Origin of the sequence: Wujia chipingensis, from assembly GCF_014337155.1 — a bacterium.
GTDB classification, from domain to species: Bacteria; Bacillota; Clostridia; order Lachnospirales; family Lachnospiraceae; genus Coprococcus_C; species Coprococcus_C hominis.
Genome location: NZ_CP060632.1, coordinates 1 through 57671, shown reverse-complemented (window position 1 = coordinate 57671; position 57671 = coordinate 1). Strand labels below are relative to the sequence as shown.

Genomic DNA, 57671 nt, shown 5'->3' with positions numbered 1-57671 from the left:
TTTGATATCGTTGGCAATCATCTGTGGGGCTTTGCGCATCGTCTTCGCAAGGCGGAAGCAGGGAAATGCAAAATCACCAAGCTCCGGTTTTGGCGGAATCTCAATCAGGTCTGCAATTTCTGCTGCGGTTAACCCTTCGACGTTTGCAGCAATCAGTTCTACAATCTTGTTTTTCATAATATATAAACTCCTTTATTGTTGTTTGCTTTTATTGTTGGATCGGGAAGCTGAATTTTACTGTGGTTCCCGACATGACATCCCCGGAGATATCCAGCTTGCCACAGAGCATATACAGGATTTCCTTTGCTTTGTGCAGGCTGCTGTACCAAGGACTGTCCTCCATATAGGTGTCCTTGATGCCGACACCATCATCTGTCAGAATGACCTCTGCCATATTTGGCGTCAGGCTTGCCTGTACGGATACATTGGATGCATTTGCATGTAAGGCGATGTTATCGAAAAATATTGCAATCAGCCGCATGAAGTTAATGTTGAACACCGGATGATAGCTGATGTTCGGATCTGGTGTTTCGACAGATGCGGTAATTTTGATCTTTGTATGTTTCTGCTTAAACTCATTTAAGTAAGCTTCGAGCTGTTCCTTCAACGGTTTGTCGGAAGAAGAAAAGCTGTTCATGTTCTCGGCGATTTCATCGACCGAGTGGGACATCTGCTTTACGTTGTGCAGGATTTCCTGCAAGGTTAATTTCGCACGTCCGACATCTGTTCCAATCAGATAGTTGATCATATCCAGTTTGTTCTGCATAGCTTCCAGCCCGGTTTTGATCTGCTTATCCAGAATCGTCTGTGTGAGTGCCCGGTCGTATGCATCCAGCATTAAGATATTATATCCATGCGAGGAGATGTCTTCCTTGGCGTCCTCCTGAAGAAATGTAAAGCCGTAGTGATCGGTATGATCAGGGTCGTCTGTCGTGTAGCGAGGCTCAAAAGAGGTAAGTGCATCTTCTGCATTGTTCAATGCTTCCAGGTATTGACGCAGCTTGTTCAACTGTAATTCCATGCCGCGCAGCTTTAACGTCAAGGTCTCCTTCACGGATTGCAGGTCTTTGATCTGCTCCTGAATGATCTTGTTGCGCTCGGTATCCACGCCATCATTTGTGACAGGAGAAAAGACGCTTTTTCTGGAGTTGGTCTTGAAGGCGTAAATGTCCTTCGTCTTGTCCAGCTCATCAATCTTGATGTCAATTTCAAAAATCTGTGTTTTGAGATTCTGGATATCCTCCAATTGTGACAGGAAGGATTTGTTGAAATAATCCAGCATCATCTGATTGGCAGATTTGATTTTCTTAAAATTCTCTTTTGATTCTTCCATAGTTGAAGTACCTCTTTTCGTGGTGCAAGGTTTCCTGTTATCGTCTGCGGGAACGGGAGTTTTGCTTCCGTTTCCGTGGTTCGATCACATTTGCATAAATAAAAAGTCCAAGAATACATGCAACGACGACCGCCGCAATTATATATTTCCAATAGCTTTTCTTTTCTTTGATTAACGCCGGGCGGATACTGCCATTTTTGTATGCTTCGGCTACGGCAACGTCATCGTTGGAATTGACATAGCCGGAATAGCTGACCGGAAGTGTCAGGCAGGTCGTACCTTCATAGGAAACTTCCAAAGTACCGATATAACCTTCATCCAGCCGGTCTGCGGATGGAACAAAGTTCATTTGCAGCTTGGTTCTGTCGGCATTGTTCGCAAATATAAATGGCTGGTTATTGTCAACGGACAGATGCATGGTTCCGAGATTTTCACAACCATAATAATCGTTTAAGAAGTTCTGCGCGGTCGTGGCAGCCTCTGCATCGAATTCATAGTCTGACAACAACGTGGTGTTTGAGTAGTTGTTGAATACATAGTTGAACAACGCAATGCTGTCGGTGTAATTCGTTGCGTTGTCAGGGGCACCCATTGTCACACAGATCAACTGCATATCATTTTTTTCAGCCCAGACGACAAGTGTACCACCCGCATCATCAGTATAACCAGTTTTTCCACCTTGACATGCCGGGTAATAATATTCGGAATTGCTGAGCATCATCCGGTTGCCCTGCGTGAGATAACGCGTCTCATTGTTCATGTTCGTTGGCGGAATCTCATGATAGGTTTCTGAAGCATACTCACGAAAGGTCTTGCTTGTAAGCGCCTCTTTTGTGATCAGCGCCATGTCGTAGGCAGTTGTATAATGGTCCGGATCATGCAATCCGTTTGCATTCGTAAAATGTGTATCCTTGCAGCCGAGACTTTGTGCAGTATCATTCATCAACTGCACGAAATTCTCCAGAGAGCCGGACACTTGTTCTGCAATCGCCCAGGCTGCTTCATTTGCAGACATGAGCATGACGGCATAGAGTGCATCCGACATACTGATCTCTTCGCCGACATCGAGCGCGATATGGGAACTGTTGCGGTCGATGCCCCAGACGGCAGCGTCGCTCATTGTGATCGTAGAGTTTAAATCTCCGTTTTTGATGGCGAGATACGCAGTCATGATCTTTGTGATACTTGCCGGATATTGCCGGGTGTGGGAATTCTTTTCGTATATGATCTGTCCGGATTGTGCATCCATGATGATGGCAGATGTGGACGTAATCTGTGGAAATCCCGTCGTTGCATTTGCATCGGATGCAGTTGCGGTGCTTGTCTGTGCAGCCTCGCATGGAATACACATGCTGAGGAATAGCACGCACACCATTATATAGGAAATAATTTTTTTCACTGTTTTGATCATGCTATAAAATCCTTTTCTGTAAAGATTGACATTATCTTCTTAATTATCATATAAAACAGGGAAAAAAACAAGAGATAAAATGCAACATTCTTGTGAAAATTTAAAATAAATGCTAATATAGAAACATTATAGATGGACGAGGTAAAAAAGATGAGATTACGAAACGTAAAAGGCTCCAGAGAAATGATTGCCACAAATGATTTTGTCGTGCATGAAGAAGAGACAATGAAGGGAAAGTGGCATGATTTTTTTGAAAATGAAAATCCGATTCATATCGAAGTGGGAATGGGAAAAGGCAGATTTATTATAGATATGGCAAAGCTGCATCCGGAGATCAATTATATCGGTATTGAGAAATATTCGAGTGTGCTTGTCCGGGCAATCGAGAAGCAGACAATCGAGCAGCTTCCGAATCTGGTGTTTATCCGAATGGATGCGGAGGCAATCGAAAATGTATTTGAAAAAGATGAGGTTGCCTATATCTATCTGAACTTTTCTGATCCGTGGCCGAAGGATCGTCATGCGAGACGGCGCCTGACATCGGTGCAGTTTTTGAACCGGTATGTGAATTTCCTCGCAGCAGATGGAGGGCTTACATTTAAGACAGACAACCGCCCGTTGTTTGATTTCTCACTGGAACAGGTAGAACTTGCCGGTTGGGAGATGGTCAACTATACGTTTGACCTGCATCATAGCGAGTATGCGGAGGGTAATGTCATGACGGAGTATGAAGAGAAGTTTTCTGCGATGGGAAATCCAATCTGCCGCATGGTCATCAAACCACCAAAAAAGAAATAACAAAAACGTGTAAAAAAAGAGATTCCGGTGCATACTATGGTAGTAAGATACATGCCGGAGTCTCTTATGGGAAGAAAAAAATGTGGTTTTAAACTTACAAATGCAGTGTACTCGAATCCCTGTCTGAATCGAAAACTGATGAATCTTGGACGCAATATACACACAGTATGTTGTATTCTGAACCGGCTGGAGACAATTAGTGCATGCAAGAAGTTAAGGAAATAAAGGGTTTGCGGGCTTTTTGAAAAAAATCTGAAAAAAATGTGAAAAAAAGCTTGCATTTTGTAAATGAATGTTGTATACTCCATATTGTTCTGATGAAGAACACATGGTAAGTGAAAATTCACTACGGGCCGCTAGCTCATTTGGTAGAGCACCTGACTCTTAATCAGGGTGTGCGGGGTTCGAGCCCCCGGCGGCCCACTTGTAAAAGCATCGGTTTTGCAGAAGAAGCTGCGGAGTCGGTGTTTTTTTTGTATTTTCGGTTTTACACAGATGAAATGCAGAGAATCATGCAGAATTTACAATGTAAGTGCAGAAAGCGTGTAGAAGATGATTTATGAAAAGATGATTGAAACTGAAAATTCAGATCCGATGCGAACCGCATGGACAGATTACCGGCAGACATTGACCAGTTATGTCTTAGAGGGGATTGAGAGCTATTACCGGCGGGCACATCTGGCAAGACAGGGAAAATTGCGGGATCAGGCGTTTACTTTGGAGGCGGATGTACCTTTGGAAGCGAAACCGGTAGTTGCTATCTGGGGTGCCGGTCGATGCAATGATCTGGATCTGGAAATGCTGGCACCCTATGTGCGGTTTGTACTGATTGACCGGACGATGGAGGATATACAGGCGGCACGGGCGCGATATGGATTATCAGAGGCACAGTGTGTCTGTGTGGATTTGCGATTCTGGGAAATCTATGAGGAAGAGGAACGGTTTTTTGAGACATTGCTTGCGAATGGGGACGATCTGCATTTGTCAGAATATCTGCGTCAGGTCATGGAGTCAGTGGCGGAGCAACAGCCAACATTTGCGGGATATGAAAAGGCATTTGATTTCAGTGTCGTGTGTGGACTTGCCAGTCAGTTAAATGCGCGGTTTGCTGGGCTGCTGCAATTATATGGAAAAGATCTGCGCAGACTGCCAAGGACGGCTGCCATGATGAAGGAAATGAATGTGCAGGCAGCAGGGCGGTTGATGGATGCCATTATGGTGACAACAAGCGGCGCTGTTTTCGCGGCAAATGAGATATATGCAGCGTTGCCTGCGCGCGAAGAACGGCTGGCAGAATATGCTCAGATCTGGACGGAGGAATGGGAACAGCTTCTGACAGCAAAGACAGAAACACAGATTCTGCCAGAGGATGTAGAAGGCATTACTTGTCAGGTTGCAGGCAGCCGGGAATTTGAACTGCATCTGATGCAGGCACAGAAGGCGGGAAAGCTTGTTTTCCGGCATCGGAGTGGGTGCGTCTGGCCATTTTCAGAAGAAAAATATTATTTTATGGATGTTTTGACGGCATATTTCATAAATAAAGAAATAAAATAAAAAAATAACTTTCATAAGTTAGGAAAGCCTTTTTGAGTGGCTGTTTTGTTGAAAAAAGAAAGTTCCTATGGTATCATAACGGAGATTGGATATAAATAGCATTATTCCGAAGAGGGTATCTATGAAATTATATGTAACAAGACATGGACAGACACAGTATAATATAGAGGTTCGAATCTGTGGAAGAGCAAATGTGCGACTGACGGAAAAAGGAATCTCACAGGCACATGAGCTGGCACAGAGCATGCAGGATACAGATGTGGATCTCATCATTTCATCACCGCTTGTGCGTGCAAAGGAGACTGCAGATATTGTCGGTGCAGCGATCGGTGTGCCGGTAGAAGTGGATGATCGCCTTGCAGAGCGTGATTATGGCGTGATCGACGGAACCTATGAGGGAACGCCGGGATTCATGGAGCAGTGGGTACAGTTTGGTTACCAGTATCCAGAGGGTGAGTCGCTGCTTAAAGTTGTACAGCGTGTGTATAATTTTCTAGATGATATCAAGCAGCGCTATGCGGATAAAAAGGTCATGGTGATCAGTCATGGCGGTGTGTGCCGGGTGATCAACTCATATTTTGAGAGTCTGGATAATGAAGACTTTTTCAAGTTTAATCTGGGAAATTGTAAAGTTCTTCAATATGATCTCTAAAAAAGAAGATTATGTAAAATATGTAATAAAATAGTCACAATCTAGCATAAATTCCTTGAATGAATGAGGGGTTTATGCTATTATTTTTTTATCACTTCTTATTAGAATTAAGAGGGTTATTTAGGAGGGAAGATTTATGAATTGTACGATGTGTGGAGCGATTATACCAACCGGACAGACAAATTGTCCAATGTGTGGAGCTCCAGTTCAGGCAGAGCAACCTGCAGATAATGCACAGCCAGTGCAGCCACAGATGGGATACCAGCAGCCAATGGGACAGCCGGTACAGCCACAGATGGGATACCAGCAGCCAATGGGACAGCCGGTGCAGCCACAGATGGGATATCAGCAGCCAGCAGGACAGCCGGTGCAGCCACAGATGGGATACCAGCAGCCAGCAGGACAGCCGGTGCAGCCACAGATGGGATACCAGCAGCCAATGGGACAGCCGGTACAGCCACAGATGGGATACCAGCAGCCACAGCAGCCGATGGGCGGTTATTATCAGCCTAGAAGCAATAACGCAGCGGCATTTGGTGCAGGAATCAATGGATATCTTGGATATGTGAAGGAAAATCCTATGAATATCCTGAAGATCGTTGGAGCATTTTTTGTGTTCCTTGCAACTTTAATCCCATGGGCACATGCAACTTACTGGGGTGTTACAGAGCATTGGAATCTGTTTAAGGCAGGTGGATTTAACCGCTTCATCGCAATCATTGTGTTACTGCTTTCATTGGTACTGATTGCATGGGAGGTTGCAGATTTTATTCCTGTTCCACAGATTGCAAATGTGAAAGCAAAGTTACAGGCGATTCCATACTTTGAGTTTATTCTTCTTGGTGTCATCTTTGTATTTGTATTGATCGCAACAATTCGTCACGGTTATGCACATTCAGATGGTACGACGGTTAACTTCAGGGAGTATGGTATTAAGGTAGGTATTTCAGCCGGTGTGATTTTTGCATACCTTGGTGTGATTGCTGCCGCAGCTCCAAGAGTGTTAGACAAGCTTGGAATCAAGATCGGAAACAAATAATACATAAGTAAGAAAATGGCTGTCGAGCCGGTATGGTTCGGCAGCCATCGTTGTATATGATGGTCTGGAGGGTGATAGAACATGGTATGTAAGGAATGTGGAAAAGAGATTCCAGAGGGTGCGCTTTACTGTGAGTCTTGCGGTGCACCATTGGAAGAACCCATTGTTCTGAAGGTATCGAAAGAGGATATCAAGCGGGCAGAAAAGGAAGAGAAAGTAAAGGCGAAGGAGCGGGCAAAGCTTGCTGCAAAAAATACGGTAAAGCAGGTGCCGGAGAAAAAGCATCATCGTAAAGCTGCCGATACGAGCAAGGCAATCGACATCGTTGGATATTTCCAGTCCATCGGTGGAGATATGAACCTGTTGCTGGCGTTTGTCGGTTCGATTTTGTTATATCTGGCGCCGTTTATGAACTGGATCTGGGAGAAGCTTTTTGATGTGAAGCGTAAGGCGAATCTGTTTGAGATCGGTATGAAGAGCTCCATGGTAGAAGAAGATGGAAGCATCCTGGCGATGGGAGAAACCATTGTGCTGGTGCTTGGTATCATTGCAATCTTAGTCGGAGTCTGGATGCTGTTGTTGTCTGCCTGCGATTATATCAAGTGGTTGCGGAAATATGCGGCAAATCCGATTATGCGGTTTGCACCAATTCTTGTGATGCTTGTCATCTTTATTATCGTGATCAACAATAAGCATTACACACAGTCGCTGCGTGTGTTAGAGGACAATGTCCGACTGGCAAAAGAGCTTGGAACCTCATCGAATTATGATGCCGGAAGGGGACTTGGACCGGTCTTTTATGTGGCAGGTCTTGTGATCTATACACTTGGAACGGTTGGAGATTTTTTGGAACGGAAGCGTAAAAATGGATAATCAGAATCAATATGGAAAAAGTAAATTTGTGACAGCGAGTATGCTGCTAGGCATCCTGTCCGCAGTTTTGTTGACAGTGAGCCTATTTGTACCTGCTATTGATCTGTCCGCATATCATGCACAGGTACAGATCCGGTACAGCATTATGAAGATCTGTGAAAATGTGGGGTTAATCTCTGATATGTGGCGTGGAATTCCGATTGGAATCCTGATTGCCGCGGTGGGGATGCTCGTGTTATCCTTTGTCAGGATACCGCCCCTCAAGGCAATACCCTGTATGATTGTTGTGTGTATGATTATCATAGCGCTTGTAGATATGGGAAATGTAACGGCATGGATCTCTAAGATGCTTGCTCGTTTCATCTCTTCTCAGGTATCCTCCGGTTCTTCTGTGTCCGGGGCGACGATTTGGAAGAGTTTTCAGGCAGGCATCTACCTGCTTGCAGCGGGGCTGGTGAGTGGTATCGCCAGCTGCTTTGTATCCAATCATCAGGCGTAAATTATTCGCCAGTGATTCCGTCGATTTCCTCCTTGCAGTGTTTACCATCTGCAAGGAGTTTTTTTAATGTTTCTGCATCGTCGTTCTCCATTGCAGTTTTGTATTCCTGCAAAGCCGTGATAAAATAGTCAAGTTCTTTGATCAGATGTTTCTTATTTTCCAGAAAAAGCTCTGTCCACATCGTTTCGTTCAACCATGCAACACGTGTCAGATCCTTGTAGCTTCCGGCAGAAAAACCATCGTGATTTTTTGCTGTCGGGCTTTTCACGTAAGCATTGGATACAACGTGTGCCATCTGGGATGTGAATGCAATCATCGCGTCGTGACGGTCGTAATCGCAGATTGTGAATTTACCGAAATGAATCGGAGACAGCAGTTTCTTCGCGCGCTCGATGGATTTCGTATCATTCAGATCTTCTGGCACAAGTACCATAGAAGCTCCGTTGTACATTGTCTTTGTGCTGTATGCGTAGCCGGAGAAATGACGGCCAGCCATTGGGTGTCCGCCGATAAAAGTAAAGCCATATTGTTTGGCGATAGGGTAGCAGGATTGGCAGATCAGCTCTTTTGTACCACAGCAGTCGATCACCATCGCATCTTTGCAGATATAAGGTGCCATCTTTGTCAGATAGTCAATGCAAAGCTGCGGATACAGACAAAGCAAAATCAGATCGCAGTCTTTGATATTCCCTTCGTTTAATTCGCCGTCAATGGCTTTATCGTTATACGCAGCCTGAATCACTTCTTTGCTACGGTTATAAGCAAGAACCTTGTGTTCGTCGTTGTCACTGTATGCTTTTGCAAAAGAACCACCGATCAGTCCAAGTCCAACAATTCCGATTGTCATAATATACCTCCATGCTGTGACTGTAATTCAAATAAATATGGTAAGATTGGCACAGCTTCAATCATCGACAACAGTATAACGCTTTAACGCGATAAAGTAAAGCAAAAATTTAAATGTATAAGACTGGTAAAACGTGGCAACACTCCTAGTACACAACAGGCGCAGAAGCAAAGTTGCGGAATACCTTGAAAAGGGGAAGGACTATGAGCACGAAAAAGAAGTTATATATTGTTGTACTTATCTGGGCAGCAGTTGCGCTGCAAATCTTTATTACGAAGCGGATTGACCGGGAGAGCCAGATGGTGACACAGGTCATGAGTGATGGCGTGGAAAATGTGACGGCGGCAGAGGTAAAACTGTATGCGCATTATGGCGATGAGACGATGACCGAAGCCGCACGAGAGAAAATCCTGCAACGGGTTGGAGAAAAGCTGGGAATCATATCGGGCTATGACATAATTACAAGTACTGAAGGTGAAAATACTTCGACAACGTTTGTGAAAAAGGGTGAAAATGGAGATACGACAATCCGGTTGATTTCGATGGAACAGACAAACGCCGATGGTTCGACCATACAGGAGAATTATCTGATGACAGAGATTGCATTGAAAAATCAGTCGACAGAAAATATCTACCGGTGTAAGGAACAGCTCGATCAGATCTACACAGATCTGGGGCTTTCTGGCAGCAGCAATCTCTATCTGTGCAGTCAGGAAAAAGGGCGGATGACCGAGGATGAGATGCAGAAAACAACCGCAGATTTCTTCGATACCATGCATGCAAAAAAGCGCAATGAAATCGAATTACAAGATACGCTGTGCATCTATGGATACAGCGATAATGTCCCGGAATATGTGTATCAAAATGATCACAAGGTAAATGTGAATATTGCCTTCACGTATGATGAAGGGGAAGACATCACGTATATACACCGCGGACTGCCATTCATAGATAAATCATTTTAACCAAAGAGTAAGCGTAGTCGTGTAAATCTGTAAACAAGATGAGCCATGATTATAATTTTTAAACAGACCATTGAAGCACGCCGGCACTTAATGAGTGCGTAGCACGAATTTAGTACCGCTGCGTGATGAAGTGAGCGGGAGCGCGTCTGTGTAGAATTATAATCATGGCTCATCTTTATAATATTCTGTAGCCCGACTACGCGTATTTTTAGTAGGAAATAATCTCGTATCCATCCTCGGTGACAAGTACCTGAATCTCCCACTGTGCAGATGGAAGTCCATCTTCGGTGTAAACTTCCCAGTCATTTTCTTCGTCGACGAAGATGTCCGGCTTGCCCATGTTTACCATCGGTTCGATCGTGAACATGAAGCCAGGAACCATAAGCATTTCTGTACCTGCTTTAGAGTTGTAGCTTACCCAAGGTTCTTCGTGGAACTCGATGCCGACACCGTGTCCACCGATTTCGCGGACAACAGAATATCCATTTGCATAGACATAATCATGCACTGCCTGCCCCATGTCGCCGAGGAAGCCCCAAGGTTTTACCTGTTCGAGACCTTTGAGCATTGCTTCCTTTGTGACATCAACGAGTTTCTTCTTCTCCGGGCTGACATCACCGATACAGAACATACGGGAAGAGTCGGAGAAATAGCCGTTCAGGATTGTAGAGCAGTCTACGTTGATGATATCACCGGATTTTAAGATAACATCTGGTGATGGGAATCCGTGGCAGACCTGATCGTTGACGGAAGTACATACACTGTATGGGAATCCTTCGTAGTTTAATGGTGCTGGAATACCGCCCATATCGGTTGTCATATCGTAGACGATCTTATCGATCTCTGCGGTAGACATACCCTCATGGATTGTCTTCTGAATCTCATCCAGTACAGCGATGTTGATTTTTGCACTTTCCTTGATCTTCTCAATCTGCTCTGCATTTTTGATTAGGTTATGAGTAGGAACGATGTGCCCCTGATGTGCAATTTTTGCAATCTTATCGTCGAACATTTCATGACAGACTTTGTATTTTCTGCCGCTGCCACACCAGCAAGGATCGTTTCGGTTAATTTTCTTTGACATGATTACGCCTCTTATATTTATATTTGTGGTTTTACGCATAGGGCGGAAAAAACCACATATATTTTAGCAAAATAGTTTCGTTTGCGCAACCTGCGTAGATGAAACGTTTTATCATCTGCAAGGATTTGAGATAGAACGCGGATGAAGAAATGGGGGATCATGGGGGATTGTAATGAGAAAATGTTGAATAAAGGGCGAAGCGGGAGGCAGTTTATGATTTTGGTTCTGGTTGCGCTGGCGTGTGTGTCATCCGGGTGTCGCAAGCAGGAGGCGAGAGAACGACAGGATCTGGATTTTACGGTGTGCGCAGAGACAGAACTGCCGGATGATCTGCGGCAGATCATAGAGGAGAAGAAGCTGCATGCATTCCAGATGAGTTATACGACGAAGGATCATCTGTATATTGTGGTTGGATATGGGGAACACGACCGTACCAATCTGTGTGTGGTTGTGGAGGAACTGTATAAGACTGACCGGGCAATCTATATAAAGACCGATCTGAAGACCGAGGCTGAGATGGAGGGGGACATTTCCGGTGTTGCATCAGGGACAGATTCCAACACGCCTGACGGGCAGACAGGAACATCGTCGATGTATCCGTATATTGTAATCCGGTTGCCGCGGCTGGAGCTGCCGGTATTGAATGTATCGTAAGTACGGCTTCTATATGCGCGCAAAAATATTTACGGTAAATTATCATAATTCAGAGAGCATTGGAATACATATAAAGCAGAGGGTAAGAATCTAGTTTGGTGGAGGGAGCTATGGAATTTTCGAAGAAGGAAATACATACAAGCGTGTTGACGCAGTCCAAATATTCACAGATAACAGTCGATGATGATTTTACGATTCCGGATAGTAAAGGCGATATGGAAAAAATCGTTGCCAAGGAAGGTCATATTCTGTTGGAGTCCATGATTCCGGAGGATGGAAAAGTGCGGATCACCGGATCGGTCTGCGTGCGTGTGCTGTATCGTACCGGGGGCGATATCCCGCGGCTGTGCCAGTTCCAGAGTGAGATTCCATTTGAGGATGTTGTCAACTGCGATGGCGTGTCTTCCTCTAGTCAGGTGGATTGCCACAGTCAGTTGGAGGATCTGACGGTGAGCATGATCAATTCGCGCAAGCTGGAGGTTCGCGGACTGATTGGAACAAGTGTTAATGTGTATGAAGAGATGTGCATCGATGCGGCGACAGGGATTGAGCAGGGGGAAGGCGTTGCCTGTCAGTATCGCGATGTTACATATAGTCAGGTCGTGCTCGCCAAGCGCGATGTCCTGAAGGTGCGGGAGGAGCTGGAAATCCCGCAGAACAAACCGAATATCCAGGAGATTTTGTGGCAATGTGTCGCACTTCGGAACATGGAGACGAAGGCGGGGGATGAGAAGCTTCTGGTGCGTGGAGAAATCGAAATCTTCATCTTATATAAAGGGGGCGAGGAACGGCTCCCGGTACAGTCCATTTTCTCGGTGCGGTCGCTCTATCGTGAGGTGCCTTGCAGTGGTGCAGCAGAGGGCATGGTGCTGGATGTCGATTATGTGCTTGGCAAGGGGGAGATCACAATCCGGCAGGATGCGGATGGTGAGGATCGCGTGTTTGGCTGTGACTATAATATTGATATGAATATCAAGTTGTATGAGGACTGTTCATGCCGGATGCTGTCCGATGTGTATTCGCCGAGCGCGGAGCTTGTACCGCAGTTTGAGGTGATGGATTATGAGAACCTGCTGCTGCGCAATGCAGCGAAGGCGAAGGTGTCTGCCAGAAAACAGATCGGTGGAGATAAGGCGAAGCTGCTGCAGATCTGTCATGTGTATGGCGATGTCGATATTGATGATGTTGTTGTCGGGGAAAATGGGGCAGAGATCACAGGCGTTGTAAAATGCTGTGTGCTGTATATTGCGACCGGAGATGATCCGATGAGCAGTGTCGAGGTGGAGATTCCATTTTCGTATACGGCGGATACGGTACCGCTCGTGCAGGAGGACTCGGTGCGTATCCATCCGTGCATCGACCAGCTTACTGCGTCGTTATTAAATAGTGAAGAAATCGAGATTAAGGCACAGATCAACCTGAACATCTCCGTCTTTGCAAAGGGTGAGAGTCAGGCGATGACGGATCTGCAGATCCTGCCGATTGATGAGGCGAAGAAGGCGGCACAGCCGGGTATCGTCGGGTATGTCGTGCAGAAGGGCGACAGCATGTGGAGTATCGCAAAAAAATACTATGCATCCATTGATGCCATCAAGCAGTTGAACAATCTGGAGTCCGATTATGTATCAGAGGGTGACCGGCTGCTGATCGTGAAATCTTAGATCTTCCTATAATATAAAGTAAATAGAAAATCACGGAAATCCATGTTGCAGATGCGGCATGGATTTCTGCCGTTATGAGAAAATAAATAGATTGTGAAGTAACGCTTGCGTTGGTATAATAAAAACAGATTGTTTGTAACGGGAGGCTTTCAAGGATGAAAACGTTAACGAGAAATGCATATGCAAAGGTGAATCTGGCATTGGATGTTTTGCGCAGACGCGAGGATGGTTATCATGATGTCTGCATGATCATGCAGAATCTAAGCTTATATGATACATTGACATTTACGGTGGAGGAAGCGGATACGCTGACAATCACACTGGCGTGTGATAAGGCATTCGTGCCGTGTGATGCGCGTAATCTTATCTACAAAGCAATCGCACTGATGGGGGAAACGTATCATCTGACCGGGCATGTCCATGTGGAGCTGGTGAAACGAATCCCGGTCGAAGCCGGTATGGCAGGTGGCAGTACGGATTGCGCCGCGGCATTTCATGCGATGCGAGAGTTGTATGGACTGGACGTCAGTGATCAGGAATTGATGAAGCTCGGTGTGAAACTGGGGGCGGATGTGCCGTATTGTATTATGGCAAAAACCGCGCTTTCCGAAGGTATCGGCGAGGTGCTGACAGAGGTGGCACCGTTGCCGGATTGTTTTGTCGTTGTGGCGAAACCGACGATATCGGTCAGCACGAAGATGGTATATGAGAACCTGCATGCGAACGAGCTGCAGCACCACCCGGATGTTGCGGGTATGGTGGACGCGCTGAAGCAGGGAGATCTGTCCGGTGTGGCAAGCCGCATGGAAAATGTCTTGGAGACAGTCACAACGAAGCTTTACCCGCAGATCGAGGAGATCAAACAGACAATGAAAGAGTCTGGTGCCGAAAATGCGATCATGAGCGGCAGCGGACCGACGGTGTTTGGTTTATATACAGAGAAAGCGACTGCAGAGCAGGCGGCAGAGAAAATCCGGCAGCAGTACGGACTTTCCGAGGTATATGTGACACAGCCGTGTTAGAGTTGGCTGAGATTTTTGCAGAATCGTGAGAAATAATCATACCTTTTGAGAAAAATACTCTGGTAGAAATAAAAAATATGCTTGAAATATTTGTCTATGCATAGTAATGTATATTGTATACACGTTGAATTTATTTTGATGTATATGGGGAACGAAGAAGGTAATGAAAATCGGAATGGATAAAAGTTTTGACAGGAAGGTAAGGAGGTAGCAGATATGAAGTTGGATATGAATATCGATGAGTATCTTCCACTTCGGGAGGTTGTATTTCATACATTACGCAAGGCAATCATACAGGGAGAATTGCAGCCGGGAGAGCGTCTGATGGAAGTGACGCTGGCGAACAAGCTTGGTGTCAGCCGGACACCGGTACGTGAGGCAATCCGGATGCTGGAGCTGGAAGGTCTGGTTGTTATGATTCCGCGGAAAGGTGCGGAGGTTGCGAAGATTACAGTGCGTGACTTAAAAGATGCCTTGGAGGTTCGAATGGCAATTGATTCATTGTCGGTCAAGCTTGCCTGCGAGCGGTTGGATGAGAATGATAAAACAGAGATAAAACAGGCGTGTGTTGCATTTCGCGAAGCAGTGAAATCGAAGAATGTACAGGCAATCGTGGAGGGCGATGAGCGTTTCCACAACACGATTTACCGGGCATCGAAGAACCAGAAGCTGATTACGATCGCGATGAATCTGCGCGAGCAGGTGTACCGATACCGGTTTGAATATGTAAAAGATTTTTCGTATCATGAGAATCTGATCCGGGAGCATGATCAGATTACAGAGGCGATTTTGAAGGGCGACGTAGAGACAGCACAGAAGATTATGAAGGAACATATTTATAATCAGGAGCAGATCGTGATACGGAATTTGCAGAAGGAAGCATAAGTAAACAGGAAAACAAGAGAGAGGTGCAGAGCACCTCTTTTTTTGCGCAATCAGTCATCATGCAGAAAGTGTGTTCACATAAATATATTTCCACAAAATATATTTGCGTTATTGTATAGCGACAAAATATAGTATATAATCATTTTAATCGGCTGTTGAAAAATTTAACTTGATTCATGCAAAAATTGCATCTGATTATGCAAAAACGGACAGATGAATTGTAATGAACAGGGAATCATGCAAAACTTGGGGTTAACGGAAAAAATCTTCGATTCGCGGAAAATGAATCGAAAAAATGTTATGCAGACGGTAGAATGAAAAAAACATTGGAAAGAGGTAACGGGATGAGCGAAGAAAAACTATTTGATGTGAATTGGGATCAGAGAAAATGGGAGACACCTGCGAGCGCACAGGATATGAAGCTGTACAGCTATCCACCGAGAACGATACGGAATATGTCAGTTCCGGGATTTCTGACATGGCTGGTGCTGTTGCTGGCATCGATTGGCGGACTTCTGTATACTGCATGGATGACAGTGACTGGCGACTATGAGGATGGAAAGGTAAACACGATACTGGGAGTCGTAAGCTTTGTCGTGCTGATTTGCTGTCTGATCTACAAGACAAATTATAAGAGAAAGCTTATTACATATACCGATGTGTTACATGCGGTGTTGATTGATAATGCGAAACATGCGTATGTTGTACATTTGAATAAGGATGCTTTTCTGGGAGCAACCGGACTGGGTGCATATAGAGTTCACACTGTCCAGGCGCAGGGGGTAAGTGTAACACATGTCGGACAGGCAATGGGTAGCCGAGACATGGAGCAGAAAGCAATCAAGATGATTCAGCATAAGGATTTCCTGTTGAAGCGTATTCAGGAGAAGCCGGTTTTTCAGGAGATGATCGAGAACGGTACCTTTGAGCAGGTGGCTTTGCCGGTTGAGAAGATTCTGAAGTTCAAGAATCCGGGTGCCTGTTTCGTAGTTACGTATGCATATAAATGGAATGGCAGTGAATATACAGACACGGTTCGCTTCTATCATTCTATGCAGGATTATAAGGAGCTGCTTGCATATTTCAAGGAGCGGTATGAGGCAGAAAAATAAAGGTATGAAAAAAACAGGTGTATTGGGATTCGTGATTCTGTGCCTGCTCAGCGGGTGTGCACAGCAAAGCACAGAATCCACAGAGGCGACAACGGTCGCTGCAGTGGAAGCAGAAGTATTGGAGACGGTCGAGCTTAAACGTGCAGAAGTTGGTGATATCGTGCAGATGGGAACCTATGAGCAGGACGGGGATACGGAGACAGAGGACCCGATCTATTGGGATGTATTGGACAAGGACGGGGATTCAATATTGATTATCTCGCATGACGTGATTGACTATCAGCGGTTTTCTGACAGCTACAATTGTGTGATATGGGAGGATTCCCAGATACGAACGTGGCTGAATGAGGAGTTTTATACGGACGCATTTGATAAGGAAACACAGGCGTGTATCAAGGAATCGGTATTGGAGAATCCGAGTATTGCAGGATATGTCACAGGAGCAGATGAGTCAATCTGGGAGTCAAGGGGGGATACGACGGATCGGATATTCCTGCTGAGCTGGAAGGAAATCGAGCGGTATTATGGACACAAATTACCAAAAGCAGAAGCACTTTTATGCAAACCAAGCAAGGCTGTTTTACAGCGCTACGAAGAGATAGAGCAACAGCGCGTGCGTGAAAAAGTACCATTCGTGACAAGTGTTCCAGATGTATCGGAAGGGATTTCGTGGATGTTGCGGTCAACTGGAAAGTCACAGAATCAAATCTCCATTATTCGAGGGGACGGGTATTATTCACAATGTATGGCAGATTACTATCAGGGTGTTCGTCCGGCTATGTGGATCGATGTAGGTGATGAAAACGGAGAGGGGCAAGCGTTACAGGAATGAAAAAAATAAAACTATATGTTCTTATTACAGTCGTAAGTATCGTTTTACTCGCATGGTTGCTGGTGGTGGTTATCGTATTTCAGAAAAACCATGCGGATATCTTTTTCTTCGACAATAACAAAGAGATTGAATATCAATATGGAAACTACAAGGCGGATGCGCTGGTTGTGGATGGCTATGTATATCTGTACAGAAGTGTCGTGGAGCTGGGAAATTATGATAAAAAAGAAAAATTAGAGAAATGTGGAAATAACGTCATATATCGTCTTTCCCCGGATGGAACGTATGAGGAGTTTTACGAATTTGAAGATGAAGATGCCCTCTATTATGACGTGAATTCCAAGCTTTATTATTATGATGAGCATTTCTATATCATGATTGGTCAGCGGGTGTATCGTATAACAAAGGATGGAAGCAGTGCGCAGGTTATCTATGAAAATACCGGTGGCAATGGTATTTTTCGGATGTTTGGAATCCGGGAGCATTATCTGCTGCTGGCAAATCATAATGAAGTGCGTTATCTGGATATGCGTAAATGGGACTGGAGCACGCCTATCGACTTTGATCAGATGCGTGTTTTGAAATATGTGTATGCGCTGGACGCAGATACTTTTTATAATTGGATGATCAGTGGTGTTACCAAGCATTCTCCGAAGCGGCTGCAGGATGCGAATGCAGCAATAGAAGAAGAGACAGATATTGAATGCATAAATATCTATCAGGATGCCGTCTATTATGTGCAGGAAAATGCTGAGAATCATGCGTACACGATAAAATACAAATCTTTGACGTCAGATGAGGAAGAAGATTTGCTCACGGTGAATCCGGATGGGAAATTGAGGATATTATCGTTGGCCGTCAGCGAGGATTTTATCATCTATGATCTTGGATCGTCAGAGTATGGTCAAAATTATGAATATGGAGAGAATGTGGATGTACGTATAATATGGAACCGGCATACAGGGAAATGGAAATCTATTAGTTACAAATAAGAGGACTCAGATCATATATTTATCTGCAACTGTGGAATGAAGAAATCAGAGAATGAACAGACGTAGACAGGTTCGGTATGAGGAGTTATAGAGAATGAAAAAATGGTATATCATGCTCGCATTTGCAATGCTTTTATTAAGTGGGTGTGTAAAACAGGCGGAGTCAACCGAGGTAATTACGGAGGAATCCAATACAGAGGAACCAGAACCTGCTACGACAGAAGCATTGGAAACAGTGACACTGAAAGATGCAGAAATTGGAGATATTGTGCAGATGGGAACGTATGAACAGGATGGAGATGCAGAGACAGAGGACCCGATCTGCTGGGATGTGCTGGATAAGGATGGGGATGCAGTGTTGCTGATATCGTATGATGTGATCGCCTATCAGCGATTTTCGGATAGCCGTAAATGTGTGATATGGGAGGATTCCGAGATACGGACATGGCTGAATCAGGAGTTCTATGCAGAGGCATTTGACGAGACAGAGCAGGCAAGTATACGGGAGACAACGTTGGAGAATCCGTCTACGGTGGGATTTGCTGCGCATGTAGACCCATCCGGGGATGTACAGGTACGGGAGAGCAGACCGGATACAAAAGATAAAATATTCCTGCTGAGCTGGAAGGAAGCGGAGCAATATTATGGGAATCGCTTAACGGATGCATCTATCCTTGGACGAAGACCATCGAGGGCAGTTTTGCAGAAGCGGAAAGCGATATTTACAGATCTTATAATCGAGGAGCTTCCAGCGATGTATCCATATTCCCGGCATCTGCCTGATGGTACGGAGCGGTTATCGTGGATGCTGCGGTCAACGGGTATGAAGAATTACACGATTTTTGTGATTGGATACGAGGGAAAATGGGATCAGGACTATCCAGATTCTTATAACGGCGTTCGACCTGTGATGTGGGTAAACGTGGGTGATTAGTGTCAAAGGTAGCAAGAAGCTGTTGATACGCGGGTGATCTGGAACCGGCATATCGGAGAGATACAGCAAACAATCTCGTACCGGTAAACATGGGAGGAAATAACAATGGAAGAGAATACCGAAAGAGACGAAGTCTATGAGCAGTTCATGCAGGACTTGCAGGCAAAGAAGAAAAGGCAGGTAAAGCGTACGATCAGAGAAGTGATCATGGTTGTGATCATACTTGGAGTAATTGGCTTTGTCGTTTGGTTTCTGACAGATCCTGAGGCATCGGAGAAGGTAAGCCTTCGAAAAGAGAAAGCGCCGGTTGCTTATGCGGACATTCCATTTACGACGAAGGATGTATCCAGTATGGAATTTGCGATTGCCGGGAAGGTTATGACATTTCCGTGTACAACGTCAGATCTGTATGATGCAGGGTACAGCATGAATGAAAGTGATGCGAAGATCATGTTGGGAAAACCAGCCTCTCTGATGATAGATGGATATAAGGCATATGAGACAGCGATCTGCAAGATGGAGGCGCGTGATTTTAAGAGTGAGTTTGATGTATCGGTAATCAATACAGGCACGAAGGAGACAGCCGCTGTGAATTGTCCGATTCATACGATATGGTTCGATGAGCAATTTATGTTGTGCAATGGACTCAGTCAGACGAGCACGTATGAGGAGATACTTGCAGCGATGGGAAAACCAGATGAAGAAAAAGAGATTAGTTCAATGAAGGAACTTTACTATGAATATGGAACCTGCACGATTATCTTTTCATTCTGCGACACCTATACCGGAATGGAGGGAAAAGTATGTGATCGGATTTGGATGACGATAGATTGAAGGGAGAAAGGGATGTCTTTAAGCAGGAAACAAAAGATAATTATATTTGCAATTATTCTTGTTGTCTGTACAATTGGCGGCAGAGTGTTTTACAAGCATCATTCTGAACAAAAGGCAAAGAACCGGTTGTTTGAAAATCCGTTTTCCGGGGTTAATCAGGAAATCGATCTGCAAAGTGGAAATTATGCAAATGAGGCATTGGTTGTAGATGGCTATGTGTATTTCTATAAAAGCCGGGTGAACATTGGAAACTATGACCATGTAGATGAGTTGAAAAAATGCGGGAACAATGTAATTTATCGTCTCTCTCCTGATGGTACATATGAGGAATTTTATACATTTGATTATGGGGATGCAATCTATTATTCTGTCCGTTCAAAGCTCTATTATTATAATGAGTATTTCTATATTCAGATAGGAAATCGAATCTATCGTATCGACAAAGAAGGAACCCGTGCACAGATCATTTATGAGAATATGGGTGAAGGTTCGCTGGCATTTGGAATCCGGGATCATCATCTGGTGCTTCAAAAAGCGCGCCAATACTACTGTCTGAATCTGGATAAATGGGATTGGAGTCAGCCGATAGAGGTTGGACGTATGCGGCACTTGCTCAATGTAGATACGGAACTTTTTGATTTATATGAGGGCGTTATTTATGGAAGCAGATATGAACTATCAGACAATGCGATAGTTTTATTGGATCATCAATTAAAGGTTTGGAATGAAGAGGAAAAGGAATTGGAGAAGATTGCGTCTGACGTGTATTGCCTGAATGTTTATAAAGGAGATGCCTTTTATGCACAGAGCGTGGATGATGGCGTCTGCATAAAATACAGATCGTTCGATGGTGAGTCGGAAGTCGAACTGTTTACGATTAACCCGGATGAGAATAAGAGCATAAAATCGTTGGTGGTGAGTGATGATTTCATTATCTATGATCTGGGACCGGGCAATTATGAAGATGGTGTGGATATGCGGGTAATCTGGAACCGGAATACCGGGGAGACACAGGAGACGATTGTGTATCGGTGAAGCTGAGAATACGAAATAATTATTTGATATAAAATGGCACCGTCATAAAACGGTGCCATTCTGGATTATTGCTTTTTAGCTAACAATGCTTTCAACTGCGCAATTTCTTCTTTTGATCGCTGTAATTCATCTTCAGCCTGCTTTCGTTTTTCTTCCTCTTGCTTTCGCAATTCCGCTTCCTGTTTTTGCTTTTTTTCAGCCAGTTGTAATTCATCCTGCAGTTCTTCAATCATGTATTTCACTGTATTTTTATCTGCAATTTTTAACGCTTCTGAAAACATGTGAATCACCTCCTCAGGTTTATTAACATATGTACTTATTTCACGGAATATCGTTTCGCTCCACGGATAGCGTCTGATCACGCGCTCCACATCCGCGATTGTCTCTGCGGTCAGGATAGAAAGCCAGCCTTCCAAATCATTCATATTTGAATCAATGGTTTCCCGTGTATCTAGATTCTTATCATCAGTATATCCGTTTTGACAGAATACATCAAGTGCAATCAGAAAATATTCCTGCAGGAGTTCCAACGTGAGTTCGGTGTTAAATCGTGTTTTACCGTGATGGATATAAGCACCATGCAATAGCGGATTTTTAAAATCAGCGCCTGTTTTTTCATATAGAATAATGGTGTATACTTTTTTCATGTCAGAATACATAAATTTTTTGTTCTCTTTTAGGCGTGTGTATTCACGAAGCAACAAGTCAGAAGAGTAACAGGAAATGCGTTCAGCAGTGAACATATATGGAATCTTCTGAATTTCGACATTTGCAAGTGAGCCATTACTTAATCGGACAACGATATCCATGATTAGCAGGGAATCAATGGAGATGGCTGTATTTTCCGATGGCAAAAGCCGTTCCACAACGACGGATTCACCCAAAATGGCACTGAGCAGATTTGACAACCAATCAGGATGTCTGTCCGGGTGAAACATACATTTGAAGAATGGATCGTAAGTAAGTGGCATTGTTTTCTTTCCCGTCATGTAATCAGCGAAGCGTTTTTTCCATGTTTCGTCAAGTGTGATATATTCTGAATATAGGTTTTGTGTTTTCATAGCTTCTTCGAGTTCGTTTACGGTCTGATAGAATGTATTCTGTGTGTCTGTGGTTATTGTTTCATTCGTCATAAGCGGTTCCTCCTAAAAAATAGATGTGTGCATGAAATTAAAGTTGTTAATGAGTAATAATTAAAATTTGTGCGCAAAAAGGGTAATGATTAGTATTCGAAGAATCGAAGATAAAAATATAAATTAATAGACTGTTACCGAACTACGCTATGAACGAGCGCTTCTCGACAACAAAGAAACTGTATCATGAATTACAGCAGATTGTAAAGAGATTTTTAGAAATGCAACTAATTGTAGCATTTAAGGAACCTACACGTTTAATGCTATTGGTAATACCACAGTCGCCACGAAGAATCCTTCTTCGATAGAGTAATTGACAAAACCATGATTGTTCTCCACGGCATGCCGGATACTTTTGGTGCCGATGCCGTGTAGCTTCGTGTCCGTCTTGGTAGAGACGAATTGTCCATCACGTAAAACTGGTGCTTTGTCATAGGTATTTTTCACGATAATCACATAGAAGTTATTTTCATTTTTCTTTGTAATAGTCAGTTGTACAACACGAGAATTATCGCGCGCCAGACATGCTTCAATGGCGTTATCAAGCAGATTTGACAGAATGGATATTATGTCCGCGGACGGTAATTCGGCAAACGTAATATCCGGGAGTACATCGATCGACATCTGGATATTCTGCGATTGGGCAAGTTCACTTTTCTCAGTTAAAATCGCATTCAGAATATCATTTTTGGAATAGTGCGTAAGGATGGTTGTATCTAACTTTGTATCCAATTCGGAAATGAGTGCAAGTGCCTGATCTGGATGTCCATCATCAAGCAGTATGCGGATGGCTTTCATGTAATGGGTCGTATCGTGCACCAGTTCCTGCAAATGTTCATCCATCGTGAGTATCTTCTGATAATAACTCAGTCGAAGCGACTGATCGGAGATAATCAGGTTGTTCTGCAGGTTGTGATTGAGCTGTTCCGTGTATCTCTGGAATGCGCGGAAGATCAGAATATTGCCAAACTGCATGATCGCAAAAAATACGCAGAGCAATATCCGCATGCGTGGAGATGATGCGAAGTCCAGACCAGAATAATATGTGAGCAGCATCATTGCAATGCATGCAATTGGAATACACAAATAGCATGCGAAAATCTTTCGATCCATGCGGGCAGCAGATTTGACAGAGGTCTGCTTATACAGGCAGCAGATCAGATAGGTCAGGAGCTTCAAAGTAAATATCTGCCAAGGAATCGTGGACAGATTCGCAACACTGCTGGAATGAAAAAGGTATGCAGGCAGATTCAATAAAACTGCAAATAAAAATTCGCAGCCGAAGAAAATCGCACACAAAAATACGATATACAGCAGTCGTTCTTTCAAGCTTGCTTCATAAAGAAAAGAGTAAAGAAGTAACAGGCAAATGAAAGAAAGCATATTCAGATACGAAATCTGCAATGTGTTGATACCAAAATAAATGCCGATGAAAGGAATCGCTATCAAAATACGGTTCCAAATTGGTTGAAAGTTTGGACGAATGCTTAAAAAGGCATCAAAAAAGTCCGAAAATATGAGGTATTCTGCAATGCAACTAAACAACAAGATAATATAATCCATACTGCCTCCTAATCCTGTGATTTCATATAACGGAAGAACATTGCCTGAAACTCTTTTTGTCTGGAACGAGAGATCGTCAGCATGCTATTATCCGAAAGTGTCAGTTCGGTTTTATTCAGGTATGTTACATGCTGGAGATTTACTAAGTAACTGTTATGCGCATATGCAAAATAAAAATCATGCAGTAATGCATGCAGATCACTCAGAGAACTTTTGCATAAGATCTTGTCATTGTAAGTATAATAGGGGCTTTTCTTAGATACATAAATCTTAGAACAGCCACGTCCGCGTGCGATATACATAATCTCGGAGGCAGGGAGCTTCAGTTGTGTGCTGTACCATCCGGCATGGATAAAAGGCTCTGTTTTCTCGGTCTGAATATGCGCTATAACATGTGTGAGCTTCTCTACCATATGTTCATCAGACCATGCTTTAAGCAGATAGCGGTATGGTTCAGACTCAAAAGACTCTGGTGTTGGCGACTGCTTCCCGGAACAGAAAACCAGTGTGGAGCTTGGGAATTTCTCGCGAAAAGATTTAGCAAATACCGTTCCATTTACATCTGGAAGTTGGATATCTAAGATCAGTAAATCAATCGTATAGAAATTTGGAAAGTCTGCTTCGAATTCACTTGCTGAGAGGTAGCTGTAGAATTTGCAGGTTTCTGATGGTAGTCCTGCGCGAAGCAATAAACATTTCATATGATCTATAAATAAAGTATCATCATCACAAATAACAATATGATACATAGCTTGGAGTCTCCTTTTAATAACTCAATTTAATAAAATACTTGTTCTATTTTATCATATATATTTTGGAAAAAAAGATGTTCCTGTGCAAAAACTGCATCTCAATCTGCAAAAATCGACATGGGGGTTGAATACGAAATGCGTCCAAGTACTATAAAAGCGGGTGCAGCATTTGAAAAAATTAAAGAAATAGAGGAGCGAGGACGTCAATGGTAACAATAACGTTATATGTTATTTCAGGAGTTTTTTTTGCTTTTGAATGTGGAGCGGCAATGGAAAGAAAGGGGTATGATCCAACAGCATGGTATGTGCTTGGATTTATATTTGGCGTTTGGACTCGTATAGTCATATTTTTCATAAAGGACAATACGGAAGAAGTCGATAAAGCAGAAATTAAGAGAATTGTACAGGCAGATCAAGTACGTGTCATGAAAAGCGACATTGAATTAGGAAGAGTATGGGCGTGCCCTTTATGTAGGAAAGTTAATGATGCCAAAATATACACTTGTTCGTGTGGAACGAGAAAACCTCATAAGGTAGTATCTCAAAAAGTCACAAAACCTATTGTTGAGACGTGGATATGTAAAAATTGCGGAGCGGAAAACTCCGGACATGTATATATATGCAAGTGCGGTATGAAAAAGTCGCAAAATGATGAATGCTCGACACAATAAAAAACTTTAGAAGAAGGGGAGGAAAATAAAAAATGAGAATTATTTTTGTATTGATATGGGCTTTTGTGTGGGCGTATATATGTGGAGCTGCGATGGAAAAGAAGCGAAGGGAATCATCCGCTTGGTATGTACTCGGATTTTTGTTTGGAGGACTTGCATATATTGTTACATTGTTTATAAAACCCAGAGAGCCTGAGTTTGATGAAATAGAGATACAACGTATGGTAGCGGCGGATAAGGTGCGTGCGCTGAAGAGTGATATCTCTACAGGAAGGGTGTGGGTGTGTCCACAGTGTAATAAGATGAACGACAGATATATGACAACCTGTTCCTGTGGAACGCCAAAACCTTTGCGGGCAAGTGCTCAAACAGCAACAGCAAATCCTTCTGTTGGAACATGGACCTGTAATAATTGCGGAATGAAAAACTCAGATCATATATTTATATGTAATTGTGGAATGAAATGATCAATAAATCAAATGATTAAAGTAAAGTGTCTGTAGATAGGATAGGGATTATGTATACCCAAAATATAATACTTTTAAATGAAAAGGAGTATTTTTGCATTAGTAAAGATGCGTATATACTTGGTAAATTTCATCATATGAAAAATGAAAATTATGGTGTAGAAGATCTTCAAAGTGCAAATGGAACGAAAATTAATGGATATTCAATTCAGACCGGCATGGTGTATGAATTGCATGAGGGAGATGTAATAACACTTGCAGATGATTCTTTTACTGTATCTTATGTAGTAACTCCTGATTTTTTATGTCTATCTAAAGGGTTAACAAACGGTCTACCTTTAGCCGTCGTACTAGGACCTAAAAATGAAATCTTAAGTATGTCAATATTGGATATTCTGTTAATTACGGGAACATGTTTATTTTGACACAGCAACGGCACATGCGGTTCTGCATAAAAACCTCTAAACCATACATACTAACTTATGTATAGTTTGGAGGCTTTTTATGGACTTAAAAGATCTGTATGATGATAACAATAAGCTCAAGGTGCCTCTGCGGCAGAGCTTAGCTGAGAATAAAAAGGTGCTCGGCATCCTGTTTGAAAACTGTGGGGATGTAGTGCAGAAGTCTTTCGCGATGGAGCGGGCGGAGGGCATGGTGTATATGCATGTTGTATATATCGATGGCTTGACGAATAACGGCATGATCGAGGAGACGATCCTGAAGCCGCTTTCGTACGAATGGCGTGGAAACTCGGCGAAGGATGTCTGGGACAGCATCTTATATCAGGAGGTTCAGACGGCGGATATCAAGGAGGAAACTTCCTTTGATAAAACCGTCGGTTCGATTCTGAAGGGTGATACGGCGATCTTCATTGATGGTTATGCGAGGTCAATGATCGTATCGTCGAAGAAATTACCACTTAGAGGAATCTCTGAAAATGATACGGAAGCGGGCATGCGCGGACCGAAGGACAGCTTTAATGAGGGGTTCCGGCAGAGTACCGCGTTGATCCGGCGGCGGATCAAGGATGCAAAATTGCGCGTGGAGCAGGATACGATTGGGGAGCGCACACGGACGGACTATGCGCTTGTGTATCTGGCAGATGTAGCGTCGGAGGAGCTGGTTAAGCGCGTGCGGGAGGACATGCATCACTATGATATTGATGCCATCTATGATAGTGGGATGGCGCAGCATTTGATGGAAAATTGGTATTCTCCGTTTCCAACGTTTCAGTCGACGACCAGACCGGATAAGGTGGCAGCAGGGATTACGGAAGGCAGAGTGGCAATCGTATTTGACAATTCGCCGGAGGTGATTCTGGCACCGTGTAATTTGAACATGCTGTTGCAGACATCCGATGATTATTACAATCGCTGGGCGGTCGGGACATTTGCACGGATCATCCGGTATATCGCGGCATTTCTGGCGGTGTCCCTGCCCGGACTTTATATCGCGATTACCGTGTATCACAGTGATATTCTTCCGACAAAGCTTCTGTATGCGATCGCGTCAGCACGGAGTATGGTCACCTTTCCTGTGATTGCGGAAGTGCTACTGATGGAGTTTCTGTTTGAGCTTTTGCGCGAAGCGGGGATCCGTCTGCCGGGACCGCTTGGCAATACGATCGGGATTGTCGGCGGCTTGATCGTCGGACAGTCGGCAGTGGAGGCGGGCATCGTGAGTACGATGGTTGTGATCGTTGTAGCGCTGACTGCGATTGCAAGCTTTGCGATTCCGAATGAAGAGTTCGCATCGGTGTTCCGCCTGCTCAAATTTTTCGTGATTATTCCGTCTGCCATCTGGGGCTTGTATGGATATATTCTAGCGCTTTTGGTGATTGCGGTGCATCTGTCCGGACTGATGAGCTTCGGCATCCCATATATGTATCCGATTGTCGCCGGAAGTGGCAAGCGCGCCTATGCAAATCAGGATTTTGTGCTGCGGGCACCGATCTCGTGGATGCGGAAACGCCCAATCTTTGCGCGCGAGGAGGAACGTATGAGGCTGAAACCCCATGTGACGAAGTCACATGCTACGAATGGTTTCAGCCGACCTGCCGCCGAACAGAGTGAGGGGGCGATACCCGGGCTGAAACCCCATGTGACGAAGTCAACAGAGAAGGAGGAAAAAAATCATGAATCTGGCGGACGGTAAAATCTCCAAACGGCAATGGTTTCGCATGAGCTATCTCGAATGTGTCACGATCAGTATGATGATGATTCCGTATATCACATTGTCACTTGCGGGCAAATATCATGTGCTGGCACTGGTGGTCGGGCTCGCATTTGTCGTGCTCTATGGCGCGTTGATGCTGTATCTTGCGGACTTTGTTCCATGCGGTTATATCAATGCGATTCGGAATCATATGGGATGGACTGCCGGTATATTGGACGTGCTGTATGCCTTACGGTATCTGCTGCGTGCGACGCTTATCGCGGTCTTTTTCTCCATGATTTTGCAACGCTATTTGTTGCAAAGCTTCTCCGTATGGTGGATCTTCCTGCCATTTCTTGGAATCACATTGTATGGTGCGTCCAAGTCGATGGAAGGACGCGCACGGATGTTTGAATTTTTGTTTGGGTGGATGGTCGTACCACTCATATTGATCGTTGTGTTCTCGGTATCGAATATTGATATCGGCGCAATCATGCAGGGAATCACATCACAGTCGGAGGTATCGGGCGTGTTCAAGGGCGCATATGCAATCCTTCTGGCATTGTCGCCGTTGGAATTGCAGCTCTACAGTTGCCCATGCGTGAAGGAGAAAGACCGAATGGGGGGAATCTGGCTGCTTGTCTGGATTTTATTTGCCATTGTATTTGCGTATCTGTTCATCGTGGCAATCCTTGGCTATGGCTGGACGGCAAGCGACACGACGGCATCGTTCAATGTAATGGAAGCGGCTTCTTTTCCTGGCGGGGCGGTGGCGCGGCTTGACTATCCGGTGATGGCATTTTGGATTATCGGTGTGTTTGCAGTTGTGAGCGGCTATCTGCATCAGACTCGGGACTTCCTGTATTCGCTGTGTGAAGTGAAGCAGAAAAGTGGACGTGTTGTGACATTTGTGGTGATGTTCGCGGGTGCGTGTCTGTTTGCGTATGGAATGCAGTTTGAATCGGCCGTAAAATATGGCATGCGGTATTTCCTGTATGCAGACCTTGCGATCGGCATTGTATTTCCGTTGATCGTCATGTGGGTAAAGACGAAAAAACGCGTGAAATGGGGAATCTGTTTTGTCTGTCTGACTGTGTTAGCTGCAATCGGCAGTGTATTGATCGGAGATGAAAAGCTTGGCAGACAATTTGTGCAAAATGATTTTACTGCGATAGAACAGAAAAAGGAAACGTTGGAGCACCGGGATTATGTGCAGGAAATGCAGGTGGAAACTGCGAAGGACGGATATCAGTTTACATTTGTGATTGCAGATATCGCCGGGTACGAAGGGGAAAACAGCATCAATCAGACGCTCTACCATGTGCAGGCGGACAGTCTTGCGATGGCAGCAGATCTGTACCAGAGAGAGAACGAGCGGCAGTTGGATTTCGGGCATATGAAGCAGATCGCGGCAGATATGACGGGGCAGGAGATACATCCGCTCTTGCTGGAGCTTGGGCACCGGTCGGGAATCTCGAAATCAATTCCGGTCATGATGGAAACGGATGGCGCAAAATATATTTTGCGGGAAATGATTAAAGCTGCTTACGGAAGGGAAAGCTTGTAACGAAATCAACTTTCGATGGAGGAGTTCGTTATGGGGTATAAGATTCTAAAAGGAGCGATGGTCGGAATCCTGCTTGGAGTATGTGGTGGGATCTTACTTACGAGTGTGCTGCACATTGCAGGAGGTGGGAGTGTCCGTGATGTCGTCAGTCTGTTTCGCGAGGGAAATATGAAAATGCTATTTGCAGGTCAGAAAATTAGCGATGAAGATCAGGCAGATCTTGAAGCTGTGTTTGGAGATAGCGGTAAAACAGAGAGTCTGTCAGGCGATGTGGATGATGTTGCAGAAAAAAGCGGTATCTGTGCGGATGTCTATGAGGATGCGCTAAAAAGCCCGGAAGATGTCGTGGTGCGGTTCCATGTGCGCGCAAACAGTGACAGTGAGACAGATCTTGCTCTGAAATATGAGGTGCGGGATGCAGTGCTTGCTTTGCTTGCGGAAGATCTGCAGAAAGCAGAAAATGACAGTGAAGCAATCTTGTATCTGGCGCAGAATTTATCGAAAATCCGCAACACTGCGCGTGCAGTTGTCGAGGAGGCAGGCTATCATTACGATGTAAAAGCATATATTACGAGAGAGGAATTCCCGATTCGGGAATATGGGGAACTGGTGCTTCCTGCAGGAACCTACCGGGCACTGCGTATAGATATCGGTGAGGCAAAAGGCGAGAACTTCTGGTGCATGCTGTATCCGATGATGTGCTACACGATGGACGCGGGGGCAGTTGTCGATTCGGCAGATGCAGAGAAAATCGCACAGGCACTCGACGAAGAAAGTTACGAGAAATTATTCGTGAAGCGGGACATAAAGCCCGGTGATATCAAAGTAAAGTTAAAGATTCTTGAATGGTTGCAGGATACCTTCTAAGTTGTTATAATAAAACATAATGTATTCATATTTTGAATACTATATAAAGTTAGTTTGTTTATAGCAATTTACGAGAAGAAATGTATATCGAGTTGAAAGATAATACAAATTCTTAAGCAGACCATATAAACACATCGGTACTTAATAAGCTGTGCCAGCTATCTGGCTGGTGCAGCGAATTTAGTACCGTTATGTGTTTCTCTGAGCGAGAGCGCGTCTGCGTAGAATTTTGTATTATCGTCCAACTCGGAGAATAAATTAGAACCTCGTAAATTGCGGAATAAAACCATTACATAAAGAAAGGCAAAAACCATGAAAAAGAATCTAGCAGTTATATTTGGCGGCCGCTCATCCGAGCATGAAGTATCCTGCGTGTCAGTTGTTACAATTGCCAAAGCAGTAGATCTTGAGAAATACAATATGTTCCTGATCGGAATTACAAAAGACGGTGAGTGGAAGCTTGTAGAAGATATCGCAGGCATTGAGGACGGAAGCTGGAAGGAAAGTCCTGTTTCTGCAATTATTTCCCCGGATACAAAGGGCGGACTTATCATTTCGCAGGACGATATGATGAAGGTGCAGCCGATTGATGTGATCTTCCCGGTACTGCATGGCATGTATGGTGAGGATGGAACGATTCAGGGATTGTTTGAGATGGCGGATATCCCATATGTCGGATGTGGTGTGTTCGCTTCTGCTGCATCTATGGATAAGTTCTATACTAAGCTGGTCGTTGATACACTTGGAATTCGTCAGGCTGTTTATGTGCCGGTGCTGGCAGAACAATTGGAGGATATCGACGAGGTGACAGCCCGCGTCGAAGCAAAGCTTTCTTATCCGGTATTTGTAAAGCCTTCCAAGGCAGGTTCTTCCAAGGGTGTTTCCAAGGCAGATGACCGTGCAGCGTTGGTTGTTGCCCTGAAGGAAGCTGCAAAGCATGATTATAAGATTCTGGTTGAGGAGACGATCGTCGGTCGAGAGATTGAGTGCGCTGTCCTTGGTTATGGTAAAAATACAAAGGCATCCCGCGTGGGCGAGATTCTTGCGGCAGCAGAATTCTACGATTTCGATGCAAAGTACAACAATGTAGAGTCTAAGACTGTAATTGGTGCTGATCTTCCGGACGGAAAAGAGGCAGAAGTGCAGAAGGATGCGGTTGCAATCTTCAATGCGCTGGATGGATTCGGTCTTTCCCGTGTAGACTTCTTCTTGGAGAAGGATACGAACGAGGTTGTATTTAACGAGATCAACACATTACCGGGCTTTACATCCATCAGTATGTATCCAATGCTCTGGAAGGATAAGGGATATTCGATTGAGAGTCTGGTAGAGACTTTGATCGAGATGGCAAAGGAACGTCCATAATGAAAGCAGTCATTGAGTTTGAAAATGTAGATGTGGAGACCGGCGAAGTGATGCGCTCGCAGGCAACTGCGCTGGCAAGCATGACCGAACAGGGAATGAAGCTTACCTACGTGGAGGATGTGTCCGGCGATGGACACAAGACACGCTGTACGATGATTTTCTCCGACAACCGGCTCCGTGTGACACGGAGCGGCGAGCTGAATTCGGACTTTGTATATGAGCATGGCTTAACGCATCATACGAAATATGCGACCGGCTATGGCTCGATTCCGGTGACCCTGCAGACGAAGCATTTCCTGCACACGGCAGAGGGTATCGATTATGAGGCGGCCGTTCTGGCAGAGGAGTTTTCCCTGCGTCTTGCATTGCAATATACCATGGAGATGGGAAATGAACTGCCGATGGAACGGAAGATGAAGGTGCATGTACATAATTTAGCGGATTAGGTATGCCATACAGATGATTAAGTAAGCATAGAAAACCGGATGGATTACAACAAACATGTAAATCCATCCGGTTCTTTTATTTTTCTGTATTTTTCGTTTCTTTCTTCTTTCTCATCGCCAGCCATACGAACAGCACTGTAAGCACCAACGCGCCAGCCGTGATGATACTGCATCGTACCGTTTCCTCAAACCATACGGATGGAATGAATAGTACACTCAGATTGATACTGAAATGCAGGATCATGCTTGCGAGGAGCGTGTTCGCTTTGTAAGCCACAAATCCAAGCAGACATCCTAAGATGCATGCATAGATGCCCTGTACAATGTTTCCGTGATACAACCCGAAAAGTACACCCTGAAACAGGATTGCGAAAGCCGATGGCATGTAGCGCTTCGCATAGCCCATGATCACTCCGCGGAAGAACAATTCTTCGCCGATCGGGGCGATTACAAAGGTCGCGATCATCATCGGGACTGCACGGTTCACACCGACCGTCTTGGATACAAGTTCATAGTAGGCTGCAAAGGTATCCGGGAAGAGGGGACTTACCAGATTCAGGATTCCGTCCACCATGATCTGAATTGCAACACCAGCAAGCAATAAAAATGGAGTCCGTATAGAACAGACGCATGAAAAAATATTTTTCATGCGTCCTTTTGTATTATCTTCGAAAGATTCGTCTGTGGAAACGATATTTCCCCGATAAAATATGCGGTAATACCAGACCCCGAAACAAATCAGAAATACAATATGCTGTGCAAGCACGAGGTACGCCTGATTCATAGGCTGGTTATAATCCATTTGTAAGATCTTGCCAATCGTATTTTCGCTGTTTGATTTCTCATCGGAACGCATATTCTTGAAGAACAGAATTGCAACATCGATGAAATTCAATACATACTGCGCCAATACTGCAATCAGAAACGGTGTAAAGGAACCGATAATATCTTTCAATTTTGCCGGTTGATTTTTACATCTTGTCACTGATCTTTTTCGCTCTTTCTTTCTCCCGACGAAGCTCTTCCTTGGACTTCTCAACAGGCTTGTCTTTTGCCTTGCCCTTGGATTTTGCTTTCTCGAGCATTTCTGCGTTCAATTGCTTCTGCATTTCAACCTGACGTTTCCGCATACGTGTACGCCAGTTGCCCTTTTTCTTCTTGCCAGTTTCTTCTTCCTGAGCTACCTTCTTGCCACGGACGCTCTTTACACTGATGATGTAAATGCCGCTGACCATCGCTTTTACTTCGCCTCTGGTTGGAAGCTCGTCGAAGATTGCATCATCACAGATCATGTTCATAATCTGTGGACCAACCTTGACCTTTGCGATTGGAAGCTTTGCTTTCTGGTAACGCTTTGGTGTCTGTTCCATCACCATTTTTGGAAGTCCGGCGTCTTTCATTGGCAGCATTTTCTTGTCGATGATCAACATATTCATCGGCTGTGCCGCCTCTACCATCTGTTCTCTCTGTGCACTCTGTTTCTTCTGTAATTTGTCACCGACTCTGTATAACACGAACATGATCGCAAGTGCTACCACGATGACAATAATCATGATTAACCACCAAGGCATGGTTCAAATCCTCCTCTAAATGTTATTTTTATCATACATATCCTGTATAAGCTGTGGAAACTCTGCATATCGCTCCTTGCGTTCCTTTGGAGGAAGTTCACAAGGATAGATCGGCTTTCCGAATTCAATCGTTACGCTATGGCTGTGAATCCGTTTCTTTGGTGCAGATTCAAGCATCAGATCGGAACGGCAGATCGATACCGGAACGATCGGGGATTTCGATTTCTCTGCCATCTTATATCCGCCCTCGCGAAATGGCAGAAGTGTGTCGGTCTGGTTTCTGGTTCCCTCTGGGAATACGACCATCGAATGTCCCTGCTTCATGTATTCCGTTCCCTGCTTGATCACGGATAAGCCCTGCTTGATATCTTCTCTGTCTAAGAACAGACATCCGATATCCCGCATATACAGTGGGAGAAGCGGAATCTTTTCCATTTCTTTTTTCGCAAGGAAGCCAAGCGGCTTGCCGATTGCTTCATGATAGATCAGAATGTCGAAATAACTGCGGTGGTTGCCGACGAATAACACCGGTCCGTCCTGCGGTATATTTTCTTTTCCGATGACGTTCACCTTGCATCCGGACAGTTTCAGTTCAAACCGGAAGAAGCCGGATACAAACCTGCGTGCTTTTTCCCATGATTTCTCAGGATTTTTCTTCCATAATTGTTTCATGTAGAGATGGTATGGCAGACAGAAGAACAGTGCCACCATCAATACGATTCCAACTCCCAATGTCTTCATAGATACACCTCTTATCGTCCAAACATTTTACAGGTTTCATATAATCTTGCTTCAAGTTCACGTGTCAGTGCGTCTTCTTTGTATCTCCATGCCCAGTTTCCTTCGCCGACACCCGGTGTGTTCATACGTGCCCAGGAATCTAAGCATAATACATCCTGCATTGGCACGATCGCCATGTTAGCAACAGAGCCAAAGCATGCACGGATCATAATCCAGCAGATGTCATAACCATCGGTTGAGAAGTAGCGGCGCAACTTGTCTTTGGAAGCTTCATATGCGTGCTTGTACCAGCCGAGGGTTGTATCGTTATCGTGTGTACCTGTATAGCAGACACAGTTACGAACAAAGTTGTGTGGAAGGAAATCATTTTCCTCCGGATTCTCAAATGCAAACTGCAATACCTTCATGCCAGGCAGACCGAATTTGTCGCGCAGCTCGATAACCGAATCATCGATCTCACCAAGATCTTCGGCGATAATCGGAAGATGATAACCGAGGGTTGCTTCAAGCTGTGTAAAGAAGTTTACACCCGGTGCTTCTACCCATTTACCGTTGATGGCGGTTTCTTCGCCATAAGGGATCGCCCAGTATTTATCGAAACCACGGAAATGGTCGATTCGCAGGAAATCACAGAGTGTCAGCTGGTAACGAATACGGTTCAGCCACCACTCATAACCGGTCTCGGTATGCTTCTTCCAGTTGTATAACGGGTTGCCCCACAACTGTCCGGTCGCTGAGAAATAATCCGGTGGAACTCCGGCAACGACGGTTGGGTACCCCTTGGAATCTAATTGGAACAGGCTCTGGTTTGCCCATACATCCACACTGTCCCAAGCCATGAAGATCGGGATATCGCCCACGATGGAAATGCCCTTATCGTTTGCGTATTTCTTCAAGGTCGTCCATTCATAATAGAATAAGAACTGGATGAACTTGTAGTAGCCCATCTCGGTATCGAGCTTCTTCGCCCATGTTTCCTTCTGCTTCTTGGTTGGTTTCTTCAGGTTATCTTCCCACATGTACCAAGGCATGCCCTGATGATAGTCCTTGCCTGCCATGAACAATGCGTAATCCTTCAGCCAGACAGATGTCTCGCAGAAATTATCGTACGCCTGCTTCATCTCCGGATCGTCATGGATACCATCAGATAAAGATTCGTCGTGAAAACGGGAATAAGCAAGCTTCAAAAGCCCTGTCTTAAACTCAATCAACTCACCATAATTGATCTGCTCTGCGTTCCATGCCGGCATATCCCGGAAGTCTTCGTCGTAAAGAAGATGTAACTCCTTCAGATGATCCAGACTGATGATAAGCGGCTGTCCCGCAAATGCGGAGAAAGGCTGATATGGAGAATCTCCAAATCCGGTATGTCCGAGTGGCAGTACTTGCCATGTGTTCAATCCCGAACGTTCCAGAAAATCAACAAATCTATAAGCGCTTGCACCCAGCTCACCGATGCCGTAAGGCCCCGGAAGTGAGGTTGGATGAAGCAGGATCCCCGTGTATTTCTTTGGCTTTTTACTTGCGCCAGCTTCTTCTGCCATAATATTCTTGTCCTCCTAATTATGTATCTCCTATTAAACCAAACTTCATTATACAGAAAAACATGGAAATTATCTATATAATTTGTAAAGTTTTTCAAACAAAGGAATGGCTTTTTCGACCATATCCGTTGTCACGCAGTAAGAGATTCGGAAATGTCCCGGACATAAGAAGCTGTCACCCGGTACGATGATCAGGTTCAGCTCTTTGGCTGCGCGCCAGCAGAATTCATTTGCATCTTCCGTCAAGGCGCGTGGGAACATGTAGAAGGTTCCGCCCGGCTCAACCATCTCGTAGCCGATGCGTGTCAATTCTTTATATAAAATATTCTTGTTCGTCTCATAGATTGACAGGTCACTTGTCTGGTCAAGCACAGACTCCACAGCCATCTGGATGATGGAAGGTGGGCAGTTGTGTCCGGTAAATCTGGAGATCTGACCAGCCATAAGTACGAGAAGCTTTGCGTCTTCGCAGGCTGGGTTCACTGCCATGTAACCGATACGTTCACCTGGCAGAGACACGGACTTACTGAATGAGTAACAGCAGATCGTGTTCTCGTATAACTTGGAAATAAATGGTGCATCCACACCAGCAAATACAATCTCACGGTAAGGTTCATCGGAGATCAGGTAGATCGGATGTCCGTATTCCTTCTCTTTTGCACGCAGGATATCCGCCAGCTTTGTGATCGTGGCAGTTGAATAAACGATACCAGATGGGTTATTCGGAGAGTTGATGAGGATTGCCTGTACATTCGGGTTCAGGGATTTCTCGAATTCCTCAAAATTGATCTGGAATGTGGTGATGTCGGCAGGAATCACGGTAAGCTTTGCACCGGTTCCTGTCACATAAGGAACATATTCCGGGAAATAAGGTGCAAAGGTGATAACCTCATCGCCATCCTTTGTCACGCACCGAAGCGCATGTGCCAGCGCACTGGCTGCTGCACTCGTCATGAAGATGTGATCCATCGTGTAGTTCATGCCAAAACGCTTATTCAAAGAATCGGCAACCGCCTGTCTTGTAGATGGAAGTCCAAGCGATGGGCTGTAACTATGCAGCTTCACCGGATCTTCGGTCTGCAACAGTTCGATCATACGATCGGTAAATGTCTGTGGTACAGGAACGGATGGATTTCCGATAGAGAAATTGTAGATATTCTCCATGCCGATTTCGGCTCCTTTTTTGTTAGCATAATCAAAAAATTGGCGAATGATAGAACCTTTTCCTGTCATATCCTTGTAGAATTCGTTAATCATGATATATTTCCTTTCTTTGATGATATTGATTTATCTGTGAAAACGCACTTTGAATTTGTGTATTTACCCGTCTCCGTTTCTGTAAATATAGATATGTTTGGGACTTAGAAGTTCTTGATGTTCTGTAAGTATGCAGCAATGGTTGAACACGATGTTCAACCAAGCCGCCACTGAGCCACGGATGGCGAATTGGCGGCGGTTGCGTACGGTATAATATGTATATCAGAACATCTAGTACTTCTTAGTTCCAATACATCGTATATTTGCAGAAACGGAGGCGGGTATAATATACACAAATTCATGTGCGTTTCACAAATTAAATTCAATGTGAGTGAATTAGGAATAAACAGAAAACAAGTGGCGAGAAAAACCGGGGAGGGAATTAATTCGCCACTTGTTTGAGGGGAGAGAGGATTCAAATATATGAAAAGCTCTTACAATGCATACTATAACAATAAATTGTGTCTAAAATATGTTCTAATTGTGAAAAAGTTTTCACATCCTCAAATCCCTGCTGTTTATTCAGCGTCATAGCTCTTGATGGATGCATCAAGCTTCTGTAATGTCTTCTGAATGGAGTCGTTGATAACACCTGATTCATGTGCCATCTTACCAAACTCATGCGCAACAACGGTGAATCCGCGTCCGGCTTCGCCTGCACGTGCAGCCTCAATCGAAGCGTTCAGTGCAAGGATATTCTGCTTATTCTCAATCTTCTTTAATCCCTGCGATTTTCCGGCAAGCTCCTTGATCAGGGCAGCAGCACCAGCAATCTCTTCATTGAAAGAAGCGATTGCTTCCTCGTATTTCTTCTTGCGGTAGCCAGCCTCTAAGAGATTCTGGATAGCGGCAACCAGAATGGCAGCAGCAGCTTCGACAACTTCTTCGTCTGTATCCTCATCCAAAGGACCGCCAACAACCGTTGCAACCTCGACGTCATCGACTTCGATGCTCTCGCCAAATGCTTCTACATTATTTCTGGAAAATCCGAGCTTGTTGGAAAGGAAGTTACCTTCATCATCGAGAACAACGGCGATCATGTGTGTTGCAGCCGCCCACTGCTCCAGGATGTTATCAAGTGCTTCCATATCTAAATAATCATTTATAGTCATAAAATGCTCCTCCTTGTGCGTAACATATACCTAATCTTCATTTTACCGAATTTACAGAGGGATTTCAATAGCGGAACCAAATAAATTCTCGAATATTGTGGCGAATTTATGCAGGACGGAGGATAGATGCACAGATATTTACGACTGGGGTTGCACGAACATCTGGTGTAGGGTAAAATAAACGCAATTATTATGGTAAGGCAAGGATAAATGAAATGATTCAGATATTTGATACACATGCACATTATGATGATGAGAGTTTTGATGATGATCGCGAGCGGCTTCTGGCTGGATTTCCGGCACAGGGCGTACACGCGGTGACGAACATCGGAACGAATATCAGGGCGAGTGAAGAGACGGTTCGGATGACAGAAAAATACGAGAATCTGTACGGTGTGGTTGGTATATTCCCATCGGAAGTTGCGGAACTGGAGAATCCTGATAATGTCAAGCGTCTGAAGGAGCTTGCAAAGCATGACAAGATCGTGGCGATCGGTGAAATCGGACTCGATTATCATTATGAAGAAACGGACAAGGCATTGCAGCACAAATGGTTCGCCGGACAGATGGATATTGCACGCGAGTTAAAGTTGCCAATCGCGATCCACAGCCGGGATGCGGCGCAGGACACAATTCAGATCATGCGGGCTTCCCGCGCAGAGGAGATTGGCGGTGTGATCCATTGTTATTCGTATTCGAAGGAGAGTGCACGAGACTTCCTGAATATGGGATTTTATTTTGGCATTGGTGGCGTGGTGACATTTAAGAATGCGAAGAAATTAAAGGAAGCAGTGGCATATATTCCGCTGTCAAATATCGTGCTTGAGACGGATGCACCATACCTGACACCGGAGCCATTCCGCGGCAAGCGCAATGATTCATCGAAACTCGTCTATGTCGCACAGGCGATCGCGGATATCAAGCAGATTCCGGTGGATGAGGTGTATGCAGAGACATGGAAAAATGCGCACCAGATGTATAAAATTCAGAAGTAGAGAAATGGAGATAGAATGGAAAAGCTTAGCAATCCAAAGGTTACAATAGAGATCATACAGAAATATAATTTCGCGTTCCAGAAGCGGTTTGGTCAGAATTTCCTGATCGACGGGCATGTGATTGAGAAGATCATCCGGGCAGCAGAGATCACAAAGGACGATGTCGTGCTGGAGATCGGTCCGGGTATCGGCACGATGACACAGTATTTAGCCGAGGCGGCAGGGGAAGTATTCGCGGTCGAAATCGACAAGAATCTGCTCCCGATCCTTGCCGAGACACTTGCGGAGTATGATAACGTGACGGTCGTAAATGAAGATATCCTGAAGGTGGATATCGCGGCATTAACCGGCGGCAGACCGGTAAAGGTCGTGGCGAATCTTCCGTATTATATTACGACGCCGATCATCATGGGACTGTTCGAGAATCATATCCCTGCAACATCAATCACGGTCATGGTGCAAAAGGAGGTTGCCGAGCGGATGCAGGCAGGTCCGGGCGGCAAGGACTATGGTGCATTGTCGCTTGCGGTGCAGTATTATGCGGAGCCGTATATCGTGGCAAATGTACCACCGAACTGTTTTATGCCGCGTCCGAATGTCGGTTCTGCGGTAATCCGGTTGACAAGACATACAGAGCCGAAAATCGTCGTGAAGGATGAGAAATTCATGTTCAAGCTGATCCGTGCGTCGTTCAATCAGCGCCGGAAAACATTGCAAAACGGGATCAATAACTCCGCCGAATTATCAATCAGCAAGGATGCGGTTGTAGAAGCACTTCGGAAGATGGGACTTTCTGAGAGCATCCGCGGCGAGGCACTGACACTTGCGCAGTTCGCAGAGCTTTCTGATCTGTTGTGTGAGTAGCGTAGATCACAGTTATAGCGGTATTCGCGCAGGGGATACTGTGGGTGTGTGGCGTCGTATAAATGTATATTATGTCGTAAAAAATTTGTGATAAACAGACAACCCTCTGCATACATATATAGTACGTATTAATGCATGAAGGGGGAGCGTGGTCTGTGATGCAGCAGAGGAGATGGGTGTCTTATATTTACCGGTATCGCGAGTTCGTGCGATGCGAGATTGCCGGATTCATCAAGGTACAGAGAATCAGCAACAAAGATACGGATGTGACGAGAATACGAATGGGGATGAAAATGTACAAGGAATATGCGTGTACGTGTTATGCGTATCTGCTGTGGCATGGACAGGCGAAGCCATTTACAGCGGTGCAGTTCGCGGCGGGAGAACGCGATACGATCCTGACAAGTGTGGAGCTTCCGTGGAGCAACCCGCTAGGAGATGGTGTAGCATTTCCTGAATACGATGGTGTGTATTTCGTGTGTGACGACGGTGAGATTTTAGCCGGTATCTGGTCGACGGAGCGGTATGATCTGCGGCAGGTGCAGGTGACGGACAGGCAGGACGGGCTTGTGGAACAGGAAGAACCGGTGCTGGAATATGCAGGTGCCGGGACAAAGCCGCAGGAGGAACCTGTCGAGGAAATCCCACAGATTCCACTTCCTTCGGACATGGCAAATGGGTATGAGGAAATGCTTACGACATATCCAAAGTTACCGCTTTTTGCAGGAAGTCAGATTGTTGATGGAGTGAAGATTGCACCGCAGGATATCGGGAAGCTGGATATGGCGAACTGGAAGCTGGGCGTGAACAGTTTTCTTGCACATGGGTATTACAAATATCAGTATCTGATGCTTGGAAAGGTGAAGATGAATAAGGCAGAATTGCATGTGATCGGAGTTCCTGGAATCTTCACGAACAAAGAACGGTATCTGGCGAATATGTTTGGATTCCGTGTGTTTATTCCGGTGCGGAAAACGAAGATTCTGACCGGGAATTTTGGTTATTGGGTATCTGAAATTGTAGAATCAGAGAAGCTTCGTGTACCGCATCAGGTCAACGTAGTGTCCTAAGATGTTTGCACTTTGCGGCTCAAACTGTAATGGACGGAAGCCAAGCTTCGTCGCGAGTGTGATGGACGCAATATTTTCCGGGTGGATGCGGGCATCGACGCGGTGAATCTGGTAGTCATGTTCAAGTACATAGAGCGCCGCTTCGCAGGCTTCATATGCGATGCCGCGGTTCTGATAGAGGGCGTCAATTTTGTAGCCGATCTCAGCGTATGGTTCGCGGGAGGTGCGAAAAATATTGAAATTGATAGCGCCGATGATCTTATCCGGGCGGTCTTTTAAATAGATGTAATAACGCAGGAAGGTTCCCATCGTGTAAGCGATGTATTCGCGGTGCAGGGAAGACCAGTGGTAGTCCTGCGTGTAAAAGGATGCCGGACGCGTTGGCTCGTACTGCTCGAATGGGAGACGATTGCGCAGATAGAGATCTAAGACTTGTTTGGCTTTTGATTCATTTTCTACGCGCAGGATTAAGCGATTTGTATATTTTATCAGTGGTCCCATGAGCGTCTCCTTTCTGACGTTTGTGACTGTGGAATACAGGAACGATTCTTGTATCATGCAGCCATGAGGTCAGTATAGTACATTTTATGGGAACAGACAATAAAATGATACGGAAATGAGGTACAATATGAGGAAATTGAGTGAGGATGAACGATATATGCGGCAGGCGATCACGCTTGCGAAGAAGGCGGCGGCGAATGGTGATGTGCCGATCGGATGTGTGATCGTCTATGAAGGAAAGGTGATCGCGCGTGGTTACAACCGGCGGAACGTGGACAAGACGACACTTGCGCATGCAGAGATCATGGCGATTAAAAAGGCGTCCAAGGTGCTGGGTGACTGGCGGCTGGAGGATTGCACAATGTATGTGACGTTGGAGCCTTGCCAGATGTGTGCCGGGGCGATCGTGCAGGCTCGGATTCCGAAGGTCGTGATCGGATGTATGAATCCGAAGGCAGGATGTGCCGGTTCCATTTTAAATCTGCTTGATATGAAGCAGTTTAATCATCAGGTGGAAGTAACACGGGGAATCATGGAAACAGAATGTTCAGCGATGATGTCCGGTTTTTTCGCGGAGTTGCGTGCAAAAAAGAAGGCAGCCGCGTTAAAAGAAAATAATGGGATGTCTTGACTTTACATAATTATTTTTATATACTAAAGAAGTATCTGTCGATATGGGGTTTATAAGAAACAGACTTTTCGATGGATATGCGTGGACTTGTTATAAAATTTCCGTGCAGCCGGGGAGATAGCGGTGCCCTGTACCCTCAATCCGCTACAGAGGGGGTGATGGCTGGTTTCGGGTTGTCTTCTTGTGAGGCTGCCCACGGTAAGTGGCGTTGATGTTTTGGTCTTGCGCGACAGGAATCTATGAACCGTGTCAGGTCGGGAACGAAGCAGCACTAAGTAGAACCTTCTGTGCGCCGCGAGGCAGCCGGGACTGAGTTAACTGCCGTGGTAACGCTTATGAGAGCTTCACAACACCAGCCGCACGGTTAAAAAAATATAAAATACATGTGGTATTTTTGGTAAAAAAATGGTATCATTTTAGAGATAGGTAAATGATACCTAACTTTGGGAAGAACAAAAGAATCGGGTGGCAAAAACAACGGCATGAGTGTAAATTATGCAGAAGTAATTGAATATGTGAAGAAGATGACTTCTGAGAACGGCAGGCCTTCGAACTATCCATTCCGTAGCCGGTTTGAGCACACGATGCGTGTGTATCGATGGGCCATCAAGCTGCAGTCAAAGCTTGGCGGAGATCTGGATGTGATCGTACTTGCAGCTTTGCTTCATGATATTGGATGGGATGATGAACGTCCACATGGAGAAGTTGGTGCAGAGCTTGCTGTAGAATACATGGATAGCATTGGAATTGATCCGGAGACGATCCGACGCGTGGGAGAGATTATTATGATTCACGAGGACAAGGATTCGGATGCTGATCTGTCGCTGGAATGTAAGATTGTGATGGATGCCGATCTGCTCGATGAAGTTGGAGCAATCAGTGTGCTGTGGGATTCGATGGCGACAGCATGTGAGGATGAGGCAAGTTACAAGAAAGCCTATTACAGGATCAAGAATTATTATAGAAATAACAAACCAAAGATTCGAAGATGCAAGACAGATGCAGCCAGAGCAGAATATACGAAGCGTATGCAACTGCTTGACAGTTTCATCTTCCAGTTGGAAAAGGAATTATTTTAAAAAAAGCTGTTACGTTTTATGTGACAGCTTTTCTTTTTTATAGAGATTGATGATAGGGGAAATATTAAGTTGGAAAAGAAGCGATCCTTAGGTGTTAATTTCATATTTAATATGATGCGGACGATGATGGGTGTGATCATACCGCTCATTACATTCCCGTATTCTTCCAGAGTTTTAGGACCGGAGGCACTCGGTAAGGTCGATTATGCGCAGGCGAACATGACATACTTCACGTTGTTGCAGGCGTTTGGCATTGGCGGCTATGCAATCCGGGAGGGTGCCCGTATTCGGGATGACCGAAAGAAAATGGATGAATTTGCAAGTGATATGTTGTCAATCAATTTGATCACATCCGCGATTGCATATATTCTTTTCTTTGCAGCACTTGCGATTCCCAAACTTGCGGGATATCGGACGTTGATGCTGCTTTTTTCGACGACGATTATACTTTCTACCATCGGAGTCGAGTGGCTGTATAATATATACGAAGAATATCAGTATATCACGATTCGTTCATTTATCTTTCAGATTATATCTGTGGTTATGTTGTTTACATGTGTCAAATCAGAGGATGATTACATGATATATGCGTTGACGATGGTAATCTCCAGCGTCGGCTCCAATATTATGAATTTTATCCGGGCAAGAAAATACGTGAAGTTCAAGTTGCGGATCAGTAAGAAGCTGCGGATTCATTTGAAGCCGATGTCGTATATTTTCCTGTTGGATGTTGCGTCGGCGGTGTATCTGGTTATGGATCGTTCTATGCTTGGTTATATTACCGGGGATGATACCGAGGTCGGACTTTACGCGGCAGCGATTAAGATTGCATCTGTGTTAACGTCATTCTTCAGTGCGTTATATGCGGTAATTCGTCCACGCGTCGCGTACATGATGGAGCGGGATGAGGAACAGGCGGAGAATCTGAATGATCTGACCGCGCGGCTTATATTGCTCTTTAATATTCCGATGGCGATTGGCATGTTCTGTCTGAGTCGGCAGGTGCTGCATTTGTTTGCGGGCAGCAAATATCTGGGTGTAACATCTACGATGCAGGTGTTGATGTTGAATGTTATCGTTGCAACCTTTAACAGCTTCCTGATCAATCAGTTGTTTATCATACACCGGAAAGACCGGTGGGCGTCCATGGGTGTTGTGATTGGTGCAGTCACAAATGTCTGTTTAAATGCGTTGACCATTCCGGTATATGGGAAATTCGGTGCCGCAGCCAGTACGGTTGCAGCGGAACTGGCAATCTTCATTTATGCAAGTATCAAAGCCCGGCATATGTATCCGATCACAAAGCTTGGCTGGCAGCTCGGTCAAAGCTTGATTGCATGTATTCCGATTGTGTGTTGCTATAACTGGTGTGCACATAGTCAGTATTCGGATCTTCTGACGATTGCGTTGACCGTTTCAATTGGTGCAATTGGATATTTCGCGATTATGATATTGTTCCGAAATCGTCTGGTGATAGATGGAATTGAGAAGATAAAAGAGCGTTTTTCAAGAACGCCGGTATAAAAGAGTGAGAAAAATAAATCCCCTGAGTCGGGGTCTGACTGTAACAGATCAGAGCGCCATTCAGGGGACTTTTGTTTTTATTTGTTTGCTAACTCATCAATCATATCACAGATCATCGTGATGGCGTCGGACTTCGTGGAAAGTTCCATTGCCTTGATGTAATGATCGTGATTTTCGTACACTTCATTGACTGCGGCAAGCAGTGACTCGTTTGTCAGGTCTTCCTCTAACAACAGCTTGGCGTAGCCGCGCTTGTCGAAGGACTGTGCATTTAAGATCTGGTCGCCCCGGCTCGCTGCAAGCGATAATGGAATCAGAACGCTTGGTTTGCGGAGTGCCAGAAGTTCGCATATTGCATTGGCACCGGCACGGGAGACAACGATATCTGCTAATGCGAGCAAGTCAGCAAGCTCCTGCTTGATGTAGTCGAACTGGACATAATGCGCAGTTCCGTTATAGCTTTCGTCGATATTTCCTTTTCCGCAGAGGTGAATGACGTTATATTTCTTCGTCAGTTCCGGGAGACATGAACGGATCGCTTCATTGACACGTACGCTGCCAGAGCTTCCGCCGATTACCAGAAGAGTTGGACGAACCTCTGTAAAGCCACAGAAGGTCATCGCTTTTACAGCGTCACCGGCAAATAATTCCTGACGGATCGGTGTACCAGTTACAACTGCTTTTCCTGCAGGAAGATTCTCCATTGTCTCTGCGAAGTTGCAGCACACCTTGGATGCCTTTGGAATACTGATCTTGTTTGCAAGTCCCGGCGTCATATCAGATTCATGGATAATACATGGAATCTTCTTCGCACTTGCGGCGAGAACAACAGGGACAGAGACAAAGCCGCCTTTGGAAAATACAACATCCGGCTTTAACTCCTTCATCAGTTTTTTCGCTTCGTTGAAGCCTTTGATCACGCGAAATGGATCAGAAAAGTTGCGCAGATCGAAATAGCGGCGCAGCTTTCCGGTTGCAATTCCGTGATATGGAATGCCCATATCTTCAATCAGTTTTTTCTCCATTCCATCATAAGAGCCGATATATTGAATATCATATCCGCGCTCCTTTAAGGTTGGAACGAGAGCCATATTGGGTGTTACATGACCAGCGGTTCCGCCACCGGTTAATATAATACGCTTCATGAATGGTTGATCCTCCTACTTATACCTTTAACCTATGCGTGAAGTGCCTGCTTTAATGCCTGTGCAAGCTGATCCGGGCAGGATGTGCTCTTGAATCCGCACGTTGTGCCTTCCAGCCGCTTGATAACTTCCTCTGCATCCATGCCCTCCACAAGCTGTCCGATGCCCTTTAAGTTACCATTACAGCCGCCCGTGAATTTCACATTATGCACCTTGCCATCTGTAATCTCAAACTCGATCATCTGGGAACAGGTTCCCTTTGTCTTATATGTCATTGTGTATCATCCTTTCTCGTGTGTAACAATTATATTATACGTTTCGCGTTCCTATTATAGCATAAATATAAAGTTCCTTAAACCCATATTTTCTGTCACATTTACAAGGATTTTTACGACCGAACAGGGGTTGCATTCTGAAGTTCACCTTCTCTATAATCGCCATCAGACAGTGAGGAGAAAAAAAGGCTGTCGGTTCAAAAAATCTTAATGGAGGGATTTTGTATGCTGCAAAAAATCATGGAAGTTTCAACCGGGGTCTACATACTATGGGGGTTAGGCGTGTTAGGAGTGCTTATGAAGATACTGGCAAATGCTTACATGAGTAAAATGGTGCGAGCATCGACAAATCTGGGAGAGACAAAACGAAAGAAGCTTCGCAATATGTGCCGGCAATATGAAAACAAAAAAGGCTTTGGACTGTGCGGAGGCGATGAGGAGGCGTATGCAGAAAGCTTTGTGAGGGGGTTAAAATTCCTGACGCGCCCGATGGAATTCTGGAACCGGAGCGGAACCGTGTTGTCGCTCGTCGTCTGTGGCACGATGGCAGGAGCGTATCTGTATTACGATCCAAGCTGGAGAGGCAGTCCGGACATGCAGTTTTTCTTAGCGAATAGTATTTTAGTATGTGCATGTTTGCTCGTGCTTGATCATATATTGGTTATAAATAATAAAGTGGAAATCCTGAAAGCGAATATCCGCGGGTACCTGGAACGGATTCCGAAACCGCGAGAGCAGACAGCGGCTGCGGTACGTCCCTTTGTAGTGAAGCAGGAGATGTCGGCGGAGAAAGGGGAACATGCCGACAACGATGGATCACCGCAGACAGATGCATCCGGGGAAGAGTCCGAAGGCGGGACAATGCAGGAGAAAGAGAGTGCCGCCAGTGAGGAGACGCTCAATCGCTTTTTGGCAGAGTTCTTTTCTTGATGGGAAACTATAATGTAGGAAATGAAACAAAAAATGGTTCGCGTTGTGTTTGTAAATGGAAAGGAGTGGTTTGCCTTGCAGGGATTCTGATCTCTCTGGTAGTTGGTAGTTTTTGTGTTGTTACATATGGAGCATCCGCGGGGGAGGCGGATGGAAGTGAATCAGAGCAAGTGGATACATCCGGGAATCCGACGAGTGATGTGGAAGATGGGTTGACTGGTACAACCGGAGGATATGCGGAGCAGGAGGATGGAGATTTGCCGATTCATAGTATGTTTGACCAATGCAGGAAGGTTTTCTGCCGGTATCAGACATACCCGATTGAAAATCATTTGAAAGAAAAAGAGGCGTACCAAAGCCTTGATAACACCAAGCTTTCATGGTGGTTCCGGCGGGATATGAACCACGGACCGAGCGGGTGCGATGACACGATCGATATCTCCGAATACGACGCGTACTATTTGGATCAGAATGCTTCAAAGAAGAATGAAAAAGTCGTCTATCTGACATTTGACTGCGGGTATGAGAATGGATATACCGAGCAGATGCTGGATATCCTGAAGAAGGAAGATGTTCCGGCGTGCTTTTTCGTGACACAGACGTACATCCGGGATAATGTTGCCATAGCGAAACGAATGAAGGAGGAAGGACATCAGGTGGGAAATCATACCATCTACCATATATGCATGCCGGATAAGTCCTATGAGGAGATTGTGCAGGAGGTCAATGGTTGCGCGGATTATATGAAAGAGGCAACGGGATATGCGATGGACCCGTACTTAAGGCCGCCATGCGGTGAGTATAGCGCACGGACACTGGCAATCACCCAGGACCTTGGTTTCAAAACTATTTTTTGGAGCATGGCATATATGGATTTCGATGTGAATAACCAGCCGGGTGTTGATTTCGTGATCGACCATTTCAATAAATATCATCACAGCGGGGCAATCATTCTGATGCACAACGTATCGTCATCGAATGCTGGGGCGCTGGAAAAGGTGATTGCAAACCTGAAGGCAGAGGGGTATCGGTTTGCAAGTTTGAATGAATTGCAATAAATGTGATTCGCATAGGGAATAAAGTGGTAAAGAGATGTCTATGATATTCAATTCATGCTCAGACGCGCTTTCGCTCGGTTCAGCACGCAATGGTACTAAATTCGCGACGGAGAACCGTCGCTCATTAAGTGCCAGCGTGCTTCAACGGTCTGTGCATAAATTGATATCAATAGACATCTCTATTTACGTTATTGAAAGCGAATCATTGAAGCAATTATTCCTGCCTTGTGCTCCAATGGTCTGCGATTAAATCAATATTATCCGCAACCCGATTTACGTTTGCTTAGATGCAATCCTGTGTTTGTGATAGGGATTGTAATTCGTGAAACTGTGTTTGCCTTGCGTTTGTGAATTTCTTGATTTTGGCTGAATGAAATTCTGTGGGCTGGGTATACTTCTCTATGTAGCAATTACAAATGCAAGGGAAACCTGCAAAGCAAAAAGGAGATCAGTTATGGCAGAAAAAAATTATCAGTCAAACGAGCAGAAGAACAAGCAGACAAATTATACAGGAAGCAATCAGACAAACAAGGAAACGGCTTCCAACAGCAAGATGAAGAATAGTCAGAAGAACAGCCAGAAAAACTATTCAAGTAACAGTACAGACTGTTACTAAAAACCCCCTCCGAGAGGACCGTTTAGCGGTCCTCTTTCTTTGTTATAAACCATCTAGCAGAAAGCAATCACAGACACAAATCCGCACGCTCCGCATATCCTATTAGTAAGAAGAAAGGAGGCGGAGCGATGCGATTTCATAATATAAATATTCGGAACATCCTGAGTGAGGCTCTTAACTATGGAGGAATCATCGTTGACGTTCGAACGAGCGAAGAATTTGCGAAAAGTCACATTCCGATGGCGATAAATCTGCCTCTGGAAGAAATACAGGCAGGCAATATTTCTCTTCCGAAAGGGAAAGTGATATTGGTTTATTGCGCAAACGGGGGAGGCAGCACACTGGCTGCAAAAATATTGACAGAGAAAGGGTATAAGGTCATCAACACGGTTGGGGGAATCTCCGGGTATCGTGGGGCGCTGACAAAAACCCGGCATTAGCAGGATTTGGTAAAATTTACATGTGCAAAATGTAAGAATAAATTGTTCGATTTTGTTGACTTCGTACAAAGATAAATTTACAATACAACTAAGTATGTTCAAAAATCGGAACAGGGGAAGAAAGGGCAAAAATACAAGCATGGAAAATATGTATGAATTGATCGCACCGTGCCATTTTGGTTTGGAGTCGGTGCTAAAGCGTGAGATATTAGATCTGGGCTATGAGATCGTGACTGTGGAGGACGGAAGAATCACATTTCGCGGAGATGTCACAGCGATTGCCCGTGCAAATATATTTATCCGGACAGCAGAGCGTATTCTGCTGAAGATGGGTAGCTTCCGGGCTACGGATTTTGATGAACTGTTTGAAGGGACAAAGGCAATTCCGTGGGAGGAGTTTCTTCCGCGGGATGCAAAGTTCTGGGTGACGAAGGCGACAACGAATAAGAGTGCGCTTTTTTCTGCGAGTGCGATTCAGTCCATCGTGAAGAAGGCGATTGTGGAGCGCATGAAGCAGACATACCGCGTGGAACGGTTCGAGGAAGATGGGGACGAGTATCCGATCCGTGTGTTTATTTTCAAGGATCAGGTGTCGATTGGTCTGGATACATCGGGAACGTCCCTGCATAAACGAGGATATCGGACACTTGTCGGAAAGGCACCGATTTCAGAGACACTGGCAGCAGCGCTTCTGATGCTGACGCCGTGGAACAAGGATCGTGTGCTGGTCGATCCATTCTGCGGCAGCGGTACATTTCCAATCGAGGCGGCGATGATCGGTGCCAATATCGCGCCGGGCATGATGCGGGAGTTCACCGCTGATTGCTGGGGCAAGGTCGTGCCGAAGAAGGTGTGGTATAACGCGTACGATGAGGCGGAGGATATGATCCGCCGCGATGTGCAGATGAATATTCAGGGTTATGATTTAGACCCGGAGATCGTGAAATGTGCGAAGGCGAATGCGAAGGCAGCCGGTGTCGGAGATTATATTCATTTTCAGGCGCGTGACGTGAAGGATCTGCGCCATCCGAAGCATTATGGATTTATCATTACGAATCCGCCATATGGCGAGCGGTTGGAGGAAAAGGAAGCGTTACCGGCACTGTACAAGACAATCGGCGAGAGCTTCGCGAACCTTCCAGACTGGTCAATGTACTTGATTACTTCGTATGAGGATGCGGAGAAATATATTGGAAGAAAGGCAGATCGAAACCGTAAGATCTATAATGGCATGATTAAGTCCTATTTCTATCAGTTTATGGGACCGAAGCCGCCTAAGAATAAGGAGCCGAAAGAACAGTAGAAAAGAGCGTTAAGCATTGAAACGATTTTGGATTTTCCCGGTGCTGGTTGCAGTGCTGGTGACAATTACATTCTTTTTAGGAAGGAATCCGGTCAAGACGATTGATGAGTCGGATGCGCTCGCGACGTGCAGCGATGCATTTGCGGCAAATATCCGTTCCCGCATGAATGGGGATGATGTGATCATCACGGTTGGCGGCGGAAGCACGGAGGAGTTTGGCTATACATTTTACGTGAGTGACAACATGCACCTGATGGTGGAAGGCGAGTTCCTGCGCAGTCTGCTTTTGTGCTCCGTGCAGCGATACCCGGATGGAACTGTCCTGATCATGAAGGGCGACAACAGCATTTCACTTGCCGTGGGTTCGGACAAGGCAATGGTCAATAAGAAAACCGAGGTGGAGCTGGGCGATGCCGTCTATGTGGATGAGGCAGAGGACAAGCTGATGGTGCCGATTGACAAGATCGCAGAGTATTTGAGCTACGAGGTTGATTATTATGTCGATCAGAAATGGGTTGATCTGGCGCGGCTGCCGGATGAGACGCCATTGCCGGAGAAATACGATATGCGTGATTATGGGCGCGTGTCACCGGTGCGTGATCAGGGACGGTACGGCACATGCTGGGCATTTGCATCGCTTGGCGCGCTGGAGACAACGCTGCTTCCGATGGAGGAGGATATTTTCTCAGTCGATCACATGTCGATGTGTAACAGTTATGCACTGGATGTGAACAGTGGCGGCGAGCATACGATGAGTATCGCGTATCTGGCGGCTTGGCAGGGACCGGTGCTGGAGAAGGATGATCCATATGGCGATGGCATGAGTGATCCGAATCTTACCGCGGAGAAGCATCTGGAGGAGGCTCTGATCATCAACGGGCGTGAGGACGAGACGATCAAGAGTGCGATTTTCCGGTATGGCGCGATCGAGACATCGATTTATTCGGCACTGGAATATGTGGACAGTTATTCCATGTATTATTCGAGTGAGTATGCGGCGTATTATTATGATGGTGATGAGACGCCGAACCATGATGTCGTTGTCGTTGGCTGGGATGATAATTTCCCGAAGGAGAATTTCACGATCCAGCCGGAGGGCGACGGTGCCTTTATCTGCAAGAACAGCTGGGGCGAGGAATTCGGCGATGATGGATATTTCTATGTATCCTATTATGATACGAAGATCTGCCGGAAATCGGTTGTTTACACGCGGATTGGAGATAAGGATAATTATGATAAGATCTACCAGACGGATAAGCTTGGCTGGGTTGGACAGCTTGGTTTCTCCAAGGAGGATGCGTATTTTTCCAATGTCTACGAGGCAGGAAAAAATGAGAATCTGGCAGCCGTTTCTTTCTATGCGACGGATAAGGATACGGAGTTTGAAGTGTATGTCGTGCGGCATTTTGATGGTGTGGACTCGTTTAAGAACCGGGAGTTTGTGACGTCCGGCAGCATGCAGTATGCCGGGTATTACACGGTGGATTTCCCGGAGGAAATCGAACTCGATGACAATGAGCGTTATGCTGTAGTGGTGAAGATCAAGACGCCGGGCGCGGTGCATCCGATCGCGATTGAGTACAATGCGGATGAGCGGACGGCAAGCTTTGATATCAGTGACGGCGAGGGCTACATCAGTTTGTATGGAGAGATGTGGCACCGGGCGGAGACGAGTGAGAAATGCAATGTGTGCTTGAAGGCGTTTACGAACAAGCGGAAATAGTAAGGAAAAAGGAGATACAGGCAGATGAAGAAGATTATTTTTGCAACTGGTAATGCGAATAAGATGGTGGAAGTGCGCATGATCCTGGCGGATTGTGGGTATGAGATTGTTTCTATGAAAGAAGCAGGTATCGATATTGATATCGTGGAGGATGGCAAGACATTTGAGGAGAATGCGATCATCAAAGCGACAGCTATCAGCAAGACAAAGGAGGCTGAGGGCTGTGTAGTTCTCGCTGACGATAGTGGCCTGGAAGTTGATTATATGGATGGCGCGCCGGGTATTTACTCTGCAAGATGGCAGGGCGAGGATACACCATACAGTATTAAGAATCAGATGATTATTGACGCGCTTGCAGATGCAAAAGAAGAAGAGCGGACAGCACGGTTCGTATGTGCGATTGCAGCAGCATTTCCGGATGGTACGGTGACAACACGTCGCGGCGTGATCGAAGGAATGATCGCACATCAGCCTGCCGGAGAAAATGGATTCGGTTATGACCCGATCTTCTTCCTGCCGGAGTATGGAAAGACGACCGCGGAGCTGGCACCGGAAGATAAGAACAAGATCAGCCATCGTGGACGTGCCTTGGAAAAGATTCGCGAGGTACTGTAGTTAGGGCTCGAAGGAGGAAATTATGCTGCGGATTTTGATAATGAGTGATTCGCATGGGCGAAATGAGAACGTGGAGCTTGCAATCGCGCAGGTGCGGGAAGAAATCGGCGAATTCCAGATGTTGATTCATCTGGGCGATGTCGGGGATGCACGGGAGCTTGAGTCGCTGGCTGGTGTGCCATGCTACATCGTGCGTGGAAATACCGATTATGATGCGAAGCTTCTGAATGCAAATGTGATCGAAGCTGGCGGACATCGTATCTTCGCAACGCACGGGCATCTGTATCAGGTGGACATGCGGCTGGATCTGCTGCGGTTTGCGGCATTGGAAAATGATTGCGATATCGCGATGTATGGACACACGCATGTGCCATATCTGGAGGAGGATCCGGATGATGTGACAATCCTGAATCCGGGCAGCATTTCAAAGCCGCGGCAGGCAGATCACCGTTACACATATATGGTGATGGAAATTGACGATGAAGATGAAGTGACATACGAATTAAGGTATGTCGAATGATGAGGAGACAGTCGAGTGAAAAAAGGTGATGTATGCGAGGGAATCATCGAGCGTTATGATTTCCCGAACAAAGGAAGCTTTCAGGTGGACGAGCGCAAGGTGACGATCAAGGGTGCCCTGCCGGGACAGAAAGTGAAATATATGGTAACAAAGAAGAAAAGCGGGATGGCAGAGGGAAAGGTGCTGGAAGTCTTAGAGCGGAGTCCGCTGGAGGATGTAGAGCCGACCTGCCCTTATTTTGGTGCGTGTGGTGGATGCGCCTACCAGACGATGTCGTATGACAATCAGCTGAAGCTGAAAGCGGACATGGTAAAAGCATTACTTGACCGCGTGCTTCTGGCGGAGGATTCCAATTCAAAGGATTATGAATGGGAAGGAATCCTTGGTTCGCCGAGCCAGACTGCGTATCGGAACAAAATGGAATTCACGTTTGGTGACGCCTACAAGGATGGTCCATTAGCACTTGGATTACATCAGAAGGGAAGCTTCTATGATATCCTGACAGTCGATGGATGTGAGATCATTGGCGCAGACTGGAGCCGCATACTCACGGCGACACTCGCGTTTTTCTCCGGGCGAAATGTGCCGTTCTTTCACCGGATGCGCCACGAGGGAATCCTGCGGAATCTGGTTGTGCGCCAGTCGCGTGCAAATGGGCAGTTCCTGATCAATCTGGTAACATCGACACAGTGGGTCACATATGGATTTGACGTAAAACAGTTGCTTCAGGCGTTCGTGGAAATGCTGCTGGAATTAGAGAAGTCCGATGCATTTGCGGGAAGTATTGCAGGTATTCTATACACGGAAAATGACGCTTTGGGCGATGTCGTGCAGAGCGATCGGATGGAGCTTCTATATGGTCAGGATTACATCGAAGAGGAAATACTTGGACTGAAATTCAAGATCTCGCCGTTTTCATTCTTCCAGACAAACACAGGTGGCTGCGAGGTGCTGTATGAAAAGGCGCGCGATTATATCATGCGGGGCAGCGTGAAGCTCGATGGCGACAAGACCGTGTTCGATCTGTATAGCGGAACCGGTACGATCGCACAGATGATGGCAGCGGTTTCGAAGAAAGTGATCGGAATCGAAATCGTGGAGGAAGCGGTCGAGGCAGCGAAGGAAAATGCAAAGGCAAATGGACTTTCTAACTGCGAATTCATCGCAGGTGATGTGTTAAAGGCAATCGACCTTGTGGATGAGAAACCGGATCTGATCATTGTCGATCCGCCACGGGACGGGATTCATCCGAAAGCACTGGAGAAAATCCTTGCATTTGGCGTGGACGAGATCGTCTATATCAGTTGCAAGCCGACCTCGCTGGCACGCGACCTGGAGACGATCATTCGTCGCGGGTACCACGTGGATAAGGTGTGTTGCGTCGATCAGTTTCCGAGGACAAGTCATGTAGAGACGGTTGTTCTTTTGTCCCAACAAAAACCAGATGACACGATAGAGATAGACTTAGACCTGGACGAGCTGGATGCCACCAGTGCCGAGTTGAAAGCAACCTATCAGGAAATCAAAGATTATGTGCTGAAAGAATTTGGCTTGAAGGTTTCAAGTTTATATATTTCTCAGGTAAAACGCAAATGTGGAATTGAAGTGGGAGAAAACTATAATCTTCCAAAATCAGAAAATGCAAGAGTTCCACAATGCCCGAAAGAGAAGGAAGAAGCTATCAAGGCTGCCCTGAAATATTTTGCGATGATCTAAGGAAATCGCTGATTTCAAGGAGGAATAACACATGAAAAGCACATTTGAAAAAATGGGTGGAACCTACACACTTGGCGCAGACGGAATTTACTATCCGAATCTTGTCAGTACAGATGAAGAACCGCATTATGGGAAATATGGAATGATGCGGAAAACATATCTGAAAGAGCATCGTCCGGCAATGTATTCACTGTATATGTTGGAAGACAGATTGACAGAACATCTGAATGTTGTAGACGATGAAGCACAGGAAAGGATGGATATTCTGGTGCGTCAGATGATGGAGAAGCAGGGGATTACGGAGGAATTGAAAGTTCGTGATCAGATGGAATGGGTCAGAGTGGTAAATGGTATTCGTAGTAGGGCAGAAGAGATTGTGTTAAAAGAATTAGTGTATATTTAAGGTAATGGAAAGCTCTTTCGGGAGCTTTTCGTTGATTATAGAAAATTTAAAGATGATAAAGTGTAAGGTGGAGGTAAAATTATATGAGAGATGATTTTTCACAAAGAACAAAGGATTTGTTAGCTAATAGAGTTGGATGGAAATGCAGCAATCCTAATTGTAGAAAAGCAACTCGTGGAGCAGGAATAGGAAAAGAGAATATCATAAATATTGGAGTTGCATCTCATATTACAGCAGCTTCTAAAGGCGGACCAAGGTATGATGAGAACATAACGTCTCAAGAGAGAGCATCAGCAGAAAATGGAATATGGTTATGCCAGTCGTGTTCAAAATTAATAGATTCAGATGTGAATAGATATACGATTGCTAAATTGAAAAAATGGAAGGAAATTTCAGAGCAAATGGCAGTTCTTGATTTGGAAGAAGCAACAGCAGAGGAGCAACATGAAGATAAAGAACTTATAAAGTTCTTTGTGCAATGTTTTGATCGTCCAGCATTTCAGGATAGAATATATCAAGAAGGAAGAATGGAAGATTTTGATAAGGCTATTGAGGATACTATTATCGCTTTAAATACGGGAGTTCTTAGAACCAGAGACGGAAGTATCTTAAAAAAAGCAGACGGAAAATCGTCTGTTGTAAATATAGAGTGGCGGGAGAAGCTTAATACAATTTGTGATATGTTGGTTGCACTAAGAAAACGATTAAAAATTGCAAAAGACACTGGAGCATATTCATTATATGGAGAAGATGATGTGATGTATTGTTTCTATGACAGAGATTTGGCAATATGGTTTGATTCAACAAGGGAAGAAATATTAAAGATATTATCTTCAATTTGTGAAGAAATAGGAATACATGGATTAGGTTTTCCTAGGAAACGGTACGAGTGGTAACTGATAATAATGTCCCGAACTTTTTAAGAAGTATGAAATAGAATCAAAGTGATTGTGAAAAATGGTTGTGACAAGTTGATATAGATGTGTTGTTAAATTTATTCTATCTGAAAGCAAGTATGGTTATATAGGCAGCGGAATTAGTCATAGAGTGCTTTGTCCTGTAAGCCGCTGGTTTTAAGATGCTCTATTTCCATTTGTTTTTCATGAAGTTTTCTCTGGGCTTCTTCCTGCTCAAAGATTTCCTGCTGGCATTTACAGCGGATGGAAGGAATAAGAACCTTTCCCTGTAATTCATGCCTGCATTGCCTTGGCGTATTGCATTTGGAACAGTAGATCAGGTGGTCTGTTTCGTTAAAATATTCATCAGACTGAAGCTCTCTGTTTGGGGTTATAGCTGTTGGTTTTTCTATAAATTTTGTCATAATGTTTCGTATTCCTCACTTTCGTAATTTCGTTGTCGGGAAGCAGGATGCTCCTGTCTTGCCCAACTGATGATGGTAGCTGCGTGGTTCTGATATTGCTTTCCGGTAGAAGCCATATAACCGGATAAGCGTTCAATATAATCCTTCCAGTCAGGGATTGTCTGCCGGATATCTTCAAGCTCTTTTTCTGACAGAAAAACATTTTGAAATTTTCCATAGGGTGAGAGTGGCTCCTTACTCCCTCTTATTGCTAAATTGTTCTTTTTTATCTCTTTCTTATTACCAGACAGTTTTCTGTCTGTATCAGGGAAAGAATCCTGTCTGTCAATAGGACAGTTTTTTGTCTGTCTTAGGGAAAGAAATCTGTCTGTATAGTGGATGGTTTCTTTTGGGAGTTTTACATAAATCCGATTGGGCTGTCCGGGACCCTGCCGTTTTCGGAAGATAAGCTCCTGTTTTTCCAGTACTGCCAGAGCAGTTTTAACCGTCATCTGGCTTTTGTGGAGAATTTCTGCCAGTGCTTCAATCGTAAAGTAAATGAACACATGACCGTCTGTATCTGACCACCCCTCATTTTTCTGGGAAAGCCTTGCCCGGTCGAGCAGGATAATATAAAGCATTTTGGCAGTTTCGTTTATTTCCATGTCCAGAAGGAAACGGGGAAACATCATATAAGATGGCAGGTTGGTGTCTGCTGTCAGAAAGTCAGTCAT

Annotated in this window: 60 protein-coding genes, 1 tRNA gene, 1 other RNA gene and 1 pseudogene (1 of these 63 running past the window's edge); 44 read left to right on the top strand and 19 right to left on the bottom strand. The window is 45.0% G+C overall.

The window, feature by feature from the left end; all coding sequences use genetic code 11:
- The 3 genes in view from argS to H9Q76_RS00305 are tightly spaced (at most 37 nt apart) and all read right to left on the bottom strand, a layout consistent with a single transcriptional unit that may run on beyond the window.
- A protein-coding gene (argS, locus tag H9Q76_RS00315) for an arginine--tRNA ligase (protein WP_117781630.1) crosses the window boundary here: on the bottom strand, window positions 1-177 show its start. Its footprint begins 1515 nt before the window's first position; the window shows 177 of its 1692 coding nt (coding positions 1-177); it begins with the start codon at window positions 175-177; the stop codon falls past the left edge of the window.
- A gap of 31 nt (window positions 178-208) precedes the next feature.
- Entirely contained in the window at window positions 209-1333 is a 1125-nt protein-coding gene (locus H9Q76_RS00310; RefSeq protein WP_021984226.1) for a hypothetical protein, read from the bottom strand.
- Window positions 1334-1370: 37 nt separating this feature from the next.
- Window positions 1371-2744, bottom strand: coding sequence for a D-alanyl-D-alanine carboxypeptidase family protein (locus tag H9Q76_RS00305; RefSeq protein ID WP_021984227.1), 1374 nt, complete (start codon window positions 2742-2744; stop codon window positions 1371-1373).
- Window positions 2745-2894: 150 nt separating this feature from the next.
- On the opposite strand from H9Q76_RS00305, the gene trmB reads away from it, so the two are divergent.
- From trmB to H9Q76_RS00270, 7 genes are all read left to right on the top strand, one after another.
- Window positions 2895-3542 carry a tRNA (guanosine(46)-N7)-methyltransferase TrmB gene (trmB, locus tag H9Q76_RS00300; protein ID WP_118545548.1) on the top strand — a complete coding sequence of 216 codons (648 nt, stop codon included), beginning with the start codon at window positions 2895-2897 and terminating at the stop codon, window positions 3540-3542.
- Window positions 3543-3892: 350 nt separating this feature from the next.
- Window positions 3893-3965 (top strand) — tRNA-Lys (locus H9Q76_RS00295).
- Window positions 3966-4094: 129 nt separating this feature from the next.
- Complete coding sequence (locus tag H9Q76_RS00290; RefSeq protein WP_118545199.1) at window positions 4095-5096, top strand: hypothetical protein; 1002 nt, start codon at window positions 4095-4097, stop codon at window positions 5094-5096.
- 121 nt (window positions 5097-5217) lie between these two features.
- Window positions 5218-5748 carry a histidine phosphatase family protein gene (locus H9Q76_RS00285; RefSeq protein WP_021984231.1) on the top strand — a complete coding sequence of 177 codons (531 nt, stop codon included), beginning with the start codon at window positions 5218-5220 and terminating at the stop codon, window positions 5746-5748.
- Window positions 5749-5884: 136 nt separating this feature from the next.
- A complete protein-coding gene (locus tag H9Q76_RS13750; RefSeq protein ID WP_182439248.1) occupies window positions 5885-6787 on the top strand; it encodes a hypothetical protein in 903 nt (300 codons plus the stop codon).
- Between the two features lie 81 nt (window positions 6788-6868).
- Entirely contained in the window at window positions 6869-7660 is a 792-nt protein-coding gene (locus tag H9Q76_RS00275) for a zinc ribbon domain-containing protein (protein ID WP_118671185.1), read from the top strand.
- Window positions 7653-8159, top strand: a complete 507-nt coding sequence (locus tag H9Q76_RS00270; protein ID WP_021984234.1) for a hypothetical protein — start codon at window positions 7653-7655, stop codon at window positions 8157-8159. The genes H9Q76_RS00275 and H9Q76_RS00270 overlap by 8 nt, the downstream gene beginning before the upstream one ends.
- Before the next feature lies 1 nt (window position 8160).
- On the opposite strand, the gene H9Q76_RS00265 is transcribed toward H9Q76_RS00270, so the two are convergent.
- The gene (locus H9Q76_RS00265) at window positions 8161-9006 is read right to left on the bottom strand and encodes a prephenate dehydrogenase (RefSeq protein WP_117781634.1); all 846 of its coding nucleotides are present in this window, start codon (window positions 9004-9006) and stop codon (window positions 8161-8163) included.
- A gap of 203 nt (window positions 9007-9209) precedes the next feature.
- On the opposite strand from H9Q76_RS00265, the gene H9Q76_RS00260 reads away from it, so the two are divergent.
- A complete protein-coding gene (locus H9Q76_RS00260; RefSeq protein WP_118671183.1) occupies window positions 9210-9971 on the top strand; it encodes a YwmB family TATA-box binding protein in 762 nt (253 codons plus the stop codon).
- A gap of 208 nt (window positions 9972-10179) precedes the next feature.
- On the opposite strand, the gene H9Q76_RS00255 is transcribed toward H9Q76_RS00260, so the two are convergent.
- Window positions 10180-11055 carry a methionyl aminopeptidase gene (locus H9Q76_RS00255; protein ID WP_117781636.1) on the bottom strand — a complete coding sequence of 292 codons (876 nt, stop codon included), beginning with the start codon at window positions 11053-11055 and terminating at the stop codon, window positions 10180-10182.
- Between the two features lie 213 nt (window positions 11056-11268).
- On the opposite strand from H9Q76_RS00255, the gene H9Q76_RS00250 reads away from it, so the two are divergent.
- The 10 genes from H9Q76_RS00250 (at window position 11269) to H9Q76_RS00205 (ending at window position 21016) form a co-directional block, all read left to right on the top strand.
- Window positions 11269-11709: a protease complex subunit PrcB family protein gene (locus tag H9Q76_RS00250; RefSeq protein WP_021984238.1), complete on the top strand. Its 441-nt coding sequence runs from the start codon at window positions 11269-11271 to the stop codon at window positions 11707-11709.
- Window positions 11710-11819: 110 nt separating this feature from the next.
- A complete protein-coding gene (locus H9Q76_RS00245; protein ID WP_117781638.1) occupies window positions 11820-13370 on the top strand; it encodes a DUF3794 and LysM peptidoglycan-binding domain-containing protein in 1551 nt (516 codons plus the stop codon).
- 155 nt (window positions 13371-13525) lie between these two features.
- Entirely contained in the window at window positions 13526-14392 is an 867-nt protein-coding gene (gene ispE, locus H9Q76_RS00240) for a 4-(cytidine 5'-diphospho)-2-C-methyl-D-erythritol kinase (RefSeq protein WP_021984240.1), read from the top strand.
- 216 nt (window positions 14393-14608) lie between these two features.
- Window positions 14609-15277 carry a GntR family transcriptional regulator gene (locus H9Q76_RS00235; protein WP_021984241.1) on the top strand — a complete coding sequence of 223 codons (669 nt, stop codon included), beginning with the start codon at window positions 14609-14611 and terminating at the stop codon, window positions 15275-15277.
- 344 nt (window positions 15278-15621) lie between these two features.
- Window positions 15622-16389: a hypothetical protein gene (locus H9Q76_RS00230; RefSeq protein ID WP_118374671.1), complete on the top strand. Its 768-nt coding sequence runs from the start codon at window positions 15622-15624 to the stop codon at window positions 16387-16389.
- Between the two features lie 4 nt (window positions 16390-16393).
- Window positions 16394-17221, top strand: a complete 828-nt coding sequence (locus H9Q76_RS00225; RefSeq protein ID WP_249321344.1) for a DUF6273 domain-containing protein — start codon at window positions 16394-16396, stop codon at window positions 17219-17221.
- Entirely contained in the window at window positions 17218-18213 is a 996-nt protein-coding gene (locus tag H9Q76_RS00220) for a hypothetical protein (RefSeq protein ID WP_249321343.1), read from the top strand. Before H9Q76_RS00225 ends, H9Q76_RS00220 begins: the two co-directional genes overlap by 4 nt.
- A gap of 94 nt (window positions 18214-18307) precedes the next feature.
- Window positions 18308-19147, top strand: a complete 840-nt coding sequence (locus H9Q76_RS00215) for a DUF6273 domain-containing protein (protein ID WP_249321342.1) — start codon at window positions 18308-18310, stop codon at window positions 19145-19147.
- 105 nt (window positions 19148-19252) lie between these two features.
- Window positions 19253-19981, top strand: coding sequence for a hypothetical protein (locus tag H9Q76_RS00210; RefSeq protein ID WP_117781140.1), 729 nt, complete (start codon window positions 19253-19255; stop codon window positions 19979-19981).
- Between the two features lie 12 nt (window positions 19982-19993).
- Window positions 19994-21016, top strand: coding sequence for a hypothetical protein (locus H9Q76_RS00205; protein ID WP_195541138.1), 1023 nt, complete (start codon window positions 19994-19996; stop codon window positions 21014-21016).
- 65 nt (window positions 21017-21081) lie between these two features.
- Here the strand turns inward: H9Q76_RS00205 and H9Q76_RS00200 are convergent, their stop codons facing one another.
- From H9Q76_RS00200 to H9Q76_RS00190, 3 genes are all read right to left on the bottom strand, one after another.
- Complete coding sequence (locus H9Q76_RS00200; RefSeq protein WP_195541137.1) at window positions 21082-22077, bottom strand: PD-(D/E)XK nuclease family transposase; 996 nt, start codon at window positions 22075-22077, stop codon at window positions 21082-21084.
- Between the two features lie 321 nt (window positions 22078-22398).
- Window positions 22399-23712, bottom strand: coding sequence for a sensor histidine kinase (locus tag H9Q76_RS00195; RefSeq protein ID WP_249321341.1), 1314 nt, complete (start codon window positions 23710-23712; stop codon window positions 22399-22401).
- A gap of 8 nt (window positions 23713-23720) precedes the next feature.
- Entirely contained in the window at window positions 23721-24461 is a 741-nt protein-coding gene (locus H9Q76_RS00190; RefSeq protein ID WP_195541135.1) for a LytR/AlgR family response regulator transcription factor, read from the bottom strand.
- Window positions 24462-24670: 209 nt separating this feature from the next.
- Here H9Q76_RS00190 and H9Q76_RS00185 point away from each other — a divergent pair, with 209 nt between their 5' ends.
- The 8 genes from H9Q76_RS00185 (at window position 24671) to H9Q76_RS00150 (ending at window position 32004) form a co-directional block, all read left to right on the top strand.
- The gene (locus H9Q76_RS00185; RefSeq protein WP_117781144.1) at window positions 24671-25135 is read left to right on the top strand and encodes a hypothetical protein; all 465 of its coding nucleotides are present in this window, start codon (window positions 24671-24673) and stop codon (window positions 25133-25135) included.
- A 32-nt stretch (window positions 25136-25167) separates the two neighbouring features.
- The gene (locus tag H9Q76_RS00180) at window positions 25168-25602 is read left to right on the top strand and encodes a hypothetical protein (protein ID WP_117781145.1); all 435 of its coding nucleotides are present in this window, start codon (window positions 25168-25170) and stop codon (window positions 25600-25602) included.
- 50 nt (window positions 25603-25652) lie between these two features.
- Window positions 25653-26027, top strand: a complete 375-nt coding sequence (locus H9Q76_RS00175) for an FHA domain-containing protein (protein ID WP_117781146.1) — start codon at window positions 25653-25655, stop codon at window positions 26025-26027.
- 79 nt (window positions 26028-26106) lie between these two features.
- A complete protein-coding gene (locus H9Q76_RS00170) occupies window positions 26107-27759 on the top strand; it encodes a spore germination protein (RefSeq protein ID WP_249321340.1) in 1653 nt (550 codons plus the stop codon).
- Entirely contained in the window at window positions 27740-29326 is a 1587-nt protein-coding gene (locus tag H9Q76_RS00165) for a GerAB/ArcD/ProY family transporter (RefSeq protein WP_249321339.1), read from the top strand. The genes H9Q76_RS00170 and H9Q76_RS00165 overlap by 20 nt, the downstream gene beginning before the upstream one ends.
- A gap of 30 nt (window positions 29327-29356) precedes the next feature.
- Window positions 29357-30193 (top strand): stage II sporulation protein R, encoded by an 837-nt coding sequence (locus H9Q76_RS00160; RefSeq protein WP_249321338.1) that lies wholly within the window; start codon window positions 29357-29359, stop codon window positions 30191-30193.
- Window positions 30194-30505: 312 nt separating this feature from the next.
- Complete coding sequence (locus H9Q76_RS00155; RefSeq protein ID WP_249321337.1) at window positions 30506-31558, top strand: D-alanine--D-alanine ligase family protein; 1053 nt, start codon at window positions 30506-30508, stop codon at window positions 31556-31558.
- Window positions 31558-32004 (top strand): DUF1934 domain-containing protein, encoded by a 447-nt coding sequence (locus H9Q76_RS00150; RefSeq protein WP_249321336.1) that lies wholly within the window; start codon window positions 31558-31560, stop codon window positions 32002-32004. Before H9Q76_RS00155 ends, H9Q76_RS00150 begins: the two co-directional genes overlap by 1 nt.
- A 76-nt stretch (window positions 32005-32080) precedes the next feature.
- Here H9Q76_RS00150 and H9Q76_RS00145 read toward each other — a convergent pair whose 3' ends face one another.
- The 6 genes from H9Q76_RS00145 to H9Q76_RS00120 all read right to left on the bottom strand — a co-directional run bounded on the left by H9Q76_RS00145 (window position 32081) and on the right by H9Q76_RS00120 (window position 38229).
- The gene (locus H9Q76_RS00145; RefSeq protein ID WP_249321335.1) at window positions 32081-32989 is read right to left on the bottom strand and encodes a CPBP family intramembrane glutamic endopeptidase; all 909 of its coding nucleotides are present in this window, start codon (window positions 32987-32989) and stop codon (window positions 32081-32083) included.
- Complete coding sequence (locus H9Q76_RS00140) at window positions 32976-33575, bottom strand: hypothetical protein (protein ID WP_118734766.1); 600 nt, start codon at window positions 33573-33575, stop codon at window positions 32976-32978. Before H9Q76_RS00140 ends, H9Q76_RS00145 begins: the two co-directional genes overlap by 14 nt.
- Before the next feature lie 15 nt (window positions 33576-33590).
- Window positions 33591-34316, bottom strand: coding sequence for a lysophospholipid acyltransferase family protein (locus tag H9Q76_RS00135; RefSeq protein WP_118374543.1), 726 nt, complete (start codon window positions 34314-34316; stop codon window positions 33591-33593).
- Window positions 34317-34327: 11 nt separating this feature from the next.
- Window positions 34328-35860 carry a 4-alpha-glucanotransferase gene (gene malQ / locus H9Q76_RS00130; RefSeq protein ID WP_118734767.1) on the bottom strand — a complete coding sequence of 511 codons (1533 nt, stop codon included), beginning with the start codon at window positions 35858-35860 and terminating at the stop codon, window positions 34328-34330.
- Window positions 35861-35929: 69 nt separating this feature from the next.
- Entirely contained in the window at window positions 35930-37117 is a 1188-nt protein-coding gene (locus tag H9Q76_RS00125; protein ID WP_117781154.1) for a pyridoxal phosphate-dependent aminotransferase, read from the bottom strand.
- Window positions 37118-37635: 518 nt separating this feature from the next.
- Window positions 37636-38229 carry a methyl-accepting chemotaxis protein gene (locus H9Q76_RS00120; protein WP_021984019.1) on the bottom strand — a complete coding sequence of 198 codons (594 nt, stop codon included), beginning with the start codon at window positions 38227-38229 and terminating at the stop codon, window positions 37636-37638.
- Between the two features lie 215 nt (window positions 38230-38444).
- Between H9Q76_RS00120 and H9Q76_RS00115 the strand changes: the two genes are divergently transcribed.
- The 3 genes from H9Q76_RS00115 (at window position 38445) to H9Q76_RS00105 (ending at window position 41158) form a co-directional block, all read left to right on the top strand.
- Window positions 38445-39224, top strand: coding sequence for a TatD family hydrolase (locus tag H9Q76_RS00115; RefSeq protein ID WP_117781155.1), 780 nt, complete (start codon window positions 38445-38447; stop codon window positions 39222-39224).
- A gap of 15 nt (window positions 39225-39239) precedes the next feature.
- Window positions 39240-40088 carry a 16S rRNA (adenine(1518)-N(6)/adenine(1519)-N(6))-dimethyltransferase RsmA gene (rsmA, locus tag H9Q76_RS00110; protein WP_021984021.1) on the top strand — a complete coding sequence of 283 codons (849 nt, stop codon included), beginning with the start codon at window positions 39240-39242 and terminating at the stop codon, window positions 40086-40088.
- 158 nt (window positions 40089-40246) lie between these two features.
- Complete coding sequence (locus tag H9Q76_RS00105; RefSeq protein WP_021984022.1) at window positions 40247-41158, top strand: DUF6128 domain-containing protein; 912 nt, start codon at window positions 40247-40249, stop codon at window positions 41156-41158.
- On the opposite strand, the gene H9Q76_RS00100 is transcribed toward H9Q76_RS00105, so the two are convergent.
- Entirely contained in the window at window positions 41114-41716 is a 603-nt protein-coding gene (locus H9Q76_RS00100; protein ID WP_117781157.1) for a GNAT family N-acetyltransferase, read from the bottom strand. The genes H9Q76_RS00105 and H9Q76_RS00100 overlap by 45 nt on opposite strands.
- A 70-nt stretch (window positions 41717-41786) precedes the next feature.
- Here H9Q76_RS00100 and tadA point away from each other — a divergent pair, with 70 nt between their 5' ends.
- The 4 genes from tadA to H9Q76_RS00080 all read left to right on the top strand — a co-directional run bounded on the left by tadA (window position 41787) and on the right by H9Q76_RS00080 (window position 44893).
- Window positions 41787-42290: a tRNA adenosine(34) deaminase TadA gene (gene tadA / locus H9Q76_RS00095; RefSeq protein ID WP_021984024.1), complete on the top strand. Its 504-nt coding sequence runs from the start codon at window positions 41787-41789 to the stop codon at window positions 42288-42290.
- Window positions 42291-42391: 101 nt separating this feature from the next.
- An RNA gene (ffs, locus tag H9Q76_RS00090) (signal recognition particle sRNA large type) lies at window positions 42392-42654 on the top strand.
- Window positions 42655-42772: 118 nt separating this feature from the next.
- Window positions 42773-43369, top strand: coding sequence for an HD domain-containing protein (locus H9Q76_RS00085; RefSeq protein WP_021984025.1), 597 nt, complete (start codon window positions 42773-42775; stop codon window positions 43367-43369).
- 69 nt (window positions 43370-43438) lie between these two features.
- Window positions 43439-44893, top strand: coding sequence for a flippase (locus H9Q76_RS00080; protein WP_118545262.1), 1455 nt, complete (start codon window positions 43439-43441; stop codon window positions 44891-44893).
- Between the two features lie 77 nt (window positions 44894-44970).
- On the opposite strand, the gene H9Q76_RS00075 is transcribed toward H9Q76_RS00080, so the two are convergent.
- Both H9Q76_RS00075 and H9Q76_RS00070 read right to left on the bottom strand, forming a co-directional pair.
- The gene (locus H9Q76_RS00075; RefSeq protein ID WP_021984027.1) at window positions 44971-46038 is read right to left on the bottom strand and encodes an undecaprenyldiphospho-muramoylpentapeptide beta-N-acetylglucosaminyltransferase; all 1068 of its coding nucleotides are present in this window, start codon (window positions 46036-46038) and stop codon (window positions 44971-44973) included.
- A 32-nt stretch (window positions 46039-46070) separates the two neighbouring features.
- Entirely contained in the window at window positions 46071-46313 is a 243-nt protein-coding gene (locus tag H9Q76_RS00070; RefSeq protein ID WP_021984028.1) for a TIGR03905 family TSCPD domain-containing protein, read from the bottom strand.
- Between the two features lie 225 nt (window positions 46314-46538).
- Here H9Q76_RS00070 and H9Q76_RS00065 point away from each other — a divergent pair, with 225 nt between their 5' ends.
- The 11 genes from H9Q76_RS00065 (at window position 46539) to H9Q76_RS00015 (ending at window position 56533) form a co-directional block, all read left to right on the top strand.
- Window positions 46539-47243 carry a hypothetical protein gene (locus tag H9Q76_RS00065; RefSeq protein ID WP_021984029.1) on the top strand — a complete coding sequence of 235 codons (705 nt, stop codon included), beginning with the start codon at window positions 46539-46541 and terminating at the stop codon, window positions 47241-47243.
- Window positions 47243-48301, top strand: coding sequence for a polysaccharide deacetylase family protein (locus tag H9Q76_RS00060; protein ID WP_021984030.1), 1059 nt, complete (start codon window positions 47243-47245; stop codon window positions 48299-48301). Before H9Q76_RS00065 ends, H9Q76_RS00060 begins: the two co-directional genes overlap by 1 nt.
- Before the next feature lie 454 nt (window positions 48302-48755).
- A complete protein-coding gene (locus tag H9Q76_RS00055; protein WP_249321334.1) occupies window positions 48756-48917 on the top strand; it encodes a hypothetical protein in 162 nt (53 codons plus the stop codon).
- 128 nt (window positions 48918-49045) lie between these two features.
- The gene (locus H9Q76_RS00050) at window positions 49046-49357 is read left to right on the top strand and encodes a rhodanese-like domain-containing protein (RefSeq protein WP_118374535.1); all 312 of its coding nucleotides are present in this window, start codon (window positions 49046-49048) and stop codon (window positions 49355-49357) included.
- Between the two features lie 139 nt (window positions 49358-49496).
- Window positions 49497-50660: a THUMP domain-containing class I SAM-dependent RNA methyltransferase gene (locus H9Q76_RS00045; RefSeq protein WP_249321333.1), complete on the top strand. Its 1164-nt coding sequence runs from the start codon at window positions 49497-49499 to the stop codon at window positions 50658-50660.
- A 16-nt stretch (window positions 50661-50676) separates the two neighbouring features.
- Window positions 50677-52383 carry a lectin like domain-containing protein gene (locus H9Q76_RS00040; protein ID WP_249321332.1) on the top strand — a complete coding sequence of 569 codons (1707 nt, stop codon included), beginning with the start codon at window positions 50677-50679 and terminating at the stop codon, window positions 52381-52383.
- 24 nt (window positions 52384-52407) lie between these two features.
- Complete coding sequence (locus H9Q76_RS00035; RefSeq protein WP_021984035.1) at window positions 52408-52998, top strand: XTP/dITP diphosphatase; 591 nt, start codon at window positions 52408-52410, stop codon at window positions 52996-52998.
- A gap of 22 nt (window positions 52999-53020) precedes the next feature.
- Window positions 53021-53518, top strand: coding sequence for a YfcE family phosphodiesterase (locus tag H9Q76_RS00030; RefSeq protein ID WP_117781164.1), 498 nt, complete (start codon window positions 53021-53023; stop codon window positions 53516-53518).
- A 15-nt stretch (window positions 53519-53533) separates the two neighbouring features.
- The gene (rlmD, locus tag H9Q76_RS00025) at window positions 53534-55234 is read left to right on the top strand and encodes a 23S rRNA (uracil(1939)-C(5))-methyltransferase RlmD (protein ID WP_249321331.1); all 1701 of its coding nucleotides are present in this window, start codon (window positions 53534-53536) and stop codon (window positions 55232-55234) included.
- Window positions 55235-55265: 31 nt separating this feature from the next.
- Window positions 55266-55637, top strand: a complete 372-nt coding sequence (locus H9Q76_RS00020) for a TnpV protein (protein ID WP_117767607.1) — start codon at window positions 55266-55268, stop codon at window positions 55635-55637.
- Between the two features lie 83 nt (window positions 55638-55720).
- Window positions 55721-56533, top strand: coding sequence for an HNH endonuclease (locus H9Q76_RS00015; protein ID WP_117591688.1), 813 nt, complete (start codon window positions 55721-55723; stop codon window positions 56531-56533).
- A gap of 143 nt (window positions 56534-56676) precedes the next feature.
- Here the strand turns inward: H9Q76_RS00015 and H9Q76_RS00010 are convergent.
- Window positions 56677-56958 (bottom strand): annotated as a pseudogene (locus H9Q76_RS00010) (ATP-binding protein); the annotation flags it as partial.
- A complete protein-coding gene (locus H9Q76_RS00005) occupies window positions 56955-57671 on the bottom strand; it encodes a replication initiator protein A (protein WP_249321330.1) in 717 nt (238 codons plus the stop codon). The pseudogene H9Q76_RS00010 and the gene H9Q76_RS00005, both read right to left, overlap by 4 nt.

Coding starts and splice junctions, on each gene's coding strand:
- H9Q76_RS00305 (WP_021984227.1), bottom strand. CDS start 2,744: ATGATCAAAACAGTGAAAAAAATTATTTCCTATATAATGGTGTGCGTG.
- H9Q76_RS00030 (WP_117781164.1), top strand. CDS start 53,021: ATGCTGCGGATTTTGATAATGAGTGATTCGCATGGGCGAAATGAGAAC.
- ispE (WP_021984240.1), top strand. CDS start 13,526: ATGAAAACGTTAACGAGAAATGCATATGCAAAGGTGAATCTGGCATTG.
- H9Q76_RS00120 (WP_021984019.1), bottom strand. CDS start 38,229: ATGACTATAAATGATTATTTAGATATGGAAGCACTTGATAACATCCTG.
- H9Q76_RS00205 (WP_195541138.1), top strand. CDS start 19,994: ATGTCTTTAAGCAGGAAACAAAAGATAATTATATTTGCAATTATTCTT.
- H9Q76_RS00065 (WP_021984029.1), top strand. CDS start 46,539: ATGCTGCAAAAAATCATGGAAGTTTCAACCGGGGTCTACATACTATGG.
- H9Q76_RS00235 (WP_021984241.1), top strand. CDS start 14,609: ATGAAGTTGGATATGAATATCGATGAGTATCTTCCACTTCGGGAGGTT.
- H9Q76_RS00285 (WP_021984231.1), top strand. CDS start 5,218: ATGAAATTATATGTAACAAGACATGGACAGACACAGTATAATATAGAG.
- H9Q76_RS00135 (WP_118374543.1), bottom strand. CDS start 34,316: ATGAAGACATTGGGAGTTGGAATCGTATTGATGGTGGCACTGTTCTTC.
- H9Q76_RS00105 (WP_021984022.1), top strand. CDS start 40,247: ATGCAGCAGAGGAGATGGGTGTCTTATATTTACCGGTATCGCGAGTTC.
- H9Q76_RS00190 (WP_195541135.1), bottom strand. CDS start 24,461: ATGTATCATATTGTTATTTGTGATGATGATACTTTATTTATAGATCAT.
- H9Q76_RS00310 (WP_021984226.1), bottom strand. CDS start 1,333: ATGGAAGAATCAAAAGAGAATTTTAAGAAAATCAAATCTGCCAATCAG.
- trmB (WP_118545548.1), top strand. CDS start 2,895: ATGAGATTACGAAACGTAAAAGGCTCCAGAGAAATGATTGCCACAAAT.
- H9Q76_RS13750 (WP_182439248.1), top strand. CDS start 5,885: ATGAATTGTACGATGTGTGGAGCGATTATACCAACCGGACAGACAAAT.
- H9Q76_RS00140 (WP_118734766.1), bottom strand. CDS start 33,575: ATGCCTTGGTGGTTAATCATGATTATTGTCATCGTGGTAGCACTTGCG.
- H9Q76_RS00015 (WP_117591688.1), top strand. CDS start 55,721: ATGAGAGATGATTTTTCACAAAGAACAAAGGATTTGTTAGCTAATAGA.
- H9Q76_RS00260 (WP_118671183.1), top strand. CDS start 9,210: ATGAGCACGAAAAAGAAGTTATATATTGTTGTACTTATCTGGGCAGCA.
- H9Q76_RS00275 (WP_118671185.1), top strand. CDS start 6,869: ATGGTATGTAAGGAATGTGGAAAAGAGATTCCAGAGGGTGCGCTTTAC.
- H9Q76_RS00005 (WP_249321330.1), bottom strand. CDS start 57,671: ATGACTGACTTTCTGACAGCAGACACCAACCTGCCATCTTATATGATG.
- H9Q76_RS00175 (WP_117781146.1), top strand. CDS start 25,653: ATGTATACCCAAAATATAATACTTTTAAATGAAAAGGAGTATTTTTGC.
- H9Q76_RS00270 (WP_021984234.1), top strand. CDS start 7,653: ATGGATAATCAGAATCAATATGGAAAAAGTAAATTTGTGACAGCGAGT.
- H9Q76_RS00100 (WP_117781157.1), bottom strand. CDS start 41,716: ATGATACAAGAATCGTTCCTGTATTCCACAGTCACAAACGTCAGAAAG.
- H9Q76_RS00230 (WP_118374671.1), top strand. CDS start 15,622: ATGAGCGAAGAAAAACTATTTGATGTGAATTGGGATCAGAGAAAATGG.
- H9Q76_RS00210 (WP_117781140.1), top strand. CDS start 19,253: ATGGAAGAGAATACCGAAAGAGACGAAGTCTATGAGCAGTTCATGCAG.
- H9Q76_RS00215 (WP_249321342.1), top strand. CDS start 18,308: ATGAAAAAATGGTATATCATGCTCGCATTTGCAATGCTTTTATTAAGT.
- H9Q76_RS00045 (WP_249321333.1), top strand. CDS start 49,497: ATGGAAAATATGTATGAATTGATCGCACCGTGCCATTTTGGTTTGGAG.
- rsmA (WP_021984021.1), top strand. CDS start 39,240: ATGGAAAAGCTTAGCAATCCAAAGGTTACAATAGAGATCATACAGAAA.
- H9Q76_RS00250 (WP_021984238.1), top strand. CDS start 11,269: ATGATTTTGGTTCTGGTTGCGCTGGCGTGTGTGTCATCCGGGTGTCGC.
- H9Q76_RS00200 (WP_195541137.1), bottom strand. CDS start 22,077: ATGAAAACACAAAACCTATATTCAGAATATATCACACTTGACGAAACA.
- H9Q76_RS00180 (WP_117781145.1), top strand. CDS start 25,168: ATGAGAATTATTTTTGTATTGATATGGGCTTTTGTGTGGGCGTATATA.
- H9Q76_RS00020 (WP_117767607.1), top strand. CDS start 55,266: ATGAAAAGCACATTTGAAAAAATGGGTGGAACCTACACACTTGGCGCA.
- H9Q76_RS00115 (WP_117781155.1), top strand. CDS start 38,445: ATGATTCAGATATTTGATACACATGCACATTATGATGATGAGAGTTTT.
- H9Q76_RS00195 (WP_249321341.1), bottom strand. CDS start 23,712: ATGGATTATATTATCTTGTTGTTTAGTTGCATTGCAGAATACCTCATA.
- H9Q76_RS00150 (WP_249321336.1), top strand. CDS start 31,558: ATGAAAGCAGTCATTGAGTTTGAAAATGTAGATGTGGAGACCGGCGAA.
- H9Q76_RS00245 (WP_117781638.1), top strand. CDS start 11,820: ATGGAATTTTCGAAGAAGGAAATACATACAAGCGTGTTGACGCAGTCC.
- H9Q76_RS00050 (WP_118374535.1), top strand. CDS start 49,046: ATGCGATTTCATAATATAAATATTCGGAACATCCTGAGTGAGGCTCTT.
- H9Q76_RS00290 (WP_118545199.1), top strand. CDS start 4,095: ATGATTTATGAAAAGATGATTGAAACTGAAAATTCAGATCCGATGCGA.
- H9Q76_RS00160 (WP_249321338.1), top strand. CDS start 29,357: ATGGGGTATAAGATTCTAAAAGGAGCGATGGTCGGAATCCTGCTTGGA.
- malQ (WP_118734767.1), bottom strand. CDS start 35,860: ATGGCAGAAGAAGCTGGCGCAAGTAAAAAGCCAAAGAAATACACGGGG.
- H9Q76_RS00170 (WP_249321340.1), top strand. CDS start 26,107: ATGGACTTAAAAGATCTGTATGATGATAACAATAAGCTCAAGGTGCCT.
- H9Q76_RS00125 (WP_117781154.1), bottom strand. CDS start 37,117: ATGATTAACGAATTCTACAAGGATATGACAGGAAAAGGTTCTATCATT.
- H9Q76_RS00085 (WP_021984025.1), top strand. CDS start 42,773: ATGAGTGTAAATTATGCAGAAGTAATTGAATATGTGAAGAAGATGACT.
- tadA (WP_021984024.1), top strand. CDS start 41,787: ATGAGGAAATTGAGTGAGGATGAACGATATATGCGGCAGGCGATCACG.
- H9Q76_RS00185 (WP_117781144.1), top strand. CDS start 24,671: ATGGTAACAATAACGTTATATGTTATTTCAGGAGTTTTTTTTGCTTTT.
- H9Q76_RS00155 (WP_249321337.1), top strand. CDS start 30,506: ATGAAAAAGAATCTAGCAGTTATATTTGGCGGCCGCTCATCCGAGCAT.
- H9Q76_RS00225 (WP_249321344.1), top strand. CDS start 16,394: ATGAAAAAAACAGGTGTATTGGGATTCGTGATTCTGTGCCTGCTCAGC.
- H9Q76_RS00265 (WP_117781634.1), bottom strand. CDS start 9,006: ATGACAATCGGAATTGTTGGACTTGGACTGATCGGTGGTTCTTTTGCA.
- H9Q76_RS00055 (WP_249321334.1), top strand. CDS start 48,756: ATGGCAGAAAAAAATTATCAGTCAAACGAGCAGAAGAACAAGCAGACA.
- H9Q76_RS00165 (WP_249321339.1), top strand. CDS start 27,740: ATGAATCTGGCGGACGGTAAAATCTCCAAACGGCAATGGTTTCGCATG.
- H9Q76_RS00070 (WP_021984028.1), bottom strand. CDS start 46,313: ATGACATATAAGACAAAGGGAACCTGTTCCCAGATGATCGAGTTTGAG.
- H9Q76_RS00060 (WP_021984030.1), top strand. CDS start 47,243: ATGGGAAACTATAATGTAGGAAATGAAACAAAAAATGGTTCGCGTTGT.
- H9Q76_RS00255 (WP_117781636.1), bottom strand. CDS start 11,055: ATGTCAAAGAAAATTAACCGAAACGATCCTTGCTGGTGTGGCAGCGGC.
- H9Q76_RS00220 (WP_249321343.1), top strand. CDS start 17,218: ATGAAAAAAATAAAACTATATGTTCTTATTACAGTCGTAAGTATCGTT.
- H9Q76_RS00075 (WP_021984027.1), bottom strand. CDS start 46,038: ATGAAGCGTATTATATTAACCGGTGGCGGAACCGCTGGTCATGTAACA.
- H9Q76_RS00035 (WP_021984035.1), top strand. CDS start 52,408: ATGAAGAAGATTATTTTTGCAACTGGTAATGCGAATAAGATGGTGGAA.